The sequence below is a fragment of the Nitrosomonas sp. genome, assembly GCF_019635155.1.
Taxonomy (GTDB): Bacteria; Pseudomonadota; Gammaproteobacteria; order Burkholderiales; family Nitrosomonadaceae; genus Nitrosomonas.
Genome location: NZ_JAHBZY010000017.1, coordinates 1 through 57671, shown reverse-complemented (window position 1 = coordinate 57671; position 57671 = coordinate 1). Strand labels below are relative to the sequence as shown.

Below are 57671 nucleotides of genomic sequence, written 5' to 3'. Positions count from 1 at the left end.
TTTGGCCAAAAGAAACATCCTTTAGCGCTCCTTTGCGGTCGAACAGAATACAAGAAGGCGTGCCCTGCAAAGCAAAACGCTCGAAAGTCTCCGCGCGCATCGATTTCTGTTCCAAATAGTGTCTAACCTGCTGCAACACCGATTTCTTCTGATCGTCGGTTAGCTTCTCAAAATTCGGCAGAAATTCATGTGCATAACGTAACACTCGTTCATCGGTCACTGGCTCTGTCTCCGCCACCACACGATCCATTCCCACAGCAAAAGGTATTTTCCAAGAAAGCTTTCCCTGCGACAACAGACCGTACTGATCCAATGCTTTAAACGTTTCACCGATCACCTCACCGGTTGCCATCAATTTTTTCAGATTTTCCAACGTATTTTTATCGTAATCCTCAAATGCGGTAGCCAATCCAATCACCGCTAACCCTTGCTGATGATAGCGTTGATACAAGTCAACCGCGCGCGGTAACGAGTAAATAAAACAGCCGGGGCAATTGACCTGGAAGACCTCGATTAAAACGACCGAACCAATCAAATCAGTAAGTTCAAGCGGCCCTCCCTGAACCCAGGTATCGACCGTAATATCAGAAAGTGTGTGATTATTCATCGCAAAAAAAGTTAGAATATACAAACATAATGTCGCAAAAATAGCATATTTGCGAGAACACATTAACAGATTTTAACAATCCCCATCGCTCCTAATTTATAGTTCTTCAATAAATGCGTTACTGGTTAATGAAATCAGAGCCTTACGAATTCAGCATTGAGGATTTTGCGGCACAGCCTAACCAAACCATCGCCTGGGAGGGGGTACGTAATTATCAATCGCGTAACTTTATGCGCAATCAAATGACTATCGGAGATCAAGCGTTTTTTTACCACTCTTGCTGCAAAGACCCCGGTATCTTAGGAATTGCGGCGATCAGCAAGCCAGCTTATCCGGATGCTACGCAATTCAATCCTGCAAGCAAATATTTCGATCCTAAGGCTTCTCCACACAATCCGCGCTGGTTTAACGTCGAGCTTACACTCATAAAACGGACGCGTCTGGTTTCAATCAGAGAACTTAGACAGTACCCCGAATTGCAAAAAATGCGCGTGCTACAAACCGGCAACCGTCTATCAATCACACCCGTTGACCCGGCAGAATGGCAGTTTATCTTGACCGTTCTATAGTCCGGCTCTTTCATTTCTTAGAGACTCAATCATGGAATGGTGGCTAATTTACTTATTGACCGGAGGGTTTGTAGGGTTCTTCGCCGGTCTACTCGGCATCGGAGGTGGTTTAATTATCGTTCCGGTATTGATTTCGCTCTTCACCGCTCAAGATTTTCCCTCTGACCGTATTATTCACATGGCGCTCGGCACCACCATGGCGACCATCATTTTCACATCGATAGCCAGCTTGCGTACACATCATCGGCATGGCGCTGTTGACTGGCAAATCGTAAGAAACATCACCCCGGGTATTTTTCTAGGCACCTTCGGCGGTGCCACTTTGGCCGGGTCGCTAACGGGACAGCTCTTAAGTATCATTTTTGTAATATTCATTTTCTATGCCGCCACACAAATGTTGCTGCAATTTCGTCCCAACGCAATCTTTCAGTTACCCGGCAAACTCGGCATGTTCCTCGCCGGCAGTATTATCGGCGCCCTATCAAGCCTGGTCGCCATCGGCGGTGGATTATTATCGGTACCGTTTCTGTCACTCTGCAACGTCAAGCTGCAGCGCGCCATCGGCACGGCTGCAGCAATCGGTTTTCCGATTGCGCTGGCCGGTACCGCCGGTTACGTTGCTAATGGTCTATTACATGCAGAAAATCTACCGGAATACAGTTTGGGTTATGTCTATTTGCCAGCGCTGGCGATGCTGGTTTCCGCCAGCATGCTGACGGCACCGCTCGGCGCAAAACTCACACACTCGACCAAAACTGCGATTCTAAGAGGTGTCTTTGTGGTACTGCTTTATAGTTTAGGCATCAGAATGCTGCTAGGCTTAATTTAATTGCCGTTTTACAATCAAAAAAATCAAAGCGTATCGGTTACTAGATCAGCACAAACCCGATTTCCTTATTAACAGTATCTTTGACAGTACCAAGCGCGGAATTAATTGCTGCTTCTGCAGCCAATACCCCCAGTCCTTCAACAGTCATCAACACCATGCGCGAAGCATTTTTTTGCATTTCCAGGTGCAATGCAGCTTGTTCTTTATTGATTTTTCCCGTGGCTGTTAACGTCCCGATCATTACTAGCGTCTGCGCCAGTTTTTTCGCTTCGGCCTCACCGTAATCTTTCACATCCGGCCATTTATCTCCCAGGCTACCGTTTAACGCAGCCAATATGTCCTTTCCCAATTTAACCGCATCAAGGCTCATCATGTTCTCCTTACACTCAAAGTAGATCCGTTAAAATCACTCGCCACGACGTTTAGCAAGCTCCAGTTTCAGAATTGCCGTAAAACTGGTGTTGAAGTGCGAACGCACAATCGAGATTTGATCTTTTGACAAGCAAGCAATTTTGTGCAATTTCTCAAGGTTATCGAGATTGCTGGCGAGCAATACGGTTTGCTGGGTCGTTATATCGTTTTTGGGTATCGCCGCAGCACGAACAGTAATTGCGCTAATATCGACCTTGGCTTCGTCATAAAACTGTTTATGATGCTCAAAAGTGCATTCCGGCAATCCCTCCACCGACTCCAATACCACCAAATGCGCCTCCGTCTTCCGCTGCAAATCCGTAACCGCCCGGTCCGTCGCTTCGTCATAGCTGCTGATCAGTTTTACGGTGCAACCTGCCAGACTCAGCATCAACATTAGGGAAAAAGCAGCTAAAAACTCTCGATACTGCGACATCCTTCGTTCAATTTTCATGATTGCCTCTCCCTGCTGATGAATCAATCCGGACAGCGCACGCCGATCCGGCTCCGTTATTTTCCACCCATATCCGCGGCATTTGCCATTTCGATGGCACGCATGACCATATCACGCGCCTCAGCGGCAGTTCCCCAATGACCAACACGCACCCATTTTTCCGGCTCGAGATCCTTGTAATGCGTAAAGAAGTGTTCAATCTGCTGAAATACAATATCCGGCAAATCGTCACGCTCGCAAACATGCGCGTAATACGGAAAAGTCTTATTATCCGGCACGCAAATCAGTTTCTCATCTCCGCCATGCTCATCTTCGAGATGCAGCAAAGCAATCGGCCGGGCGCGTACCACGCAACCGGCGAGAAAAGGTGAACGAGCGATTACCAGCGCATCAAGTGGATCGCCGTCATCACATAGCGTATGCGGAATAAAACCATAATTGGCCGGATAGCGCATCGGCGTATGCAATATGCGATCCACAAACAACGCACCGGACTGTTTATCGAATTCGTATTTAACCGGTTCCCCACCGGTCGGCACTTCGATGATGACATTGACAGTATTCGGCACGTTGCTGCCAACAGGAATGGCATTGATATCCATGGAATGTAATTTCTCGCTGTAGATGAAGGGATATTCGGCGTAAATGCAGTGAAGCACCACTGCCCAGTTTCAGTGTACTTAAGCCCGACAGGACTGTCAAACAACCCCATGCAGCCGTTTGCTCACACCCCTACCAGCGAATCATGGATCGAAACCCGGAGAATCCTGACGAATACCGCAAACGGCTAAACCAAAGAATCCGGATCCATACCTCGAGCCACCAGCAAATTCCAGACAGCCCTTGAAACAAAGGTAGTCCAATAGCCATTGACGATCAAACCATTTTGTTTCTGGAATGCCGAGAGCGCCGTGTCGCTGGCGCGCCCCCAATCACCATCAACACCGTCGCCGCCAGGACCGAAGCGGCCCAGATCATAGCCGAGCTTCACGAGTGCACGCTGCCGTTGCGCCGAAGTCCAGAACGGCGACCAAATATCGGGAATATCAGGATTACCGTAAATTCCCCGCAGCACCCGTGCAAACGGAAATCCCGCCACATCGACTTTATATCCGGGACAAGCATCGTGATGACCGTGATGATTCTCCCAAGTGATTGTTGGCCAGCGCCCGATAATCTCACGCCCGACTTGAATCATCATTTCAATCTGTTGTTCTGTCCAAGACTGTATCAGCATCGCTTGCTTGCCATTGGGAGAATGCGCTTTGATCCAATCCGGATCGGCTTTGACACCGTCACGCGCATATCCGATATTCACCGTTTCAACTCCGACAGTGGCGCGCGCACCTTTGGTATTCTCGTTGGAAGGTTGCCCATCCCATCGCAAAAGTTGATTCTTGCCCGCATGCCATGACCGGTTTTCGAGCGACACATAGCGATCAATTCCTTCGGAAAAACTCCGCCCCACTCCGTAGTGCGCCGAAGCAATTCCCTTTTGTGCAGGGTGACTGCCACCGATGGTGTCCCGGCAACCTTGCAAATCCCACGATGCCGTCCAGTGCCAGGTCACTCCCATAGGCCGATGTTGTGTCGCACTGGTCCACCCTTTACTGACCGCATTGCCAGCGACTAAAGGAATCATATATTCCTCATTGATCTGCACCTGCATTGGAATATTTCTCAGAAGTATTTTTAAACTACATTGTTTTTTTGAAGAATTCGACTAGAAATTGATACAACCATGATCCGCCATAGGCAATAGCGACAATCGTTAAAATGGCCGCTGAACCATAGATAATTTTATCCAACATTTTGTTTTCCCCCAATCATTGATAAATTCATCAATATTCGTAGCACACCAACATATCACTTACTCGGCTGCGCTTACCGAAAACCGTTCAGAATGTTAGCACAAGGCGTCACTATTCCAAGTGAAAGCTGACATGGAGCGCATCGATAATCGCAAGCACTAGGAAATGCATCTTGCCGTGCCACTGACACACGATTTGAACAAGCTTAATCTCAAATAACCGGAACTCACTTTGTCAGCATACCATCCATACAGAAATAATATTTTTACTATTAATCAATAATCTACAAAGACTTTACACTCATCACCCGGTTTATCAAGTATTATTGGAAAATTGTTAATATAACCGGATTTTATTGAGTGCAAGCTTCTTCGTTTGCAGATCATCAAAAAACCTCTTGGATTGAAACGACTGCATTCGCGTTGGTCGTTTTAACAGCCTATTGATGCTTAAACTGATAGCTACCACGGCGCTTATCTTCGTATAACGACAATGTGCGTATGAAAATCTTATCCAACTCTACGTGGATTGCCATAACAGTTACTGTTTTTCTATTGCTAATAGTGACTGCGCTTGGCAGGCTGGAACAAGCGCGATTTCAGAAAGATTTACACGCCGAAGTCGTCGATCACTTGAGTCAGGTGCGATCGCGCTTGGAGTCTGAAGTTAACGCCAATCTCTACCTGACCAGAGGATTGGTCAGTTTGGTAAAAGCATACCCTCATTTTACCGAAGCTGAATTTCAGATTATCGGCGCAGAGTTATTGCGTGGTAGAACCAGCGTCCGCAATATCGGTTTAGCACCCAATAATGTGTTAAATCATATTTTTCCGATCAAAGGTAACGAAATGGCGATCGGTCTGGTATACCGTGATAATCCCGATCAATGGCCGCCAGTCGAGCGCGCAATGCTTTCGCGGAAAACCGTAATTTCAGGACCGTTAAAGCTGGTCGAAGGAAATTTTGCCTTCCTCAGCTTAACACCGATATGGATTAATACACCGGACAACCAGGATGGAAGTTACTGGGGCGTTGCCAGCCTTGTCATTAATGCGGATACACTTTTTGCCAATGCGGGAATTTCCGATGATGTGAAAAGCGCTATAGCATTAGCAATACGCGGCGCAGATGGCTCTGGCCCCGAAGGGGCCGTATTTTTTGGTGATTCTTCGTTGTTTGAGCGGCAACCGATCACGATGGAAGTTATTCTACCCAATGGCACCTGGCAACTCGGCGCCACCCCGAAAGGCGGCTGGGTTCAATCATCGAAGTTTTCATATGCGGTATGGATCGGCGGTATCGTTTTTTCCATAATGATCGGGTTTACGGTTTGGGGCTGGCTTAATGCACAAAACCGTCAAAAACAGATCTTGATGGAAGCCAAACAAGCTGCGGAAAAAGCCAATCGCGCCAAATCGGAATTCCTGTCCCGCATGAGCCATGAATTACGCACCCCATTAAATGCCATTCTGGGTTTCGGACAACTGCTGGATTTGGGCATGAATGCGGCAAACGACACTGAAAAACAATATGTAAAACATATTATGAACAGCGGTCAGCATTTATTGGCGCTCATCAATGAAGTTCTGGATCTGGCAAAAATCGACGCAGGCAAATTTGAATTGAAGCTGGAACAGGTTTCCGTTCCCGATATACTCGACGAATGCTTGGTATTGGCGCAACCTTTAGCGAAAGCGCACGGTGTTGCACTATCGGTTGATCACCCCGGCGATCCCAAACTATTTGTATGGGCCGATCCTAAATGTCTGAAACAAATTGTTTTAAATCTGGTTTCCAACGCCATCAAATATAACCGGAAAGACGGGCGTGTTACCGTCAGTTACCGGGAAACCGCTGATGAAAAAATCCGGTTGTCGATAACCGATACCGGCATCGGCATCCCGCAAGATAAGCAGGAACAGCTTTTTCAGCCTTTCAATCGCATCGGCGCGGAAAACAGCCAAATCGAAGGCACCGGAATCGGCTTAGCCATTACCAAGAACCTGGTCGAGTCAATGAATGGCAAAATAGAATTTGCAAGCACCGCCGGAGTCGGTTCCGAGTTTTGGCTCGAATTTCCCCAAGCTACCGGCAATATTGACCAGCCTGACTTACCCGCAGCACAACCGGCAACCGGCATTACCGAAACGAAAGCTATGAAAGCAAAGATTCTTTGTGTCGAAGATAATCTTTTCAATCAAGAACTGATGAAAGAAATAATATCGTGGTTTCCGGGTATAGAATTACTAACCGAAACGACCGCTGAGCTTGGTTTGGAGACGGCGGAGAAAGAGCTGCCGCAACTTATTTTGATGGACATTAATTTACCCGGAATGAGCGGCATCGATGCAATACGAATTATCCGCACACACCCCACGCTGGCAAAAACACCGGTTATCGCATTGAGTGCCGCGTCGATGGTCGAAGATATCGAGAAAAGCATGAATGCCGGATTTGATGCATACATCACCAAACCATTCGACATCCAGGAGTTCAAGCAAACAATCGAGAAAGCTCTCGGGCAATAAGCTTGCTGCGGCGGCTCACCAAGGTATTGACTGGCTAAGACAACTCGAGTTACAGCACATTCATTGACACTGACAAGCACATAAAAAATAAGTCTGCAAAAACCCGACTCGGCAGTTATTTCTATTTATCGGCCTTTTTCTGATGCCGTTTTCAACTAACGCTTTCAGCCTCGATTGGAGCATCACCGAACTGCATTATCAATTCGGCAAATTGAAACAACCCTTTTTGCAGCAACAGCAAGTCGATACTTCGATAGTTACTTTTCAGCATATCAACGGCTGGCGCTATGGCAACAACTTTCTATTCTTTGACACCCTGATGCCGCATCAAGGAAAAATGGATTATTACGGTGAATATTATGGCAGCCTCAGTTTGAGTAAACTCACCGGGGTCGATCTTGCACTCGGTCCCATCAAGGATATTGGGTTGCTCATGGGTGTTAACTGGGCGCCCACACCCGGCGTGTTGAAGTATTTACCAGGGCTACGTATTTCCTGGGACTTTCCGGGTTTTACATTTCTAAACGCCGATATCACCTCGTATATCGATTACAGCGATCGCGCAGTCAAAGAAAACAACAGCTTCATGATCGATATCAATGGCCAGTATCCTTTCAAACTGTTCAAAGCCAATTTCAGCATCGAAGGTCATGCGGAATATATCGGCGAACGCCGCAACCAATTCGGACAAGTCCATGCGTGGTTTTTCAGTCAAATCCAAGTTCGCTACGACATCGGCGAATTGCTGCTGAAAAAATCAAAGAAAGTCTTTGTTGGCACCGAGTGGCAATACTGGAGCCATAAACTGGGCTCCAACGTCGAAGAAAATGTCGCGCAAGCCTTGCTGGTGTGGCGGATGTAGTCCTTGCCGATTAAATCCCGAACGACGCGGACTCATTCGGGTTACTAGCTGAAATGATTCAATAAATTTCACTCATAGTGTGTCCACATGCGCAAAACTTTAACAACCTTCTCGGCTTCAAGTACCTGATAAACCAACCGGTGTTGAATGTTAATACGTCGAGAGTATGCACCAGATAAATCCCCCACCAGTTTCTCGTATGGCGGCGGATTTTGGTAAGGGTTTTGTTGGATCACATTCAATAAGCCTTGCGCTGCCAATTTAAAACCTGCTGCGGCTAATTTTCTAGCATCTTTTTTAGCTTGGTGAGTAAACACAAGCGCCCACATCTACCAATCCAAATCCTTGCTGCATTCACTCACATCCATCGCCATCCCTTCGACGATGGAATCACGCATACCGGGAATCGAAAGCAAATGCAGCGTCTCGTTGATCGCATTCCAATCCGCTTCGGACAACAACACCGCATTCGATCTTTTACCCTTTATAACTATCGGCTGATGCGTTTCAGCAGCTTCGTCGATCAAACTGTAAAGCTTGGCCCTGGCTTCCGTAGCATTTATTATCGTCATAATAAACCTCCAAACAATTAGCGTACGTTAGAGCGTACGCTGTGTCAAATAAAAACTACCACGATCGGACATGATCAGTAGAATTTTATTGATTGATTTTTTTGTTATAGAAGATTACTTATGATTTACATAACACCGCAAAAAGTGACCTATCCGAGCTGCTTGCAACCGCGTTGTTGAATTTCTTCTGTCGACACAGTTTCAAAAACTGCTCTAAAGCTTACCGTAAATTTTCCCTTGCTTCATGAACGGTACTGCCTTGACTGGCGACGTCAAGTTCCGGGCAGAATGAAACATAGCCATCACTCTCACGTCCAATAAGAGCGATCATTCGCCTATTCATGGAATTCCCTCCAACATTGGGTTTATGAAAGAAATTCGCAGGTTTTATTGCTCGCATCGCACCGGAAAATCGGATTTTGTGCGATGCGAATTCTAGTTTGAAATGGATTCCCTGGGTGTCGCAAGCTTATCTAGGCTACTTGCCCGGCATCATTGATAGCATTAGCAGAACTATCTTTGTTTTAATACGATCTACCGAAAAAAGCGCTACAGCATCGAATAAACCACCGCTGCAATCAATCCGCCGGCAATGCCGCCGACAACAGGGACATACGCATAACCCCAATCACTATCGCGTTTGTTGGCCATCGGGAGAATTGCATGCATAATGCGTGGCCCCAGATCACGCGCGGGATTAACCGCAAAACCGGTCGGGCCGCCGAGAGATAAGCCGATACCAAATAATAGCAGAGCAGCCGGTAAAGCATTCAATGTGCCCAGGCCTTCCTGCGGCGCAGCCATCATCATCACGCCGAACACCAGCATGAATGTGCCGACCGCTTCCGTAATGATGTTATTGAATGGGCCCCGGATTGCCGGCCCTGTACAAAATGCCGCAAGCTGCATGTCCGGATCGGTCGTTGCATCAAAATGCTGACGGTAGGTAATCCATACCACCAAAGCACCCAACATCGCGCCCAGCATTTGCCCCAACGCATAAACCGGCACCGCATCCCATGCAAACTTTCCTGCCGCAGCGAGACCGACACTCACCGCAGGGTTTAAATGCGCGCCGCTGGAAGCAGCCACGGCATAAACGGCCACGAAAAGCGCAATTCCCCAACCGGCGGCAATGGTTAACCACCCGGCATTATTGCCTTTGGACTTATTCAGCACGACATTGGCAACCACACCGTTACCCAATAAAACTAGAATAAAAGTACCGATCAATTCGCCCATAAAAGGAGTCATAGTTATCACCTTACGATAAAGTTGAACTTCGAAGAACCCGCTTCCGGGTGATCAAGAAAGATTAATTTATTGTTTTATTGTAGAGAAATTTCCTGGCAGTTCCAGAAGGCAAATTGATTATCACACAAAATTTCCGTGAGAAATATGTAGATCGTCTAAATTGTTTATCAATCGAATGGTGGGTTGGACTCAACTGTTGTTGTATGGGGGTTTAGTCCTGGATGATACAGGCTTATTCGGACGACTTTCCCCCAGCAAGTTTATTCTTGTTCGGTTAAAGCGGAGTCTGATACTGGAGGCTTGTCGTAGGCATCGACATAGCTATCAATCAGATTTCGAATCATGCGCTGATATTGCGTATGGTGTTTCGCTGCTTCCGCTTTGAAGAATTCAACACTTTTCTTACTGAGCGCAATCGTCACCTTCACCCCCTCTTCCCGGAAAGCAAGCTGCTCGGGCGAGGGCAGAAAATCTTCAATGATTCTGGCTTCAATCGGCTCATCCTGGTACTTGATTTTCTTGCTCATAAATTATCTTTCCTTTTCGCCAATAACCGGCGCCAAATATACGAATTACGCCACCGCGATAGGTAAAGCGGACGGTCAGAATGCCACCTTCAACCGCACCGAAACAAAAATAACGCTTTTCCGTTTCGCTATGTGCAATATCCTCGGCGATAACACGGTTAGGATCAGCGAAAGCATATTGCGCCAAGGAAAAAGCTACGCCGTGTTTCTTCTGATTCTCGGCATCCTTATCCGCGTTCCACTCAAACCGGGCTTTCTTCATGGAATCAGCTTAGCATATCGACAAATCAGGTTCCATATAAAAATATGGCTATCAATGGAATTCCGGTACAATCATTCGGCAGGTTATCAGTGGCGGAACGCTTCCAGCTTCCGCCTTACACGGATTCCACCCCTTTTCCCGGATGGCGCAAGCTTATCCGGGCTACTTGCTAAAGCCTATCAAATATAGACCCGCTAGATGGAGTAAATATTTTATGATACAGCCGTGTTGCATAGTCATCCGTAGTTCCAGCTATGTAATCACAAATTACACGCCAGTCTTTATCTCGATTTTCGTATTCATCGTGATATTTCTTTGGAAGCAATCGGGATGGGTTATAAGCGATCGCCTCAAATATCCGAATGATCATTTGTTGACCTTTATACTCAAGGGTCTGGACTTCCGCAGTTTTCACGACATGCTCAACTACAAATTTCTTCAAAATATCTAATTCATTTTTCACTGCATAATCCATAGTTGCTGCTGTATCAAGTAAGTCGTTTGTAAATATACCTCGCTTCGTAAGTGAGCAACCACGAATGAAGTGATTTACCAAGAAACTAATTGCTTTCTTCCTCGTTCTGTTGCAACCTGAGAAAAGGTTTTTGGTGATTTCTTCTATTTTCTCTTTAAGAGGATATTTTGAGAGAGAGTCAACTAACAGATCATGTACTTTAGATCGCCAGATCCGTTCATCGACTAACTGGAGAGCGATCGCATCTTCCAGATCATGGACACCGTACGCAATGTCGTCTGCTAATTCTAGAATAGAAGTATCCAATGCTTTGAACTTGGTCTTCGCGTGCTTATCATTGCTATTCTCAATCTGAGAAAAGACTGTTCTGTCAGATTGAATAGGATTAAATATGAAATCCAGACAATCCAATTCACAATCAAAAACACATTTTGGAGGTTTGTACGAATCAACATTTAAAGGTGCGATTTCTGTTTTATATGAAGAATAATTAACGACTTCAGAGTAAAGCGCTGGATATTTCAATAGGCCTAAGAGCGTTCTTCGAGTTAAATTTAGACCATTATTATCGGAGTATTCCCCAAGTTTCGCACATATGCGAAGAGTTTGTGCGTTACCTTCAAAACCACCGTGATCACGCATCAAGTAATTCAGCGCAACTTCGCCGCCATGTCCGAATGGAGGGTGACCAATGTCGTGTGCAAGAGCAATCGCTTCAATCAACGAAGTTGACGGCAGCAATTTATGAAAATCAGCAAGCTTCAGGTCATTTTGCAAAGCCTGCACAATGCCACTAGCTATCTGAGCAACTTCAATAGAGTGGGTAAGACGAGTTCGATAAAAATCACTTTCTCCAAGCCCTAAAACCTGTGTTTTCCCTTGCAAACGACGAAAGAATGCAGAATGAATGATGCGAGCTCGATCACGACTGAAATTATCACGCTTACTTTGATCACCGTTAAGTGACGTCTGGCGGGTTTCCCAAATATTCATTCAATCTCCCAAATGTTGTAAGTTCAAGCTTAGGTTTCAGAAAGCGAATTTCAAACTTTATATCAATTATTACACCAACAATCTTAACGCCTCCCGATACTTCTCCACTGTTTGCCGTAGCACATCGCCCGGCAATGCCGGTGCAGGTGCTTTTTTATTCCAATCCTGTTGTTCCAACCAATCGCGCACGAATTGTTTGTCGAAGCTCGGCGGGTTTTGGCCGGGGTGGTATTGGTCGGCGAGCCAGAAGCGCGAGGAATCGGGTGTCAGGACTTCGTCGATTAGGTATAGCTCGCCTTGCTCGTCCTGACCAAATTCGAATTTAGTGTCGGCGATTATGATGCCGCGCGCTAGCGCATACTCAGCGGCTTCGGAGTAGAGCTGGATGGCTTTGGCGCTGACTTTAGCGGTCAATTCCCTACCGAGCAGTTTCTCCACTTCGGCGATGGCTATGTTTTCATCGTGCGCACCGGCAGCGGCTTTGGTCGATGGGGTGAAGATCGCGCCACCTGGCAGTTTGTCGGCAAGTTTCAATCCGGCTGGCAGCGGGATGCCGCAGATTGCGCCGGTTTGCTGGTAATCTTTCCAGCCGGAGCCGACGACGTAGCCGCGCACGATGGCTTCAATCGGCAGCGGTTTCAGGCGGCGGATCACGAACGCGCGCCCTGCCACTTGTTCGCGCTCGTTCTCGGCGACGACCGATTCCGCTGCGATGCCGGTGAGGTGGTTCGGCAGGATATGCGCGAGCTTATCGAACCAGAATTGCGATAATGCGGTCAGGATTTTGCCCTTTCCGGGTACCGCGGTCGGCAAAATCACGTCGAACGCCGACAGGCGGTCGGTTTGTATGATCAACAGTTTGTCGTCACCGACGGCGTAAATGTCGCGGACTTTGCCGCGATGTAAAAACGGCAAACTCTTAATGGTAGTTTCGAATAATGCGGTTTCGGTCATGGCGTTCACTTTAATTGGAATTGAGTCGTTCTTTGATGTGCAGTGCGTCGTTTAATACTGTAGCGATATCGCTGCCCAGCACGGTGAAATGACCCATCTTGCGGCCCGGTCGCGCTTCGGTTTTGCCGTACAGATGCAATTTTGCCGACGGATATCGCAACACCTGATTCCAATCGGGATCGCCATTTTGCCAGACATCGCCGAGCAGGTTGATCATCACGGCGGGGTTGAGCTGCGTGGTCGAACCAAGTGGTAAACCGCACAGCGTACGCACTTGCTGTTCGAATTGCGACGTGACGCAGGCGTCGATCGAATAATGCCCGCTGTTGTGCGGACGCGGCGCAATTTCATTGATCAGCAGCGCATCATCTTGCAATACGAAAAATTCGACGCACAACACGCCTTGATAATTGAGCTTTTCAGCTGCCTGACAAGCGATGGCTTGCGCTTTATCGGCCAACAGCGGCGAAATCCGGGCGGGCACGATGCTGACATCGAGGATGCCGTTGACATGCTGGTTCTCGGATACCGGAAACGTCGCTATTTCACCGTTCCCGCCACGTGCGACCACCACTGAAATTTCGCATTTGAGCGGCATGAATTTTTCCAGCACGCACACGGCATGATCCAATTGTTCGTAAGCCGCCTGCAATTCCGTCACAGTAGCCACCTTGACCTGGCCTTTGCCATCATAGCCAAATTGGCTGACTTTCAGGATTCCCGGTAAAAACTGCGCGACATCCTGCGTGACAATGTCTTGCGGTTGAGAGATCACGGCGAACGATGCGACGGAAAATCCGCTATCGACCAGAAACTGTTTTTCGCGCACGCGGTTCTGCGCGATCGACACGCTGTTGGCGTCAGGGCTGACCACGCAAGACTTCGTAAGCATGCGTAACGACTCGGCGGGAATGTTTTCGAATTCGGTGGTAACGGCGGCGCATTGCTGTCCGATCTTTTCCAATGCCGCTTGGTCGTCATAACCGGCGCAGATAAAAACATCGGCAACACGCCCGGCGGGACTGCCGCGATCGGGGTCCAATACCGTGACCTGGTAGCCCATTTGCTGCGCGGCTTGCACGAACATGCGCCCGAGCTGCCCGCCGCCGAGCACACCGAGCATCGCACCGGGCATCACTGGCATTATTGCGGCAGCTCGGCGTTAAGAACGGATTCGGTTTGCTTGCGCCGGTATTCATTCAATTGCACGCTGAGTTCACTGTTATTGACCGCCAGCATTGCCACGGCAAATAATCCGGCATTCGCCGCACCGGCCTCGCCGATGGCAAACGTCGCAACCGGGATGCCTTTCGGCATTTGCACGATCGATAGGAGTGAATCCATTCCTTTCAAATACTTGGAATTGACCGGCACACCCAGCACCGGCACCGGCGTTTTGGCGGCGATCATGCCCGGCAGGTGCGCCGCACCGCCAGCACCGGCGATGATGCATTGAATCCCACGCGATTTGGCTTCCGCAGCAAACTGGAACAACAAATCCGGCGTGCGGTGCGCGGAAACTACTTGAGCTTCATGCGGCACACTAAATTCTTTCAATACAGCGACCGCGTGCTGCATGACTTCCCAATCGCTGGTGCTTCCCATGACGACACTTACTAATGGCTTACTCATTTCACTCCAAACGGCAAAATTAAACAGTCACGATCAACAGAATGTTGTACTATCACGTCATAAAGACACGGCTGGCTATTTTATTAGTCTATGCAATCATTGTGTGATGTATTTCGATGGCTTCGCCAACCGATACAACTGGTATTATACTAACCCTGCTTCATCATTGATTTTATTATCAATGCGGCCAGAGTAAAAACATTCGGAATCACAATTGTAACGGAATGAATTTTCAGCGCGGAAAACAAAACGACGAACCGGAAATCAACCTGGTGCCGATGATCGACGTATTATTGGTCATCCTGATATTTCTGGTGGTCACCACGACTTATTCCAAGTTCGCCGAACTTGAACTGACGTTACCGCAAACCAGCGCGGAACAAGTCGATCAAAATATCGAGAAACCCAATCGCATCGATATAACCGTGTCAGCGCTCGGCGAATACACCATCAATCTGGCGCCGGTAAAATCCTCCAGTATCGAGAGCTTGCGCGATGCCATACAAGCGGCTGCGAACAATCATGAAGATCCGTTCATCACCATCAATGCCGATGCCAAAGCGACGCACCAATCGGTGATTACGGTCATGGAGGCCGCGCGGTTGTCGGGCTACAGCAAAATTACGTTTACTACCGAAACGAACAATACTCAACAATCCCAATAAAGGGGTGACTGAATGTTTGAATTGATTAAAAGTTTTTACAATAAACTCACAAAGGAGAACACTATGTCCGTTGTCAATGTCGATAATTTTTCCAAAGCGGCGCAAGCCGGTTCGCAATATGTATTGGCACCCCTGCCATACGCCAACAATGCGCTGGAACCGGTCATTACCGCCAACACCTTAAGTTTTCACTACGGCAAGCATCACAAAACCTATGTCGATAACTTGAACAACCTGCTGGCGAACACCCAGCTCGCCGGACAATCGCTGGAAGACATCATTCGCGCCTCCGCCGGACAAGCGGACAAAGCCGCGATTTTTAACAACGCCGCACAAGTCTGGAATCATATGTTCTACTGGCATAGCTTAAAACCGAATGGCGGCGGCGAACCGCCAGCCGCTTTGAAACAAAAAATCGAGGAAGCATTCGGCAGCGTCGATGCTTGCAAAAAAGAATTTGCACAAGCGGCCTTAACACAATTCGGCAGCGGCTGGGCATGGCTGGTCGTTGACGGCGGTAAGATCGCCATCGTCAAAACCGGCAACGCGGAAACGCCGATCACCAAAAATGTCCGGCCACTGCTGACCATTGACGTATGGGAACACGCCTACTACTTGGATTACCAAAACCGCCGCGCCGATTACACCAATGCAATTTTGGATAAACTGATCAATTGGGATTTTGCCGCCGCCAATCTCGGATAATTTCTGCAGTTATGACCGCTATCACGATCGCCTTGTCAAAAGGGCGAATTTTTGAAGACACGGCGCCGCTGCTCAGGGCCGCCGGTATCGAAGTACTGGACGATCCTGAAGCATCGCGAAAATTGATACTCGCCACTAACCGCGATCATGTGCGGCTGATTATCGTGCGCGCTTCGGACGTACCGACTTACGTGCAGTACGGCGCAGCCGACATGGGTATCGCCGGCAAGGATGTGTTGCTCGAACATGGCGGCGCCGGATTGTATCAACCGCTGGATTTGAACATCGCGCGTTGCCGCATGATGGTCGCCACCCCTGAAGGATTCGATTATGAATCGGCTGTGCGCCAAGGCGCACGGCTGCGCATCGCTACCAAGTACGTGCAAACCGCGCGCGAGCACTTCGCTGCCAAAGGTGTGCACGTCGATTTGATCAAATTATACGGTTCGATGGAATTGGCGCCGCTGGTCGGTCTGGCTGATGCCATCGTCGATCTGGTGTCGAGTGGCAACACGCTAAAAGCCAATCATCTCAAGGCTGTGGAAGAAATCATGCCGATTTCGTCCCGGCTGATTATCAATCAAGCAGCGTTAAAATTGAAACGAAATGTCATCCAACCGGTACTGGATGCGTTTTCTGCAGCTATCGAAAAGTAACACCGAAGGATTTTCATCCAATCATTATCGAAATCATGGTTCAAATTAAACGCTTCAATTCAACCGATCCCGATTTTAATTCGAAGCTCGACAAACTGCTGGCGTTCGAAAATGCCCAAGACGATGCGATCGATACCACGGTTGCCGATATCCTGATGGATATCCGCAGCCGTAAAGACGCGGCATTGATCGAATACACCAATCGCTTCGACCGGCTTGCTGTTACAACAGCCAGTCAACTAGAATTGACGCCGGAACAGTTGCAGCATTCGCTGAATGCATTGCCGGAAACACAACGCACAGCGTTGCAACAGGCGGCAGAACGCGTACGCAGCTATCATGAAAAGCAACCGCTCAGTTCCTGGCAATATACCGATACCGATGGCACGCTACTGGGCCAGAAAGTCACGCCGCTGGATCGCGTCGGACTGTACGTGCCCGGCGGCAAAGCATCTTACCCATCCTCGGTGTTGATGAATGCCATCCCGGCGAAAGTAGCCGGAGTGCGGGAATTGATCATGGTGGTGCCGACGCCGGATGGCGAACGAAACGATTTGGTGCTGGCCGCCGCAGCCATCAGCAAGGTCGACCGGGTGTTTACCATCGGCGGCGCGCAAGCGGTCGGCGCTTTGGCATATGGCACCGAAACCGTACCACCTGTCGATAAAATCGTCGGCCCCGGCAATGCTTACGTGGCTGCCGCCAAGCGCCGCGTATTCGGCGTCGTCGGCATCGACATGGTTGCAGGACCTTCCGAAATTTTGGTTATTTGCGACGGCGCCACCGATCCGGATTGGATCGCGATGGATTTGTTTTCACAAGCCGAGCACGACGAATTGGCTCAGGCTATTCTGCTATCCCCCGATACCGAATTCCTGGATCAAGTACAGCAAAGTATCGAGCGTCAACTAAGCAACATGCCGCGCCAAACCGTGATTCGCGCTTCGCTGGAAAATCGCGGCGCACTCATCCAGGTTAAAGACTTGAATGAGGCATGTGAAGTCGCTAACCGCATCGCGCCGGAGCATTTGGAGCTATCGGTTGAAAATCCGGAGCATTGGGTGGATAAAATCCGTCATGCCGGCGCCATTTTTCTCGGCCGCCATGCATGCGAAGCATTGGGCGATTATTGTGCCGGCCCCAATCATGTGTTACCGACTTCCCGCACCGCCCGTTTTTCTTCACCGTTGGGGGTCTATGACTTCCAGAAACGCAGCAGCCTGATCCAAGTTTCGCAACAAGGCGCGGCCAAGCTCGGAGAAATCGCATCGGTCCTGGCTAGTGGCGAAGGCCTGCAAGCACATGCGTTATCTGCGGAATATCGCTATAAGAAACATCGGTAATTAACCGGCGTGAACTGACTTCACATAGCGGATATACACCATATGCCGGTCATCACTTCACGCAGTCATTCGCTTATCAAACAATTGATTAAGCTGGAAAGCTCTTCGCAGTTTCGCGACAAAGCAAAATTAACGTTGCTCGACGGTATTCATCTTGTTCAGATTTATTGCTCGGTAGTAGGTACCCCGGAAAGTTTGATCGTGAGTCAATCGTATATCGAAAATAGCGACAACGAACACTTTCTATCCATTCTATGCGGCCATACCCTGCCGAAAATATCGATTGTCAGTGACGCTTTATTTCGCGCCATTTCTCCAGTTAAAACGCCAACCGGGATTCTGGCGCTGATTACGATCCCTTCGCCGCAGAAAGAACCCGGCCGCGGCAAGGAGGTTTTTAGCGTCATGCTGGAAGCCATTCAAGACCCCGGCAATCTCGGTTCGATTCTACGTTCCGCCGCTGCAGCGAATGTTCGTGATATCTATCTGTCGAAACACTGCGCGGATGTATGGTCACCCAAAACACTGCGGGCAGCGATGGGGGCTCATTTCTTTCTGCGTATCCATGAAAATTGCGATTTATTGCAAACTTCCCGCGATTTTCCGGGAACAGTGATCGCCACATCCATTCAAGCTGCCAAGAATCTTTTCGACATTTCTCTGACTGGACCGATCGCTTTTTTGTTCGGCAATGAAGGCGCGGGATTATCCAAAGAACTCATTCAAACCGCGCAAGAAAACATCATCATTTCAATGCCAGGTAAAACCGAATCGCTCAATGCCGCGGCTGCCGCAGCCATTTGTTTTTTTGAAAAAGTCCGGCAAGACAGAACCGCAGCGCTCACCAACATTGGAACAAAATAAAGTAGCAGTGTATGATACGGCTTCTTTAAGACGGAACACTTCTGAAAATCATGAAATTATCGTTTTTATCCCTTATCGCCCTGGTCACCTGCCTGTTTTTTCAATCCACCCTCAGCATGGCGCAGCCCGGTTATGCACAAGGTGCCGCATCATCAGAAAAAATGACCGACAACGAAGGCATTGTCGTCGACTTTATGGATGCCGCCGGTTATACCTATATGGAGTTGCAAAACAGCGGACATAAATTCTGGATTGCCGCGCCGACGACTCAAGTCAATAAAGGCGACCACATCCGCTTCAGTCAGAGCATGGTGATGACCAACTTTACCAGCAAAACGTTGAATCGCACTTTCGGCACGATCATTTTCGTTTCTTCCACGGAAGTGAAGAAATAGCCGCTCAAGCAACATCGGTAAAACCGATCAGCAGTTTATTCTTTAGGCTTTTGAGCTCGTCACGGTAGATCGCGGCTTGCTCAAACTCCAGATTCTTCGCGGCGTTCAGCATTTTCTTCTCGACACGTTGAATTTCCTTGGCTAGCTGCGCTTCGTTCATCGCATCGTAGCGCGCCTGCGTTTGCGCGGCTTTGTAATGCTGCTGCGCGGATTCATGATTATAAACACCGTCGATCAAATCTTTGATGCGCTTATGGACCGATCGCGGCGTGATCTGATGTTGCTCGTTAAACTGCATTTGTTTTTGCCGCCGCCGGCTGGTTTCGTCTATCGCGACACGCATCGATCTGGTGATGGTATCGGCGTATAAAATCGCCGTGCCGTTGATATGCCGGGCGGCGCGGCCAATGGTTTGAATCAACGAGCGTTCCGAACGTAAAAATCCTTCCTTGTCGGCATCCAGTATCGCGACTAGCGACACCTCCGGTATATCCAATCCTTCACGCAGCAAATTAATGCCGACCAGCACATCGAATTGCCCGAGCCGCAAATCGCGGATGATCTCGACGCGCTCGACGGTGTCGATATCCGAGTGCAAATAGCGCACTTTGATTTGGTGATCGGAAAAATAATCCGTCAAATCCTCCGCCATGCGCTTGGTCAATGTCGTCACCAGTACCCGCTCATTTTTTGCCGTGCGCAAGGTTACTTCGGACATTAAATCATCCACTTGGGTTGCCACCGGACGCACTTCGATGACCGGATCGACCAATCCGGTCGGGCGCACGACTTGCTCGACGACTTGGCCGCTATGCTTGCTTTCATAATCGGCAGGCGTAGCCGAAACGAAGACGGTTTGCGGCATGCGTTTCTCAAATTCCTCAAATTGTAACGGACGGTTATCCAACGCCGACGGCAGGCGGAAACCGAAGTTCACCAGATTTTCCTTGCGCGAGCGGTCACCGCGATACATCCCCCCGATTTGCGGAACAGTCACATGACTTTCATCGATAATCATCAAAGCATTATCCGGCAGATAATCGAGCAGCGTCGGTGGCGGCTCACCCGGTTTCTTGCCGGAAAGGTGCCGTGAATAATTTTCGATACCCTTGCAAAACCCTAATTCATTGAGCATTTCCAGATCGAAACGGGTGCGCTGTTCCAACCGCTGCGCTTCGACCAGCCGGTTCTCCTGATAGAAAAACTCCAATCGCTCCCGCAGTTCGGTTTTGATCGTCTCCATTGCACGCAATGTGGTGCTGCGCGGCGTCACGTAATGACTGGAGGGGTACACGGTAAAGCGCGCTATTTTCTGCAGAATACGTCCGGTAAGCGGATCGAATAGCGATAAGCTATCCACTTCGTCATCAAACAGCGTGATACGCACCGCCGCTTCCGAATTTTCCGCTGGAAAAACATCGACGACATCACCACGGACACGGAAAACCCCGCGTTTGAATTCCATCTCGTTACGCTCGTATTGCATCTCGGTCAGGCGTTTGATGATGTCACGCTGCGACATTTTTTCGCCGTTACGCAAATGCAGGATCATGCCGTGATAATCGACCGGATCGCCAATACCATAGATGCACGATACAGTCGCGACGATGATGGCATCGTCACGTTCCAGCATTGATTTGGTCGCGGATAAGCGCATCTGTTCGATATGCTCATTGATACTGGAATCTTTTTCAATATAAAGATCGCGTGACGGCACATACGCTTCCGGCTGATAATAATCGTAATAGGAAACGAAATATTCGATAGCATTTTCCGGGAAAAACTCGCGCATCTCCGCGTACAATTGTGCAGCCAATGTTTTGTTCGGCGCGATGATGATTGCAGGACGGCCCAAACGCGCGACCATGTTGGCAATGGTATAGGTCTTGCCGGAACCGGTCACACCCAATAACGTCTGATACGCAAGGCCATCGTTAATTCCTTCGACCAGTTGTGCAATTGCAGCCGGTTGATCACCGGCTGGTGCGAATGCTTGATGTAATTTATACGGACTATTGGGGAAGGTTGCGATCACGAGTATAATTCCGATATAGAATTGTTTCTTTATATCATTCTAACATGCCGGTCCGTCTATTTTTTTGTGTGAGGATTTTCTGTGGAGCTCTCTAGCCGCGTTCAAGCCATCAAACCATCCCCTACCCTTGCGGTAACCGCCCGAGCTGCCAAGTTGAAAGCCGAGGGCAGAGACATTATCGGATTGGGTGCCGGTGAACCCGATTTTGATACGCCGCAGCACATCAAAGATGCCGCAATCGCTGCGATTAATAAGGGATTTACCAAATATACCGCAGTCGGCGGCACCCCCGGACTGAAGAATGCCATCGTTGCGAAATTCAAGCGGGAAAACAATTTTGTTTTCGACACCAAACAAATTCTGGTTTCTTGTGGCGGTAAACAGAGCTTTTTTAATCTGGCATTATCGGTCATCAATCCTGGTGATGAAGTGATTATCCCGGCACCGTACTGGGTTTCTTATCCGGATATCGTACTGATCGCAGAAGGCAGGCCGGTCTTTATCGATACCGGTATTGAGCAACATTTCAAGATTTCACCACAGCAGCTGGAAGCTGCGATTACGCCGAAAACCAAAATGTTCGTCATCAATAGTCCGAGCAATCCTTCCGGCGCGGTCTATACGCTTGATGAATTGAAAGCTTTGGGTGAAGTGCTATCGAAGCATCCGCAGATTCTCATCGCCACGGATGATATGTACGAGCACATCTTGTTATCCGGTCAGCAATTCGTCAATATCGTCAATGCGTGTCCGGATTTATTCCCGCAAACGGTTGTACTCAACGGGGTTTCCAAAGCTTATTCGATGACCGGATGGCGAATCGGTTATTGCGGAGGTCCTGCTCATATTATTACGGCCATGGAGAATATCCAGTCGCAAAGCACTTCCAATCCCAGCTCTATCTCACAAGTAGCCGCTGAAGTTGCATTGAACGGCGATCAATCCTGCATGAATCCAATGATTGCGGCCTTCAAGGAACGCAACCTGTTTGTCACTGAGCAACTCAACAAAATCAATGGCATGCGCTGCCTAGCTTCGGAAGGCGCGTTTTATGCGTTCGCCGATGTTCGCGAATCAATCGGGCACTTATATCAAAACCATTTGATTAATGCACAAAACGACATCGCATTTAGCGAATATCTGCTGGAAAAAGCCGGTGTAGCGGTTGTCCCGGGTTCGGCATTCGGCTGTGAGGGCTACATGCGCTTATCGTTTGCCACATCCATGGACAATTTGCAGCAAGCATTAAGCCGTATCCAAAACTTGCTCAAATGACCAGCCCATTTGAGCAATTCATTATGCTAGTGATAATGCATTGCCGCAGCTTTTTTAGTTTTTCCTGCCCGTGAAGGAATATTGCATAAACCACAAACGTGGTTGGAATGAATTTCCAGCGAATGAACTACAAATTTACCATGACAATTTACGCAGGGTGCGATGCATAACACGCCACTTTCCACGAAGCGCACCAGAGTCCAAGCGCGCGTCAAGCTTAATACCTTCTCCAGCTGATTGACTTTGACATGCTCGAGATATAACCGATAGCTCTTCACCAACGCATCAATTCCTTCGGTATCCGAATTGGTAGTCACGTAGTTATAGATATTCATAAACAACGTAGAGTGCATGTTAGGTTGCCAGCTCATAAACCAATCTTCCGAGTAAGGCAGCATCCCTTTAGGAGGCGAAACACCTCTAATTTCTTTATACAACTTTACCAATCGTTCGCGGCTGAGGTTGGTATTCATTTCCAGAACCTGAAGCCGGGCACCCAATTGAATCAATTCTGTAGCAAGCTGAATCTGCTTGGCTTCTGTTATAATGCTTCGGTTACGCATTTTCTACTCCTCATTCAAGCAATTATAATTACATTACGCGACAGCTTCGGCTGGTTTTCCGGCCATTAAAATCGCTGCATGTGATTTGGTAACAGATTGATCCCGGCTATCGTTGGAAAGCATTTCAGCAATCAGGCGATCGTCGAAACGGAAGCGGCAAAGCAACATATTCGTAGCAGCCATCTTGATCAACTGCGCAGAGCTCAGTCTATCGATGATGTCAGCTAGATCCTGGTTAATACCCAAGCGGTAGATTGCGGATACTTTATCTTCCCGCAACATTTGCTTAGCAAGCAATAAATAACTTAAATTGATATCCCTAATTTCATCCAGTATTTGATCAGCTTCCATTTCAACTCCCCTCATGATTAAAAATGTTTAAATCAAAAAAGATATTCAGCACAGGTGAAATTGTCGGCGATGGCAGGGGTTGAAGTAAATGGAAGTTGCGCTTAAATGAAGTTAGGTAATTCTCCTATCACGATGTAGGAATTTTACCTACACCATCCGCGCATTGTTTTTTGCTGGAAATTTGATAATTTTGATGGGACCGGATGCTACGCAAGCGTTCCCGTTTTGCGTTGTGTCAGCAACTGCATCACATCCTGCGCGAAGATCGGCTTGCTGAACAAATGACCTTGCGCCCGATAACATCCTGAATGCAATAAACAATCGAATTGTTCTTTGGTTTCAACACCAACGGCCTGAATCGGCAAATCCATGGATTTTGCAAGCCTGATCAATGATGAAATAATAATTGAGCTGTCAGTATCCGTCATCATATCATGTGTCATGGAACGATCAATCTTCAGAATATCGACTAAAAAATGCTTTATATACCGTAGCGACGAATAGCCGCCTTCAAAATTATCCATTACCACTTTCACACCGAGATTCTTAAGTGAACGTACAATCTGGGGGCTTGTTTCCGCGTGCCGCATCAACGTCGATTCGGCGATATCCAACTCCAGAAATTCCGGCGCTATTCCCGTCTCAATCAATATCTTTGAAATCGCACTGACCCATTGCGCTTGATCAAACTCAACCGCGGAAACATTGACCGCAACCGATAACGAAGCATACCCCGCTTCATGCCAATCTTTAAGCTGAGCACAAGCCTGCCGCAGCACCCACCGGCCAAGCTCCATAATCAATCCGCTTTCTTGAGCCAACGGAATAAAATCCTCGGGCAGCAACATCCCCAGTTCGGGATGATTCCAACGCACCAGTGCTTCAACACCGGTCAAATCACCGGACTGCAGATCCACTACCGGTTGATACAACAGCACCAACGCTTCATTCTGAATCGCATATCGCAACGATTCCCTGAGTGATGCTTGCCTAGTCGCCGTTTCGGCGATTTCCCGGGAAAAATAAAAGCAATTGCCTTTCCAAATATTGCGATTGGATGATTGCGCAGCCGATGCATTCGCAATCAACCAAGCAATCGTTTCGCCATCATCCGGATAAATACTGACTCCAACGTCAACCGGTATGCGAAACTGCAAATGATCCACACTTATCGGTGCAAGTATCGATTTTGCAAGCGTACGTGCAAACAACCGCGCATTCTCATGATCAACGCAATCCGCTTTGAATAGCGCAAACTGATTATCTTCAACGTTAGCTAACACGCAATGCTCGTTAACATGGGAAGACAACCGGCTCGATAATTGCCGGCAAAGCCGCTCCGCCAAATCCGGGCCATAGATACCAATGGTATGTTCCCAGTAGCGCAATTTGAGCCAGTACATCGCCGCGACGGTCTGCGATCGGGATCGATGCACCAACAATTCATTACAGTGCCGAAAAAAATCACAATTGGAGCCGGTATAACCGGTTAAATAAGAAATTACATCGTCTACTAAAGTTTCACGATCGGGAAGGATGATAATTGGAAGGTTACTGCTGCTTTCATTCAGCGATTCCAACATCGCGCGATGACGATCATCTGTCTTGTTATACCGGAACAACACAATATCCTGCACTGCCGTATTTAACGCAGAACTCAAATCCGTCGTAACATCAAGCCACAAAAAATTATGAATACCGCTAAACCACGCACTCAACGAGCGCTGCATCTCTTCCGGGAAGTTTATTGCTAATATTTTCAGATCTTTTCTGCGCATAAACGGACAATGGGCATTCTACGTCCGGTTTGTTACGACTTTGTGAAAGCAAAGCTTTAACTCGAATTACGAGCAATTTACCCCGGTATTTTCATTGGCAACTATGAATGCAACACAGCATTACTGGCCTGATCATGGCATACAGAAAATAAACAACCGGATATTTGATAACATATCGTTCTGTTAACAATCCTCGCTGTTCATGAATACTTCTTTAGCAATCACGGTCACAACGTTTTTGATAACGACAGCCGTATTAACCGCCTGCGCGGTATCGCCGGCTCGTGAAACGCTGTTAGCTCAAAAAGTTATTTATAGCCGCATGAGCGGCAAACATTATTTGGCCATTGCCGAATGCCTAAAAAGCAAGGGTAGCTTTCCATTGCCGGAATGGCATCGCCAATCGGTGCGCGATATCAACACCTATTTTATTTACCACGAATCCGTACGCGTGGATGGATACCCGCGCTTTCACGACGAAGCAAAAAAAATTTACTACATCACCGAAATTCACGATACCGATTCTCCGTGGAATTCCGATAAACCAATGACACATGGCAATGGCAATTGGATTCTGACGATCAAGGACATTAGCACGGATCACTATATCCGATCCGATATTACGATTCGTAGCAACGCAAACCTGTTAGATGACTTTCCGCCGGACGCAGACACCCCGAATCCTAATGCTTCTCTATCTCAACGTTTATATCAAGCGGAAACGATCGACCGGTGTTTCGACTGATGCACCTTCCAAGAAGCATCCATGGTTGCATTTATTCAGTCCTCGAATAATTTCTCTTGATTTTCCCAATTCATTTCATTTTTCGTTGCTTTTTCCGGAAAGCATCCATACAATCCAATCTGAATGTTACTTTTCAATTTGCCGGTATTCGACTGGCATGCAGGAAAGCGATGGTTCAAATGGAAACTAGGGTTCCGGCCAAGTAGTCAGGTGTCAGGTCCGAGAGTTTCCGGTCTCTTAATACGAGACTCCACGGAGGGATAAAAGCCCGGGAGATCAAGTCATGTATCGTTGATACATGCGTCTTTCGGTAAAATTCTGATAAAGGAGGCTCGTCATGTCGGAAGTATCAAAACCAATTGATGAAGTAGCGCCGGTAGCGCAACCGCTGCGCGCCAACATGTCCATCTGGAACAGCTTTACGCTGGGATTTGCGGTGGTATCGCCGATCGTCGGCTTATACGCGATCATCGGTGTGCAAACGGCAGTCACCGGCGGCGGCTGGTTCGTAGCGTTAGTCATTTGCCTATTGATGCAATTGCTGGTCGCCACGGTTTACGCCGAACTATCGTCACAATTCCCGATTGCCGGTGGCGCTTACAAATGGGCGCGGCAGTTTTACGGAACCACCGCCGGTCATTACGCCGGTGTCATTTATATCAGTTCGACCATTGCCATGTTAACCACGACGGCATACGCCGGCGGCATCTGGTTCGCCGGATTTTTTGGATCATCCGGTGACAGCGGCGAGGAAAAAGTATTCTGGGCGGTTGTTTTTCTGGCGTTATGCACAGTACTGAATCTGGTTCACGTCAATGTTTTCAAACTAACCATTAAACTCGGCGTATATGCCGAAGTGGTCGGTTCTCTCGGTATCGCCATTTTGCTGTTTTTGTTTTTCCGCCAGCATGCTCTCACTGAGCTATTTCAGTACCTGGGTACCGGGACCGCACCGAGTCAAACTGCCGCATTTTTGGCGGCGCTCGCTATCGCCGGTTGGGCTTTTATCGGTTTTGATGCCTGCTCGACGACCGCGGAGGAAACGCACGAACCGAAACGAGCGGTACCCCGCGCGATCTTTTTCTCGTTGTGCACCGTCGGTACCGTCGTGGTTTTCAATTCCGCTTCGTTGATATTAGCGTTCGATCATGAAACGCTGATTCATAGCAGCGTTACCGCCGATCCGATTACACCGCTGGTTGCAAGCCATTTTGGCGACTGGATCGAAAAACCGTTTCTGGCAATTGTGATGGTTGCGTTTCTCGCATGCGGCGCATCGGTCGTCAAATATACTTCGCGTATCATGTTCTCGATGGCGCGGGAAGGCAACATGCCGGCCGCTTTAAGCCAAGTCACCGCCACCCAAACACCCCGGAATGCGGTGCTGTTTACCGTTTTGTTAGCCGGTTGCGGCCTGATCTTCGGACTCAACGACGACGCAGTCGCGACCATTATCGCATTCGGTACCGGCGGCCTTTACGCGATGTTTGCTTTTACCACCGGCATTGCCCTATTCGCACGCCTATCCGGCCGCTGGAACCCGGCGCTGGGACAACTGAAGCTTGGCAAATGGGGATTAGCCATCAACACCTTGGCATTTATCTGGGCTTTGTTTGAATTAATCAACATCGCCTGGCCACGCCCATACGCCATTTCCGCCGATGCGCCGTGGTGGCAGCTCTGGGCAACACCATTGGTGCTCGGCGGTATTTTAACCATCACGACCATCTATCTTTTTGTCAATAAACTAATGAGGAGACGGCCATGAATCAGCATAGCATCATCTGGAAACAAACCATTCCGGGCGGTTGCCATTGGTCCGGCGTTATCCGCCGCGGCACGACATTGCGTTTGATCGATACCGACGGCGGCGCAAATGCGGCGGCTCTGTTCTTCAATCAGGAAGAAAAACTGGAGCGCTATAACATGGCCGATACCTTGAAGTCACAGCACACTTTCCGCCTGACCAAAGGGCATGCGTGCCATTCCGATATGGGCCGGATTTTTTGCTGCATCACCGCCGATACCGCTGGCTGGAACGATACCGTTTGCGGACTCAGCGACGATGCCTTGATCCGATCCAGATACGGTGAAGCGCGCTACCAGGAATACCGCAACCAAATGTACCGCAGCGGCCTGAGCGGCATACTGATCGAATTGGGTAAATGGGGATTGGGCATGCGCGATGTGGTATCCAATATCAACTTCTTTAGCAAAGTCACTACCGATGCTTTTGGCGAATTAACTTACCAAGCCGATCATAGCAAGGCGGGCGACTTTGTCGATTTGAGTTTTGTCATGAATACGTTGATGGTAGTGTCGGCTGCGCCGCACCCGCTCGATTCCAAGAAAACCTATCAACCCGGCGCGATTCAATTGGAGCTTTTTAACACGCCGCCGGATGCCATTAAGGAATGTTTGCATATCGATGAAAATGTCCGCGCACTGCAAAATGCGCAAAATTTTTATGGGGAGGGTACGCTATGAATACAGCAAAATTACCTGTCGACCAACACGATCCGGCACAGGCTGTCGTCAATGAAATCTGCCCTGCGGGCGAACCGTGGGCGCACCTCATTAAACAGGGACAATTTTTTCGTATCGTTGATCTGGAAGGTAATCAGGCGGTCGATACGCTGTTCTACAATGCGCACGATGCGTTGGAGCGTTACAGCGCCACCGACACCATCAATCGCCAAAATCAACTGTATCTGACAACCGGCAGTAAACTTTACTCCAATTTCGGGCAAATTATGTTGACCATCATCGCCGATACCTGCGGCCGCCACGATACCCTGGGCGGTGCTTGTGCTGCGGAAAGCAACACCGTGCGCTACGCACTGGATAAATTTCCAATGCACAGTTGCCGTGACAATTTTTTGCACGCGCTTGCGCATCATCCATTATGCCAGCAACTCAACATGAGTAAACGCGACCTGCCAAGTAACATCAACTTTTTCATGAATGTACCGGTCACCGAAGCCGGTCGATTGGAGTTTGTCGATGGTGTTTCCGCATCCGGCAAGTACGTCGAAATGCGCGCCGAAATGGATGTAGTGGTCTTGATCTCGAACTGCCCGCAACTGAACAATCCATGCAACGACTATAATCCGACGCCGATCCGTTTGTTGATCTGGGATTAATCCGTTACCGGAGGAACAGTATGTTCAAGAAAGTATTGATCGCCAATCGCGGTGCGATCGCGTGCCGTATTATCCGCACGCTGCGCCGCATGAATGTAGCCAGCGTGGCGGTATACACCGAAGCCGATGCCTTGTCACGGCATGTCGCCGCAGCCGATGAAGCATATTGCATCGGCGACGGGATCGCTGCCGAGAGCTATCTGAATACCGGTAAAATCCTTGAAATCGCGTTAAAGACCGGTGCTGAAGCTATTCACCCCGGTTACGGATTTTTGAGTGAAAAAGCGGATTTCGCCGAACAATGCGAAACGCAGGGAATACGCTTCATCGGTCCGACACCGCAACAAATGCGCGCTTTCGGCCTGAAGCACACCGCCCGGACACTGGCAACGGACAACCATGTACCCTTGCTACCGGGTACCGGCTTACTGGCAAATCTGGATGAAGCGTTACACCAGGCCAAGCATATCGGCTATCCGGTAATGCTGAAAAGCACCGCAGGCGGCGGCGGTATCGGCATGCGCTTGTGCTGGAATGCGGATGACTTGCGCGATGCTTACGAAGCGGTAAAGACACTGGCGCAAAACAATTTCAAGGATGCCGGCTTGTTTCTGGAAAAATATGTCGACCGCGCGCGGCATATCGAAGTACAGATTTTTGGAGACGGTCAGGGTCAGGTGGTGGCATTGGGCGAGCGCGATTGTTCCATGCAGCGGCGCAACCAGAAAGTCATCGAAGAAACGCCCGCGCCGAATCTGACGCCGCAATTGCGCCAAGCGTTACTGGATACGGCGGTGCGTCTTGGCAAAGCGGTACACTATCAATCCGCCGGTACCGTGGAATTCATTGTCGATGCCGTCAGCGGCGAGTTTTATTTTCTCGAAGTGAATACCCGCCTGCAGGTGGAACACGGCGTGACCGAGGAAGTTACCGGTATCGACCTGGTGGAATGGATGGTGCGGCAAGCTGCCGGAGATCTGCCGCCGCTCGATTCCATGACCATCAAACCCAGCGGTGCCGCTATCCAAGTCCGGGTATACGCCGAAAATCCGGCAAAGGACTTTCAACCCAGCAGCGGCACTTTGACAGCCGTGGAATTCGCTGCGACAGCGCGCGTCGAAACTTGGGTTGAGCGCGGCACCGAAATATCGGCATTTTACGATCCGATGCTGGCGAAAATCATTGTCCATGCACCTGATCGGGAAATCGCCAGAACCGAACTGTTAGCCGCATTGCAGCAAACCGCATTGCACGGCATCGAAACCAATCTCGATTATCTCAAGCAAATCCTGCAAAGCGCGACATTCCGCGATGGCCAATCGACCACGCAATTCCTCAACGGTTTTCATTACCGGACGCATACAATCGATATTCTGAGTCCGGGCGTACAAACCACGATTCAGGATTTCCCAGGGCGGCTCGGTTATTGGAATGTCGGCGTGCCGCCTTCCGGGCCGATGGATAGTTTGGCTTTCAGGCTGGCCAATCGGTTGGTGAATAACCCTGCCGACTGCGCCGGACTGGAAATCACAATCGCCGGCCCGGTGTTGCGGTTTAATTGCGACAGTATCATCGCCGTTTGTGGCACGCCGATGGAAGTATTGCTCGACAGCGAGCCGCTGCCACAATGGCAAGCGCACACAGTCAAGGCAGGTTCGGTGCTGCAATTCGGCAAAATCCGCCAAGCCGGCAACCGTGCATATCTGGCGGTATATGGCGGCTTTCAAGTACCGGATTATCTTGGCAGCAAAGCCACGTTTACGCTCGGACAATTCGGCGGTCACGCCGGACGCGCGCTGCGCGCCGGAGATGTATTGCATATTCCGGCATTGCCATCGTCGCAACCCAAAATAACGCAATACCTGCCGCAACATTCGATCCCGCATTACAGTAATCAGTGGGAGATTGCGGTGTTGTACGGCCCGCATGGTGCGCCGGACTTTTTCACTGAATCCGATATCGCGCATTTTTTTGCCGCAGAGTGGAAAGTACATCACAATTCCAGCCGAACCGGCGTACGCCTGATCGGGCCGAAACCACAATGGGCACGAACCGACGGTGGCGAGGCCGGGCTGCACCCTTCCAACATTCATGACAATGCGTATGCCATCGGTGCGGTCGATTTCACCGGCGATATGCCGATTATTCTCGGCCCCGACGGCCCCAGTCTCGGCGGCTTCGTTTGCCCGGTGACAGTGGCGCATGCGGAGCTATGGAAAATCGGGCAACTCCGTCCAGGCGACAGCCTCCGCTTCTACGCGGTGTCAATCGAACACGCACAACTGCTCGAGCAGCAACAGGAACGTTTAGTCGAGCAACTCCAAGGCGATCACCAACTACCGTTCCCACCCACTAACCGACAACTGAAAGATCCGGTATTGCACCGCACCGCTGCCAGCGATCCGGAATTGCAAGTTACATATCGTCAATCCGGCGACAAGTACCTGCTAATCGAGTATGGTCCGCCGGTATTGGATTTGAACTTGCGTTTCCGCGTGCATGCATTAATGACCTGGCTGCAACAGCGTATTGCTGAGGGTGCATTGCAAGGCATCGTCGACCTGACGCCCGGCATTCGCTCGTTACAAATTCATTTCGATTCGACCCGGCTATCGCGTGATACGCTGCTGCAGCAATTGATTGAAGCTGAAGATCAATTGCCCGCGATTACCGAAATGGAAGTGCCGTCGCGTATTATTCACCTGCCGCTGTCGTGGGATGATCCCGCCACGCGGTTGGCGATCGACAAATACATGCAATCGGTACGGCGCGATGCGCCTTGGTGTCCGAGCAACATTGAATTCATCCGCCGTATCAATGGCCTGGATACTATTGAAGAAGTCCGCGATATCGTTTTCTCCGCCAGCTATCTGGTCATGGGTTTGGGCGATGTATATTTGGGCGCACCCGTTGCTACGCCGCTCGATCCGCGCCACCGGCTGGTCACTACCAAATACAACCCGGCGCGCACCTGGACGCCGGAAAATGCCGTCGGCATCGGCGGCGCCTATTTATGCGTGTATGGTATGGAAGGCCCGGGCGGCTATCAATTCGTCGGCCGCACCGTGCAAATGTGGAACCGCTACCGTCAAACCTCCGATTTCAAGGATGGTTATCCGTGGCTGTTACGATTTTTTGATCAAATCCGCTTTTATCCGGTCAGTGAAAGCGAATTGCTGAAGCTGCGTAACGATTTCATCAGCGGCCGTTTCAGATTACGCACTGAACCAGCCGTACTTAACTTGCGGCAATACCATGCCTTCCTGCAGCAACAAGCGGCTAGTATTGAAGTATTTAAAGCCAAACAAAAAGCCGCGTTCGAAGCCGAGCGTCAACGCTGGGCTGCCAATCAGCAATCGCTGTCAATCAGCGAAGATGTGATGGAAGAAGCCGATAGTCAAAGCGAATTGGATTTGCCGGACAACGCTCAGCTCATCAGTTCGCAAGTAACCGGTACAATCTGGAAACTGTTAGTCAAGGAAAACGAAGACATTGAGACGGGTCAACCCTTGGCGATCATCGAATCGATGAAAATGGAATTTACGGTTGAATCCCCCGTTAGCGGACAGATCCGTCAAATCTTCTGCCAGCAAGGCAGCTACATCGCCGCCGGTCAAACGCTCATGATCGTGCAGGAAGTTTAATACCAATCCCGGAACCGGTCGGTATGAATTTTCTGTAGTACTCTCTCGAGTAAAAAAACATCCTTCCTTACCACTATCCAAATCAAATTCTGTGTGTATCAACTTGTAGAATAGTATCTTGTGACGATACTATCTATCCAGTAAAAACAAAGAAATATTATGATTCTGATAATTTGGTAAGTATTTTATTTGCACGCTCCACACTTTCCAGACTAGCATTTATGTCAATTATTTTTTCTAAATACGAGCTTAGTAGTTGAGAATTGGCATTCCGTAAACTCTCTATGTTGACTGCTGCCTCATATATGGCGACTTGAGCAAATGGATCATATAGGTTAGGCTGATCATCAATTTTTGCAAGTAATTTCCCAAGTAATACAGAAGCTTTATCAAAAGACCCAAACATGTTGACTTCCACATTGGTATTAATATAAATCATTTGAATCGTAAAATTATCCGGCGCTGCATTCAGTGCTGATTGAAGGTCTTCCAAGCAACCCCAAACACCATACAATTTATCGATTCCCATTAACCATGGGCCTTTCCGACCTGCAATCTTGCAATTATTGGCAGCATACCAAGCTTTAACTTCCATATCGCTGGAATTCTCTTTCATGAGCTCCGACAATAAAGAGTTTGCCTCATCAATTAAATTATGAGAAAAATTCAGCCGGGCAATTTCCAACCGACTATCGAAATCCTTCTGTTCTTCGAGTACTTGCAAATAATCGGCATCTATATCGGACCAAGGTTTCTGAGGAAATTCTTGACTGCAACCAGGTAATAAACTGACGCACATCATTGCCACTCCAAATCGAAAATTCATGTTTAATCTCCTCACTTAAAAAAGCAGCGTTAATCCTGAGTAAAGTACAAACTGGAATGGAATTGCTGCCGTTTCAGATCCAGCCATTTTTCCGTAATACTGCCCACCTAACATTAAATTCAACCCATTCTTGATTGGATAAGACAATAACCCTCCTGTTATTACACTTGAATCCTGAATACCAAAACGAACGAATGCTCTGCCTTCCAACTTGTCGATCAGCTGACCGTCGGCAACACGAAAAAATAAATAATGTCGTTTCATTGAACCGAGTAAGCTATTTGATTCACCAAGAAAACCAGCGGATGGAGCAGCAAATAAACCATCAAGCTGAAGTCTAGACTGATTGCTTCCTTGTACGAGATGATCATATTCTTTCTCACTATAAGCTTCACCGTTATATAAATATTCAAAAATCATATTGATTTGATTATTCGTAGTATATTGGCCTCCAATAAGAAATTGAGCGCGCCAATCGATATGCTTATTTGCTTGAAGTATGAAAAAGCTATCTTGGCCATTAGCAACGATGGATCTCGGTAAAACTGAGCGTCGTTTATCACGCAAACTAAATTCTCCATGTAATTCAAGCTGATTACCGATACTAGCGGAATAAGATCCACCAATGAAATTAGTATCCTCCAAAAGAGCATAAGTCAAACTTACATCACTATTGTCAAACTGTTTGTTTAGCTTTAACGCAAAAGCATTTTGATGTTCAACATTTATCCCATATAATTTTTCACGGGGTCTATGATTGACGAAATAAAGTGAAGTACTCCAACCATTTCTACCTGACCAATCTAGAGAAGCGAAAAAATTTCCATTGCGCTTATAAGAAATGACTCTATCAACAAAATTGATTTCTCTATCTTGAAAGGGATTGCTTGGATTCCAGATATAACCCGATCCCCAATGTTGAAGATCAATGCCACCGCTTACCGTAAATTGGTCGTTAATGTTCCAATTGAAAGTACTTTTCTGAAAGAAAAATGTTTCTTCTGTTTTAGTACTGGTAATCAGGCTTTGCAGCCAAAAATCACCTTGTAATGCAACAGAGCCTTGGCTGAATTTTGGTGTAAAACGTAATGCAGGTAAACTGCTGTGCTGCTGATTGTTAATAATGACACCATTTGGATTAAAAAAAGTATTGGCTCTTTCAGGTGTATATTGCCATGGCAACTCGACTTGACCACGTACATTGATTTTTCCTAATTCAAATGCCGGCAATGCGATAGGCATTAAATTTAAAAACAACATCAATAAAATTTGCGAAACGACTTTCATTAACTAATAAAATAACATCTCGGCTACAAACGATTCAAAGTGTTTGGGTTAAAGCGAGAGACTGGTATCTCGGTCACGTTGAAATTGGAATATTCCATCAATGTTTGCTTACCTTCAGTTAATGGATTGATAATTTGAATACTGGTTAGCTGTTCTTTCTCACCAAGATTTGGAAGCTTCTCATAGCGTCTGAAATATGCTGTCTTAAGTAACTTTCCAGAAACTCCGAAGAAATCTGCTTTATAAGGTTTAAAATCATCTGCTCGCACCCATAATTTCAACTTCTCGTAAGTAGCAAGACTATTAGCTTTGGCTGTTAATTCCAGAACATGACAAGTAACCGAATCCACAACTTCGGTATCTACATAATGAGGATCGTAATCACCAGAAAAATCGGTACTAGCAACGTCTCCATTGGAAGCTTCCCCCAACAGTCGTTGCTGAGGGGTAATGCGAATTGGTTTATGGCTAGAAGGTGCATAAAACCAGAGGTTCTTTTGCGCCATCAGCAGAACTTTGCCTCGTTCGCTGATTGGTTCGCTATAAATAACAAGCGATGTATGAGAGTTCAAAATTTCCACTTTGAGTGTAAATATCTGATCATCTTTACCGGTTTCCATGCTGTTCAACTTCAAATCGAATGTGAATGATTTACCCTTAAAGTTCCTATACTCATCAGCTTTCGCCAGTAATTCTATGGCATTTTGCTTAACATTGATCACGTTATCTGCCCATATCGGAGAGACCAACATACAATGAATTACTATCACCACAATTAGTAATCTAAATTTTGAAAACATCGTTATCTCCTATATTCATTATTACTTCATACATGCCTTAAAGCATCGACGATGGCTTTTCGAGACGCTTGCAGTGCTGGAAAAAGAGTAGCAAAGAAAGCGATAATGAGAACTATCGATACACTGTTTAACCAAATTTCCTCAACATACTCGAGACGTAATGGATATCCCTTCGATGAACCTGGTGGGGCCGGCATCATGATCTCAAGACTATTGATCAACCAGGTAAAAGCAATACCTATAGCAATACCAAGAATAGCTCCAAGCGAGGCCAACATTATTCCTTCAGTTAAGAATTGTGTGACGATACCGCTACGACGCATACCCATAGCACGCAACGTTCCAATCTCGAACGTACGTTCCATTACAGTAACTATCATGGTATTGCTAATACCAAATAAAACAACCACATAAATTACCAGATTGATAAATAAGAAAAACCCATTATAAAGATCGACAACTTTCTGATAAAAATTGGCCAACCTAAACCACTCGATCCATTCAATATCAAATTGACGTTGTTGTGATTCCCTAGCCACAGCTCTAACAACTTCCGGTAATGCAAGTGTATCGTCCAGCAGTACCACAACCGTATCGATTGATTGTGTATTCAATAGAGTCTGTGCGTTTTCCAGTACCATCATCATGGCTGCATCATCATACTCTTTGGCAAAACTCTGAAAAATACCGACGACCTCGACATCAACCGCGTTCATTACACCATTGACGGTAGTACCAAGTAGAGTAAGTCTATCCCCAACTTTGGCATTAATACCTTGCGCAAGACCTTCACCTAAAATCACACCTTCCTGTTTATCTGGATCTAAATCAACACCTTCAATAATTGTTAGTGCTGAATTAATCAAAGCTTCACTGTCAGGGTCAACACCTCGAATGATGGCAGCACGACTGGTTTTTTCATTTCCGAGTAAACCAGTAAATTCCAGACGCCGTGATGTAATCAATACGTGTGGAATCGTTTCCAATAAAGCTTGCACTTGCTGTGCTGACTCAGGGGATAAACGATACTGATTGGGTTCCTGGCGAAAATTAAGTTCGTATCCTTTTTGATGGATTTGCAGATGACCATACTGACTACGAATAATCGATTCTCGCAAACCGATATAATTAGCTTCAACAAATCCCCCAAACATAACAATATTTGCAACACCAACGACTATTGTCAGTATTGCAAATATTGATCGGCGCTTATGACGTAGGATATTGCGCCAAGCCACTTTAAGCGTATACATAGGTATTCTCGCTTTGAATTTGAGTCACTATATCGTTAGTGACTTCGCCATCGCGAAGCATGACACAGCGTTGCGCCTGAACCAAAAGCTCCTGATTATGTGTACAGATAATCACTGTAGAGCCATGTTTTAATGACAGATCCAGCATAAGCGCCATGATTACTGCACCCGTAGTTGAATCTAAATTTGCGGTAGGTTCATCTGCTATCAGTAATTTCGGTTTATGAACCAAAGCTCGGGCTATAGCGACTCGTTGACGTTGGCCACCTGATAATTCATTTGGAAAGTGTTCTGCATGAGCATCAAGTCCTACAGATTCAAGAATTTCTTTTACTCGTTTTCGACGCTGATCCGCTGATATAGCTCGACTTAGTAACAATGGATACTGCACATTTTCGAACACATTTAATACCGGTAATAAATTAAAATTTTGAAAAACAAAACCAATATTAAAAGCTCTGAAATCCGACATTTCTCTATCGTTAGTCAGCGTAACATCCCTACCATCGATAGTTACACTGCCTGTGTCATACCTATCCAGACAACCAATAATATGCAATAAGGTAGATTTTCCGCTGCCTGAAGGCCCGCCTAAGAATAATTGCTCGCCCTCATCAATATTCATGGAAACATTCTTCAGAGCTTGTATGGAGTTTTTTCCTAATTGGTAGTACTTAGTTAAATTTTTGACTTGAATAAAGCTCATAATATTTATCACTAAAGTAATTCATGGTTACAAATTTGCAACACCCCTATATACTCAGTTTCAGTCATTTCTCAAAAGCCTTTAACATATTAACTTTATTAAGAATTTTATATTCTTGACGTACTTGGCTTAAACCAAAGTATCTCAGACATCTTGATCTACATAACCAAACCGTCATTGACGTGGAGTATCTGACCATTTAGCCAGTGTTCTCCACTAGCTAAATGGAAAATGTTATTTAGTAGATGAGTCACATTTACTAGCTTGCCAAGACCACTCGCTTTTAATATCCTTGTTTCAGCAGCAGTAAATCTGTTGGGCACATCCACTCCTTCAATAGCACCCAAACAGATAATATTAACGGCTATTCGATAGCGTCCCAGCTCTTTCGCCAGACTTTTACACATGCCTATTAGCGCTCCACCGACTGTTGAGCTAATCCAAGAATTATGTCTTCCTGCAACGGCTGAAGTATCACAAATAACGATAATCTGACCAGGTGAATCACTTTCAATCATTTTGAGTGCCAAACAGCGAACCGATATTAACAATCGACTCACCGCATAGGATGTTTGTCTTATAATCTCGTCAGGATGGGGATATTCCTTCTCGTCAATACGGACTTGATCACAAAAAACTAATGTATCAATATACCCCAGCGTTCTATAAGCATCTTCAATCATGCCCATCATCTCTAGCGAAATCTGAGATTTACTTTCCGATAAAGTGGAGTGTTCTTCACCAATAATGGTTTTAGCGCCTTTATCAGCCAGCAGATCGGATAAAGGCTGCAGGTACTCGGTTGTACCAATAAATAAAATATGTGGATTAATTACCATGTTATCAGCCCTCCTGTCACATTCAGTACTGTCCCAGTAATGAAGCTCGATTCCCATGACGCTAGCAAAACAGTCAAACCCGACAAGTCATTGGGTACACAATTTCTTTTTACGGGCGTGACACCTGAAATCATCATTTGTGCGTGAGATTTCATATGATTGGCTAAGCCACCTTGTACGACTTGTGGTGCAATACAGTTAGCAGTCCAGTCTTTATTTGCAAACTCTCTCGCAACACTCTTTGTATAAGCAATTACCGCACCTTTGGCAGCTCCATAAAGAGAACGCATGGGCTGCCCGACTAAACCGGTTATCGAGGTAATGTTGATGATCCGACCCGCCTCAATTACTCGTTTCTGACCAGTCATAAACTCAGACAAATAGATAATAGGAGCCAGATTCCCTTGGATAACGGCGGTCGCATCTTCTTCAGTCAGCATTAGCAGTGAGTTATCGCGAGATAGGCCAACGCAATTGATTAACACATCGATTCCCCCCAGCCAAGTTTCAGCTTCAACGAAAACCTTCTTCGCTTCGTAATAACTGTCTAATTTCCCCTGAATAGCAACCGCATGCGGTCTTCCATCACCATATATATCGGTACCAGCAAGTAATTGATCGATTCTGTTAGTGTTGGTTTGATATTGCAGTGCAACGATTGCTCCTTCTTTAATCAACCGGGCACCTAAAACACTGCCAATATTTCCACTAGCACCGGAAATTAAAACTCGGCGTCCTAACAGAGGCAGGTGTTTTTCATCGGGATTCATAATTGCATCCAGGGTAGTTATAAATTAGCCAAGACATAATTCAGAAATTATCAGCGAGTATTTTTTCTGCTTCTGCTAGCTTAGTGTTAGCTGCAGCAATGTGTTCCTTTGAGCAATTTATTGATTTACATAGCACCAAGTAATGCTTGAAGTCTTCGACGGCGAATTTAGTACGCATTAAAAATACTGGAAGCTCGAGACTGTTATAAGCACGTGTTAAGCGCACTACAGTATTATCCGGTGCCTTTTGAATAGCTTTATCTAAAAGACGGGTACCGGATTTTACAAAAAATGTTTTTTTGCCCGGATCAGACTCAAATATTGCTTTCATGGTTGTTATGCTACCAAGCCAAGCCATAGCTTCCGAATCATTATCATGCAACGTCAAAGCTGATTTTAGATAACTCTCCGACATACTGACTTGCTGTTGATTAGCATGGATTCGACTGAGTTGATGCAAAATAATGCCGGCAGATTTTAATGCCTCAAAATCATTTGGATTTTCTTTAATTTTTGTTTCATACTGGCGTAACGCTGCTTTTGCTTCATCTCCTCGCAAATCTTCGATAGGTGTTGCAAAAACAAATGTTGAAGAAAATAACCAAATACAAAATATTGCTAGCTTTGTTTTCATCGTAGTACCTCTTTTAGTTATTAGATGATTAAGTGAAAAGTGGTTAAACATACTGATCCTCCAAAATAAGTTGTGCATCAATACTAGCTTCCATGCCAGACCAAACTGCAGAATACAATCCAGAAATACCGAATGAATCACTATGTGCAAAAGCAATGCGACCAAATGGCTCCTTGGCAGCAACACTCAATTGATCTATCCCCGGAGGACAAGAAAGCATAGGATGCCCCCAACGATGCAAATAAATAGAGGTAATGGCACCTCGTGTTTGCGGCATGATTTCGTGTAAATCAGCAATGATTGTTTTAGCAAGTTTCTCTGTGAATTCACTGTAGAGTGAGATTCGACCGGATTTGCCAGGATAAGGAATATAAATCGTTAAATGACTTAAACCTGATGAGCTATGATTATTTTTTAATAAATCGGGAGCAATGATAAATCGACTAAAATGTGATGCACTAACTGTTTCAAAAGCATCAGTTACTTGTCGATTTAATTCGATCTGTGCAACTAAATACGCGTTATAGTGGAAACGGTCATACAGTTTGGGTCGATCTTCAGTCAGACCATGAATCGCATATTTCGCGTAAACTTTAGGTGCTGCCATAACAACGCAATTAGCCTCAATCGTTTGCAATGCACCATATTCATCGATACCGGTGATCCATACTTTGTTATTGACCTTATTCTCAATGCGAATCACCGTAAAATTTGAGCGAATGGAATCAGGTCTTTGTCGCAAACAATACTCAGACAGTTTCTCAGAAATTACGCCATGACCACCTGGTAAAGTAAATACCGGTTGCCTTAATGTAGATAGAATATACAAAGCGATCCATGCTGACACATCGTTTCCATCTTCACCCAATCGCGAACTTAAAATCAGTTGCATAAACTTTTCTACACCAGGTGTATAGCTCTGCTGTGCCAGATATTGTTTGAATGTCAGTCGATCCAACTCCTTAATATTCTGCTTATTGTCACTGCGAGGGAAAAAAATACCATTAACAGGATCAGCGAATGCCAGCAAATCATCACCGAGTCGCTGGAATGACTCTTGTTCTTTAGCTATCAATGGTAATTCGCGCCAGCCTTCATGCAATGGATCCGCAACGCTATGGCCATTGATGTGGTAGACCAGATGCTTTCCATTTAACTGCTCAAAAGGAATATTGAGTTCATTAAAAAAATCGGTAAATGGCGCAATGGGTCCCTGATTGACAATAGCGCCCAGCGGATAGTAAATACCATTAGCTTCCCTGCGTCTTGAGTTGCCGCCAACTTCCTTCTCTTTCTCCACTAGCAAAGCATCGTACCCTGCTAATGATTTTAAGGCCGTCAGCCCAGAAATTCCTCCTCCAACAATTACAACATCCTTACTAAGCGATGGAGATGGTATCGAGAAAACATATCCATCCCGAAGCTTGTGTGGAACCTGAAAGTGATCGATCTCATCAAATTCAATTGGCAGTTTGATTTCAGTAACTTTACTTTTCGGATCTACACGAAAATTGATACCGGCACAAGAACCCATCCCTAGCAGTCCGATTGTCATCATCGATTGCATGGCTCGTCTACGATTCATGATGGTAAACACTCAACTTTATACTGCCCGCTGGCAATCGGATTTCTGTATTGATCAAAAATAGTGCAATTGACCAAGTAACAATTATCAAATTCTGTTTGAGTTTGTTTTAGTTGGCACTCGACACATATTCTGAATTCGGGAAAAATCGGTTTTATAAATTTATGCCGAATAATTTTCTTGATATGACATTGTCGCCCCAGCCTTTCCGATAACGTATCTGTAATAAAACTCAGTAACATAACGCCAGGCAGTATCGGATTTCCGGGGAAATGGCCTTTTAAAACCGATTGATTTGGACTAATAAGAAAATCTTTAGATAATATTTTCATAGTTAATTCATATAGATGACATCTATCACCCCATAATCACAATTTTGCCACTGACAAGTACGCATTCCTGTTGTACGGCTTTAAAATCTCCAACACTCATGCTTCCAAATTGAGAAGCAACCTTGACAGTTACCGTAACCGCTTGATCTAAATCGGCCGACTCTTGAAATTCGACCTGACTAAAACTCACTAGCAAACGCTCCTCATCTTCTTTCGCTTTATTCAATTGCTCATCCCTACTGGATACCACCACACCTAGTAGTTGCGCAGCTCCTTCCAAAATTAATTCGTCTTTAAGCTCAGTTACACTTAGTGAATCCCATAATGCTATTCGAGGAAAATTAAGGATACTCTTACCGCTTATCCCAGGCTCACTGATTTCAACCATATCCAATAAAAGAATCGGATGGCGATGAGGTAATATTGTTTGGATAGTATCAAGATCGAATATCATCTGGTCATCCCTGTGCTGAACAGCAATTAACAACCATGGCAATTTGACTTCCACCAATGCCAGAACCTAGGTGTAAAAAACGCAGAACTTTTCCAGACATATCAAAATTTAAATAGGGTCGAATACTATCTTCGTAATCTTTGTCAGGATCCATCACCGGAACAACACGCTGTAATAATGAGGAAATCCCTAAAGCCAGCCTGAGTACGCCAGAACCCGCAAACTCGCCGGTATATGCTTTGATTGCAGTGATTTTTGCGGACGACTCTGTCAGTAATGATGGCCACAGATTCATTTCAGCAGCATCTAAAACCCTGCTACCATTTGCAGAACTGGAAATCCAATCTATTGCTGCCATTGTTTGTTCTGCTTTCTCCAGAGCTTGTTTGATTGAGGTTTGCGCATAGTGTCCAGCATTATCGAACTTGTAACTATCCGCTGCAGCTGCACTCAGACCAACACCTTCAATTTCTGCCAGCGGTTTAACCGATCGCTTACGCGCTGACGTTTCTGTTTCTATTAATAATGCAGCACACCCTTCGCTCAAATTGAAACCAGATCGACTACGAGAAAATGGACAAGCAGGGGTATCATCAGATTGTGAAAGAAGGCGCATATCACTGAAACCTTTAATAAGTGCAGCACTTAGTTCATCAACCCCAATCACCAGAACCTGTTCAACCATACCTTGCCTAAGCATCATGATGCCATATTGAATGGCTTGCTCACCGCTGACATCAACACCGGTTACGGTCGAATTAGGTCCAGTTATCCCAAGCTTAATTGCTGCAAGCCCAGCTGCAGCATTGTAAACAGTGTTTGGAAAGTGAAACGGGCTTAACATAGTAATACCATCGCGCAGGAATTTTTTCTGATGCTCAACAACACTTCTGAGACCAGAAAATCCGGTACCAACGAGTAATCCACAGTTATTTCTCTCTTCCATGCTTAGTCTAGCTTGTTCCAGTGCTTGACTACCGGCTGCGATGGTGTAGCAACTGATTGGATCCATTTTTCTGGCTTCACGTGGATTAATGTATTTATCCACGTTAAAATCTCTTACAGTCCCATGAAACTTATCAGATTCGTGATCTTTGGTTTTATCTATGCTGATTACTCGATTACACATCATCTCGACAGCGCTATCGCAACTCGAACCCAATGAACTGACAATTCCAATACCAGTAATTACAATTGCATCACTCATCAAATCCTCTCCTAAAAGTAATCGGGGTGTTGTCTTTCGGTTTGAACCAGTCACCATGCCCTGGTATTACAAAATCAGCCTGCGCTACTTTTTGTCGTGACAGTAATAATTTTTTGCGATTATGAACAATGAGATGATGCTGAGTATCTGATGCCAAGAAATCACTCATTGAGATGACAGCATCTCCAGCAACGATTCCAACACCATTCTCAGTTTCAATTTCCAAGCCTAATTGACCTGGGCAATGTCCTGATAAGTCAATTGTCTTTACATGATCAGTCAATTGCTCTTCTGGCTGACACAGATGAATCTTATTACGATCAGCAATCGTATCCAGCATATAACGTGGATCGTTAGCAAGACACAGAAATTGCCGTAAAAAAACAGGGGAAATCAATTCATGTGTTTCTTGAAGAAATGCACTAAACCGCTGCTCATTCTGACGATGTTTCATCAATTCATTGACAAATTGAAATTCAATTTGGGGTATATGGAATTGCAGTTGAGTATTCTCAAATATCGTTGGGCGATAGTGGTCATAGTGTAGATGCGTATAATACACATCCGTAATATCTGAAATATTGAGTTGCGCCTGTTGCTGCAAAGTGGCATTAAGTTCCGCAGTCGTGTCAAAATATCCTGAATCCACTAAAATACAGTGATCGCCATCAATTATCAGCGTAGCCCCAGCCCGAAGGGTCAAGCGTGATGCTTTATTAAGGCGAAATACTGATGCATTACTAGACACTGAGACCTCCATCAACGACTATTATTTGACCGGTCATATAACTGTTATCCTTCGAAGCGATAAAAACAGTAATTTTTGCAACTTCCTCGGTTGTGCCCATACGTCCCAACGGTATGGTTTGCAAATGATTGCCTAGCTGTTTCTGATTCAACCCCGAGAGCATCTCGGTTTCGATGAATCCTGGTGCAACAGCATTAACAGTAATGCCATACCGCCCTAGTTCTCTGGCCATAGAGCGCGTCATTGCGATAACTCCACCTTTGGATGCCGCATAGTTTGCTTGACCAGGTGTACCAACCAAGCCACTGATCGACACCATGTTAATAATTTTCCCTTGGCGTCTAGGCATCATTTTTTTTGCAACATTGCGGCTGCATAAAAAGGTACCTTTCAAGTTGATATCAATGACATCATCCCAAGCTTGGTCCGACATCATGACCAAATAATTGTCTTTGAGAATTCCCGCGTTATTAACAAGAACATCGATTGGACCAAGCTCACTCTCGATTAAATCGACCATTACTTCCACTTCACTAGTACTTGCGACATTGGCCCGATATGCTTTGGCTTCACCACCCATTACTCTGATTTCTCTACACAGTTCCTCTGCTTTCTCCGCGCTCTTGCAATAATTGATCGCAACCTTATTGCCTAAAAGGGCGAATTCTATTGCAATATTTCTTCCGATACCTCGGGAAGCACCGGTAATCAGTACAACTCGCGATGTTGAATTCATGACTCAGCCCTGGTCCTGATAGCGTTTGAATATTAATGAAGTATTATTTCCACCAAATGCCAACGAATTCGACATTGCGTATTCCATGTGAAGATTGCGAGCAAAGTTAGGCACACAGTCCAAATCACAATCCGGGTCTGGAGTTTCAAAATTCAATGTTGGTGGAGCAAATTGTCCATTCAAACTAAGTAGTGTTGCCACAGCTTCCAGAGCGCCTGCAGCAGAGAGCGTATGACCGGTCATGGGTTTAATGGTACTAACGCAGAGCTTGTTAGCATGATTTCCGAAGACTTTTTTTATCGCTGCAACTTCAGATTTATCATTTAGTACCGTGCCCGTACCATGGGCATTAATGTAGTCAATTTTTTCACAATCGACTTTTCCAAGCTTTAGTGCTTGTTGCATGGCTCTTGCCATTCCATGACCTTCAGGATGCGGAGCAGTAATATGATGCGCATCTGAGCTTAAACCATAAGATACAAACTCAGCGATAATCGGAGCCCCTCTCTTAAGTGCTGAGTCTAATGACTCAAGAATTAGTATTGCGCCAGCCTCACCCAATACAATCCCATCTCGATTTCGATCAAAGGGGCGGTTTCTTCCAGCACATAAAGCGCCCAATGCATTAAATCCGCTTAAGGTGACATATGAAGTGCCTTCAACTCCACCAGCCAACATAACTTCAGCATAACCTTCTCGAATAAAATCTGCTGCGTATCCAATAGCAGTTGCTCCAGATGAGCAAGCAGTCATGATACTGCTGCGTGGGCCGTGTAAGTTATAGTGTGCCGCAACTGTGTTTCCAGCTTTATCAGGATTTGATGCAAGTAACTTTGAAGGGATGGTATTTTGATTTAGCAGCTGGTTACGAACATAGTTCTCCGTATCTGATACAGCACCGCCACTTCCTAGCACAATCCCTATTCCATTGGAATTGTTTTCTGTTACTTTCAGCTTAGCTGAATCGAAAGCTTCCTCCGCTACCGACAGCGCATAAAAATCGACTTGTGAACAATGCCTTTGCTCTCGTTTGCTTAAACTTTTTGATACTTCAAACCCTATAATTTTTCCAATATCTTTCGATACAAAACCTTCTGTGTCATACCATTGATTAGCCTTGACACCACTTCTTCCAAGTCGCAGTGAAGCTTCAAATTGTTCGGCATTATTCCCACAAGGACTGACAACACCCAACCCGGTAACCACTATACGTTTCATGGCAGACTCTCCTGACTTATCGAGTACCAAAAACATTAAACAAACTAATCATCATGCAGTTAATGACTTAACCAGTAACGATTGGATATAAATTGCAAGTGTATTCAGTGAGTAGAAATGACTTTGAATTTCTTCATCTTGTCCTAATTTAACGCCGAATTTCTGTTCAACCCCAAGAACAATATCTATAACATCAATTGAATCAAGTCCCCATCCATCATCGGCAAACAACCCATCATCGTCGCCTGCAGTTACATTTGAAAGATCCATATTCAGCCTTTCTTTAAAAATGCTTCTGATTTCATTCTTTATTTCATCAACTTGCATGATATTTCTCCATCTTGGTTAATAAAACGGTAATTGATAGATTTAATAAGTTTCTCTTTCAAAGCGAGCTAATAGTCGTTTAATCGGTTTTATTTGATGCAGTCGACGTATAATTGCATGCCACGGCAATCGCGATAGGATAGGTGTTAAACTTGGAGCTAATGTATTGATTGTTCTAGGAACAATCGCATGCTCCGGACAAGTCTGGGAACATAAACCACAACCGATGCATTCATTTGAAATTGCTACTTGTTCAAGCCGATTTTTTTTATCCCACGATGGAACAATCGCTGGGCAATCGACTTTTAAACATTCCCCGCATTCGATACACATATCTTGTTGTATCATGTAGCGGTAATTTGTAGGTTTCTTAATCGTAATGCCCTGGACACAATCACCCTTAAGAACCATCACCGAGAGCTTGCTAGAAGTTAGGAATTTGTCTAAAGTGACTTGAAGTTGTTTGATATCAAGTGCATCGACAACAGCAAATTCGGGCACCTTCAAGGCGCCGAGAAAATTTTCCCAGTCGTGGTAGGTAAAAGACATACTGGTTGTCTGGTACCCCGTCATGGCTGCGCCACTGTTGTCAAGAATCAGTATTGTTGCAGGAATGTTAGCTGTTATTGCTGTCATCAATGGTGGAATACCAGAATGAAAAAAAGTTGAATCCCCTATGACAGCAACAGAAGATCCTGCTGCTTCCGCTCCCATGGCTGTAATGTACCCATGTAGCAATCCTATACTTGCCCCCATGCATAGATTGGTGTGTAATGCATTGAAAGGCTCCAAAGAACCTAATGTATAGCAACCAATGTCACCGACAACATAAAGATTACGCTTACTTAATTCGTAAAAAATTCCTCTATGTGAGCATCCGGCGCAAAATCCGGGGGGTCTAGGTGGAATGTCTAGTGGATGCACATGATCCGGTGCTGAGTCGACCAGATAATTCAATTGCTGGACTAATGAAGCTTGATATTTCCCTGAGCTACCTGAAGATTTTATAAAATTTTTTAAGCTATTTACCAATTGGGGAATTTCCGGACTTAATAATTGATCCGGATTAAATTCTCCGACGCCATCAAAATTCGGTCTTTCTACAACTTGTAGATTCATTGCACGCAATTGATGTTCGATAAAGCGACTCGATTCTTCAACGACTAAAATAAACTCACATTGCTGGGCAAAATTTCTAATTTCCATCTCATTTAATGGAAAACTCATGCCTATCTTTAGAATAGGAACTTCATGTTGAAATACTTTGGTTACAAATGCGCCAGGAAATCCGGCGACAACAATACCAAATGGATATTTTACAAACGGGTTGGTTGAAAAAGCTGAAGGAAGCAAAGAATGACAAAACCATTGACTCCAGTGTGACTGCATTAGATTATCAATTCTTTGATTTAAATCTTTATGAAGCGCAGGAACAAATCTTGGCAGTAAAAGGTATTTTTGTATTGGTCTAGCAAAATTAAAATCATTAACGACTGACTTCCTCGTGCCAGTCACTACCTTACTGGTGCCATAACATAGCTGTGTTGTAACTCTGACAACAACGGGAATATCGAACTTATGACTAATATCAAAAGCTAAGCGCGTAAAAACCAAAGCTTCTTCTATACTGGATGGTTCTAGCACTGGAACGTTGGCAGCTAAGGCCAGTAAGCGCGTGTCCTGTTCATTCTGTGATGATTTTGCTCCTGGATCATCACCGACAATTACAACTAATGAACCACGAACACCGGTATAAGCAGCATTAAAAAAAGGATCAGCAGCTACATTTAAACCAACGTGCTTCATGATAACTAATGATCTAGCTCCGGCATGAGCTATTCCAACGGCGATTTCCATACCAACCTTTTCATTGGCCACCCATTGAGTTTTTATTTCTGGGAATCGCTTTAAACTATCGATAATGCCAGTTACAGGTGAACCAGGATATGAACAAGAAAAGCTCGCTCCACCTTCCCAAGCACCTTGTGCAATTGCTTCACAACCACTCAAGAAAGTCATATCAATTCTCCTACAGGCAATTGATTACGTTTACGAATATGATCAATATAGTTAACTCTGACTGCAGGATTTATCCACCTTACCAATTGATTAAGAATACGATTTGGTCCGATCTCAATAAATTCTGGTTGATAACGATTGCACAAATTCTGAATCAGTCGTTGCCAATTGACAGTTCTCATTGGCTGTTCCAGTAATGTTTGAAAAATAGTCTCTCGGGATTTTATTGGTTCTCCTGTCAAGTGAGACCATAGTTCATAACGAGATGAATCAAAATGATTTCGATGATTAATCCCTATTTCAAGCATTCTGCTGCAAACACCATTCATCGCAACAGAGTGAAACGGGATAATGGTTCCTAGATCACTGTAACGCAGCACTACCCATCTTAAGGCATCACACATTTTTGTAATATTTTCTGGCCGCCCGTAGATAACCACCTGCAAGCTACTGTTACGAACTATCATTTCGACATCAAATTGTTTTGCTAGTCGATTAGCATCAATTGCAACCGAAGTAGTTAAAACGACGATGCGATTGGGATTGTCATGAAACTCCTGCCATCCTTCATTAAAAATACTTCGAATCCAGAACCATGAATCTGCTTCAGAAAGCACGCCGGCAGCAACCAAGGAAGCATAGAAACCTAGACTGTGACCACAGCATATAGCTCTGCTATCAGCTTGAGGTTTAGCTAGCTTCCACCATAATAAATTGAGACAATGAATTTGAAGTTGTCGTGAAAGTTCTTTATCTCGAGCAGATTCCGGCTCGTAATTCAGCAGAGGAAAATCGATACTACTTTCCCAGTCTCTGATAACAGATTCCGCCCATGGATAATGTTTACAGAAAGCTGTCAGCATGCCGGGATATTCAGCACCCAAACCTGGAAACATATAAATGATATTGGATGCTGATTTCATACCACACTCTTTATTCCAAACACAGATTGATGATAGAAATTTGATTTCATTGGTTGCGGATCGGTCAATGAAATCGATTCATTCGAACTTTGAATTCTTTGGAATTGATTGCAACCCCATTGCAGAGCAGTTCGATTTTTGGTATTCAAAGAATGTACTTTGTTTTTATCTGAATTGTTTAAAACTAACTCAAGGTCAAAATTGAATGCAGCGCAAAACATTCCTAACATCGCGCTGGAGGTATGGACAGGTAACAAACGTTCAGATCTTAGTAAGCTAGTCACCGGCAAAGTTAAACAGCGAACTCCACCAAGCTCAATTAATTGAACAATTTCCTTTGTACTAGGGTACACATATTTACGATGACAACCACAAATGGTTTCAATTCGAGTGTCAGCAATAAAACATACTCCATCAGGCTCTAATAAATGTGCTGAACGGAGAGCTTCTAGTGGTTCCAAAGCAATTAATAAATTTACCTTAGCTTCAGATAAAGATGGGGCAATAAAAAAATCAGATGCTGTTATTACCGCGGAAGTTGAAGCACGTTTTTGTGCAACACCCCGCTGTTCAGTTGTGTGAATGTGAGAATAGCGAAGAGCTAGTAAGTCGCGTACTTTATGAGTAAAACTGACAACTCCCAATCCACCTAAACCAACAATCATGATATTTAAATTAGACGAACTCAAATTCGTTACAGCATTTATCCGATTGATCAATTCCAGAGAATCCATAGTAGTTAAGTTCATAATTGATACAATTGAATCTGAAATTTATAAATTTAAAGCGACCTTAAATCACTTTCATTACTTTCTATTTATAAGTTGAAATTGCGTATTTCCAAACGCTCAACATTTGCGGAACTGAATAGATGTATTTGAGCATACCTTCACCACTCATCTCTGTGATTTCTATCACACTTCTTGTATTTAATTAGTCACTGACATAACTGAATGAATCTGCACAGCCCGGCTCAGTAATTCTGAAAACAGATACCTTTTACTGTGTTATTCAGCCGTCACTGGCCGCTACGGCTTTCTATAATGTGCAACGTGTCATAGTTTTCCGGAACCCGGTGAATCGTACCGGGGTATGTAATAACCGGTCCTGCACAACGACGATTCGATGATGATTGGCGATCCCGGACCGATCACGTTGGTTGACTATCTTTTTATCGACAATAGGTTTTCAAGATGAGTGAAATCGGATTGACCGAGGCGAATAATTCGCCGAATGCACGTATCCTCTCTAACCATTTAGACCTGCAAAAATCCCTCGAGCGGATTCATGAACTCCCTGCGATGCCGGCAATCGCTAGAAAAATGCTGGCATTACCGCTCAATACCGATGAGGGCGAGGCGCAGTTATTGAAATTGATCGCGCAGGATCCGCAAATTTCAGCGCGTATTATCGGCTTGTCCAATGCATCGCTATTTGGCGCGCCAGGAATGATTTCATCTGTCAGAGATGCCGCTATGCGCTTGGGATTGATACAGATCAAGGCGATCGCCATCGGCATGGCGACCATCGCGGCGTTTTCCAAATCGACCGAAGGAAAATTCAAAGCGACAGAACTTTGGGCGCATAGTATGGCGATCGCTTCCGCAATGCGTACCATCGCCCGATATATGCCGGCACGGCAGCGCCCGATGGAAGATCAAATTTTTCTGGCCGGACTACTGCACGACATTGGCTATAATGTTCTTAGTTTTATCGCCAAAGACCTCAGCAACGTTTTATACGAAAAGCTAAGCGCGCCCAGTGACGCAGCCCCCCTCGAAATCGAGTGCGGATTGCTCGGTATGCATCATGGCGAAATCGGTGCGCAACTCGGATCACATTGGGGATTACCCGCGGAAATTGTCGGTGTTATCCGCTATCATCATACGCCGGATCACCCTGACGCAGCCGAGATTGAACCTTTGGTCAGACTTGTCTGCATTGCGGAAAAATTGTTGCCGGATTTTGTGAAAGCTGATCACGGCACACAAGAAATTACCGAGCGAGAGTGGATTTCTCTTGGGATTGATACCAATAAAGCCCCTGCAATTACGGAAGAAATCGGCATCATTGCCGCGCAAGCCAAACAATTTGCGAATGCCGCATGATTATTTCAACTAATGCATACACTTGCATCAGCGTTGGTTAATCAATAACTCAATAACTCTTCAGAGGAAACAATAAAATGAAAAAAAACACCTGGCAGACATATAGAATGCAAATCATGGTTTCTGTTTTTTTCGTCACGACCATCACTCTGGCAAGCACGTTAACTCACGCGGCATCGCTACAAATGCCGGTATCGGCCAGCTCAGGCGCCACAAAATCCTTAAGCGTCCATTTGGATGTTGATTCCGACACTTACACGCTTCCGGGTCCTTCGCCGACAGCATCAAAAGGCCCGGGCGAGAACCCGGTGGTTAAAGCACGCGGCGTAAAACTCACGCACAGCAAACCCGCCGCTTCTTCATCCGCCACTCAGTTGCTGATCGGACCAACTTTACGTGTCCGTCCCGGAGACAAACTGAATATTCTTTTCAAGAACAATCTCAGCTATGAAGAATCCGCCGGTGATGGCGGCCACAGCACCACCAATCCACACGGATTCGATGTCATCAATCTGCATACGCATGGCTTGCATGTCTCACCGCGAAGCCCGAGTGACAATGTGTTGCTGAATATTTTCCCGGAAAATACGCCCAAAGAACCGCTGAAGGACTGCGATGCTGAATTCGGCAGAGCCAATTGCGTCACGAAAAAATTTGCTTATGCGTATAAAATCCCCGCCAATCACCCTTCCGGCACTTACTGGTACCATGCGCATAAGCACGGCGCAGTCGCAATGCATCTGGCCAATGGTATAGCCGGAGCATTGATTATCGAAGATCCGGTGCACGGCCTGGAAAGCTTGCCCGCCGTGCGAAAAGCGCGTGAACAAATTATTTTGCTGCAGGAAATCGCATATGGCGGTAATTACCCGGACGGCACGGGTTCCGGCACTGAAAAAGATCCTTATCGTATCGACTGCATGAGCGTATACGGCAATCAGAACGGTTGCGCATTCGGTGGCCCCAAACCGCCCGCCCCTGGTGTTTCCAACAACGAATTATCGGTCAACGGTCAATTCCAGCCAACCATCACGATGTTGACCAACGAGGCCCAGCTTTGGCGAGTGATTAACGGCAGCATCGGCAATGTCGTTCCAATGTGTTTGGTGCCGATTGGCAGCGGTCACGATCAACCATTGACCGCAGCACCGGCGGCTTATGTTTTAGCCGCGGACGGCATTCCCGTGCGCAATCCCAATGCACACGGACAAGATTTGCCGGTACTTCTGACCAATCCTGTCGCAGAACCAGTCAGTGGTTACGATATCCTGAATAACGAATTACTTTTACTGGCCGCGGGTCAAAGACTGGATTTAATGATCAAGGCCCCTGCCACACCAGGCATATATGCCTTGTACGACAGCGTCGATCAATCCGACAGTGCCGTTCCCGTCAACGAGTTATGCCAAGCTTCCCGCTACGAGAATTCAACACCGATCCTCACGGTGAATGTCGAAGCCAGCGCAAGCGAGATTGCCTATAATACCGAAGTACCGACACAACAAGCGCTCAATAAACTCAATGCGCCAACGACCATCACTGCGGCGAAAAGTCCTGAACTCCCTACCCAGGGTGCTGTCTTCGGCTTCACGAACAGCGAATTCGCGCCCATTGACGGCGGCGCATCGATCATCAACGCTAGAGTGTTCAATCCAATCCGCAGTCAACGTGACCTCGCATTGAAACAAGTCGACTTATGGTCCGCACAAAGTGCTGCAGGCACGCATATGTTTCATATCCATATCAATTCATTTCAACTGGTCTCGCGCGGGCAAATCAAATACCCGTTTCCGATCTGGCGCGATACGCTGCTAGTGGAAACAAAATCGGATAAGGAAGGTAATGCGGAAATCGGTGAAATCGTGCAATTCCTGCAAAAACCGCTAGACTTTACCGGCTTCCTGGTAATGCACTGCCACAATGTTTTTCATGAAGATAATGGCATGATGGAATTGGTGAGGATTCTGCCACACTCCGGCAGTCATCACTCGTCACAGAAGAAACAGGAACATTAATATTTTGAGGTAAATGCCGGAAAGCGGCTCAAGTCCATAGAGCAATGAATTTAATCCGCTTTCTACTTTTATGTGAATTCAATTTATGCCGTGATCATTAGTCGAATTCTTAACTACAATTTTGAATTCTGTAAGGCAATGATTAACTTTTTATTTGGTTTATTTGCACTGTAGGCTCCATACTTTTGCCAGGAATCAGATTTAAGCCATGCTGTATGCTCCTTAAGTATTTCGACCAACTCGTCATGTCCAATAAGATACCAAAAACCACTAACTGGAAACACCATATATAGCGATTTATGTATTTCTGTGCAATTGCAAGTCGCGACTTAAGTTGTATTTTGAGGGTCTCATGACCATTTTTGTGATATGCGAGAAAATCTGCACCTTCCCAATCATCGGCAAGCTTAATGCAATTAAATCCATAATCCGCCAGAAGACCTGCTACTTTCTGGAAATTAAAAATCTCTTTCTGACGGGAATTTAAATCTGAGTATCTTATTTTCTCGAGTTTCATTCGTAAATGTGCATGCTATAAAGAAATCAGTCCCCATCGCTCGCATTCTGCTTTGACGCATACATATACCCACCGATCGCACCAAGAATGACTCCCAATGGTGCGGCAATAAAGATTCCGATCATCGGTCCTTGGCTGGTGTCTTTCGCAATAACCATCGGTCCTAAAAATCCCAGCGTAAAGAATAATCCGCCTAGAATTAGTGCGCCGCCGATAACGGCAACCCAGACGTTGGTTTTCTTTGCGGAAATGATTTTCCAAGTGAACCAAGCACCCACTCCGGCGCAAGCGGCGGAAAAAGCCGTGCTGAGCCATGCCGGAAAATTAGTGGTGATCGTCAACATGGTATTGATAAAAAACAACACCGTCAGAAACATCAGCAGGGATACAATCGGTTTTAGAATTTGAAGCATTGTCAGAAGCTTTTATCAAAGGAATAATTAACAGCATCGCATTGTAAACCATCTCCCTATCTCCTAGGAGTCCCGGCATGAATACGTTCAATACCGATCGGCGCACCTTGTTGCAATACGGCTTCCTGAGTCTGGGAGCTTTTGCCGGTAACGCGCTGTTGCCAGCGTTTGGCAATGCAGCGGCATTACATTCGCTGCTGACTTCGCAACGTGAGTTACTGCCGCCGGACCCAAACGGCGTGCGCTTGCCTGCGGGGTTTACTTCCCGCATCGTGGCCTGCTCGAATCAAAAAATATTTGACTATACCTGGCACGCAGCCCCCGATGGCGGCGCGACGTTCGCAGCAGAAGACGGCGGCTGGATCTATGTTTCCAATAGTGAACTGGATCATCAGACCGGTGGCGTCGGCGCGTTGCGCTTCAATGCTGCCGGTGACATTGCCGATGCGTACTCAATTCTGCAACATACCAGCCGCAATTGCGCCGGCGGGCATACGCCATGGCAAACTTGGCTGTCATGCGAGGAAACCGATAACGGTCGGGTCTGGGAATGCGATCCGTTTGGCCGCAATGCTGCGCAAGTCAGAAACGCACTGGGAGTCTTCCGGCATGAAGCGGTTGCGGTCGATACCCAAAATATGCAGCTTTACCTGACTGAGGATCAAACCGACGGTTGTCTTTACCGGTATACCGCACATTCGTTTGATCACGCGGGTCATCCCAATCTCGATGACGGCTTCCTGGAAGTCGCCGAAGTGATCAAAGGCCGGATTGGGTCAGTGCGTTGGCACATTCTTCCCGATCCTTTGGCAACCAAAGTACCAACACGGCGGCAAGTTCCCCACAGCACTCAATTTGATGGCGGCGAGGGCATTTGGTACCATCAAGGCGTTATTTACTTCACCACCAAAGGCGATAACCGGGTATGGGCGTATGATGTCCGGCAAAACCGGATCGCCGTGTTATATAACGCATCGCTCTATCTGTCGCCGGTGTTGACCGGCGTCGACAATATCACCGGCAATGCTGTGGGGGAATTATTGGTCGCCGAAGACGGCGGCGATATGCAAATCGTGGTTTTAACGCATAACAAGGTATTGCCATTGCTGCAATTGGTAGGTCATGATCGTTCCGAAATCGCCGGTCCGGCGTTTAGTCCCGACGGCTCACGGTTATATTTCAGTTCCCAGCGCGGCACCAGCGGGAAAGCTAACGGCGGCATGACATTCGAAATCACCGGACCGTTCTGATACGGTTTTTGTCCGGCTTCTCCGTTCCTGATAAATCCAGGCGATGACCCCATGTTGTGGCAGAAAACAAACACACCGTGTTCACTATTAAGAACGCTCCTAAGAATTCGGCGTTTTAAACAAGACGAGGCGAAAACAAGAGATATTAGCGTGCCCTATGACTTAATAGGTAAGAAAATAATTTTTGTGAATAACCATGTATTGTGGCGAAATATGAATTTTTAGAGATACTCTTAAGCATAAAACAGCGATAATAGGCATAAAATCACGGCGGTATAAACGGGAGTATCGATTTGGAATTTAAAGATTACTATCAAACACTCGGCGTTCCACGCGACGCTTCGGCGGATGACATCAAGAAAGCGTTCCGCCGTCTGGCGCGCAAATATCATCCTGATGTTTCCAAGGAAGCTGACGCCGAGCACCAAATGAAGGAAGTCAACGAGGCGTATACCGTACTGTCCGATCCGGAAAAACGCGCGGCTTACGATCAGTTGGGGCAACGCGGTTCTCAGGCTGGCAGCGATTTCCAGCCGCCACCCGGCTGGGATGCGAACTTCGAATTCAGCGGACGCAGTTCCAACGGTGCGCAAACAGCCGATTTCAGCGACTTTTTTGCGGAATTGTTCAGCGGCATGCGGGGCGGTGCGCGGCAAACGCATCAGCGCATGCGCGGCGAGGATCATCACGCAAAAATCATGCTCGACCTGGAAGACAGCTATCGCGGTACCACTCGCAGCATTTCCTTACGTATGCCGAAACTTGATGACCAAGGACGGCCGGTATTCACCGAACACACGTTGAATGTGCGCATTCCCAAAGGCGTGCATGCCGGTCAGGTAATCCGGCTGGCCGGTCAAGGCGGCCCCGGACATAACGGCGAGCCAGCAGGTGACTTGTTCCTGGAAGTTCAGTTCAAGCCGCATAACCGCTACCGCATCGAAGGCAAGGATATCTATATCACATTACCAGTTGCGCCTTGGGAAGCAGTATTGGGTGCAACCGTCAAAGTACCGGTGCCGGACGGTCTGGTCGAAGTGCGTATCCCGGAAAACTCGCAAAGCGGCCGCAAACTGCGCCTGAAAGGCCGCGGCATACCTGCCGCCACACCGGGCAATCTATATTTAATACTGGAAGTGGTATTGCCGCCTGCCACAACTGAAAAAGCACGTGAGTTTTATCAAAACATGGCGCGGGAACTCGCATTCGATCCGCGCCAGCATCTGGGGGTTTAAACCATGTCTCGCGAAATTGATGCACTGTTACTGGAAGAAGCCATGCTCAGCCTGGATGAACTGGCGCGTAGCTGTCGTGTAAGCCGCGAATGGGTCATCGAGCATGTGCAATGGGGATTGTTACCGGATAGCGACCGGCTTCAAGCCAGTCCGGATTCATGGGCTTTCGACAGCCGCAGCTTGATACGGATCAAACGAATCATCGCGATTGAACGCGATTTTGACAGCAATCCGGAACTGGCCGGCCTGGTGGCCGATTTAATCGAGGAAGTCGAATCGTTACGCACGCGCTTGAAAACTTCGGGATTGGACGAATATTAAAAACACCAGCCTCGCAAGGAAATCAATCATGCTTTCACATATCGTCTGTCCGCACTGTCATGCAACCAATCGCGTTCCCAGTGATCGCTTAGGCGCTTCACCCAAGTGCGGCGCCTGTCATCAACCGCTTTTCACGGCGCAGCCGGTGGAACTGACGGAAGTTTATTTCAACAAGCATATCGCCAACAACGATATCGCGGTGCTGGCCGATTTCTGGGCGCCTTGGTGCGGTCCGTGCCGCATGAT

The 57671-nt window shown here is 46.5% G+C and carries 62 protein-coding genes and 1 riboswitch (1 of these 63 running past the window's edge); of the genes, 22 read left to right on the top strand and 40 right to left on the bottom strand.

Going from position 1 to position 57671, the window contains the following annotated elements; all coding sequences use genetic code 11:
• Positions 1–607, bottom strand: partial view of a thioredoxin domain-containing protein gene (locus tag KF839_RS11790; RefSeq protein ID WP_292918044.1) — the 5' portion only. It extends 47 nt beyond the left edge of the window; only the first 607 of its 654 coding nucleotides appear in the window; its start codon is at positions 605–607; the stop codon falls past the left edge of the window.
• Between the two features lie 113 nt (positions 608–720).
• Between KF839_RS11790 and KF839_RS11785 the strand changes: the two genes are divergently transcribed.
• A complete protein-coding gene (locus KF839_RS11785; protein ID WP_292918043.1) occupies positions 721–1176 on the top strand; it encodes an EVE domain-containing protein in 456 nt (151 codons plus the stop codon).
• Positions 1177–1207: 31 nt separating this feature from the next.
• Positions 1208–2005 (top strand): sulfite exporter TauE/SafE family protein, encoded by a 798-nt coding sequence (locus KF839_RS11780; protein WP_292918042.1) that lies wholly within the window; start codon positions 1208–1210, stop codon positions 2003–2005.
• Between the two features lie 40 nt (positions 2006–2045).
• On the opposite strand, the gene KF839_RS11775 is transcribed toward KF839_RS11780, so the two are convergent.
• From KF839_RS11775 to KF839_RS11760, 4 genes are all read right to left on the bottom strand, one after another.
• Positions 2046–2375, bottom strand: coding sequence for a hypothetical protein (locus KF839_RS11775; RefSeq protein WP_292918041.1), 330 nt, complete (start codon positions 2373–2375; stop codon positions 2046–2048).
• A 36-nt stretch (positions 2376–2411) separates the two neighbouring features.
• On the bottom strand, positions 2412–2870 hold the full coding sequence (locus KF839_RS11770; RefSeq protein ID WP_292918040.1) for a hypothetical protein: 459 nt from the start codon (positions 2868–2870) through the stop codon (positions 2412–2414).
• Between the two features lie 56 nt (positions 2871–2926).
• The gene (gene ppa, locus KF839_RS11765; RefSeq protein WP_292918039.1) at positions 2927–3472 is read right to left on the bottom strand and encodes an inorganic diphosphatase; all 546 of its coding nucleotides are present in this window, start codon (positions 3470–3472) and stop codon (positions 2927–2929) included.
• Positions 3473–3657: 185 nt separating this feature from the next.
• Positions 3658–4512 (bottom strand): peptidoglycan recognition protein family protein, encoded by an 855-nt coding sequence (locus KF839_RS11760; RefSeq protein ID WP_292918038.1) that lies wholly within the window; start codon positions 4510–4512, stop codon positions 3658–3660.
• 669 nt (positions 4513–5181) lie between these two features.
• Between KF839_RS11760 and KF839_RS11755 the strand changes: the two genes are divergently transcribed.
• Both KF839_RS11755 and KF839_RS11750 read left to right on the top strand, forming a co-directional pair.
• The gene (locus KF839_RS11755; protein ID WP_292918037.1) at positions 5182–7209 is read left to right on the top strand and encodes an ATP-binding protein; all 2028 of its coding nucleotides are present in this window, start codon (positions 5182–5184) and stop codon (positions 7207–7209) included.
• Positions 7210–7351: 142 nt separating this feature from the next.
• Positions 7352–8071 carry a hypothetical protein gene (locus KF839_RS11750; RefSeq protein WP_292918036.1) on the top strand — a complete coding sequence of 240 codons (720 nt, stop codon included), beginning with the start codon at positions 7352–7354 and terminating at the stop codon, positions 8069–8071.
• A gap of 68 nt (positions 8072–8139) precedes the next feature.
• Here KF839_RS11750 and KF839_RS11745 read toward each other — a convergent pair whose 3' ends face one another.
• From KF839_RS11745 to purE, 10 genes are all read right to left on the bottom strand, one after another.
• Complete coding sequence (locus KF839_RS11745) at positions 8140–8400, bottom strand: Txe/YoeB family addiction module toxin (RefSeq protein ID WP_292918035.1); 261 nt, start codon at positions 8398–8400, stop codon at positions 8140–8142.
• Entirely contained in the window at positions 8401–8643 is a 243-nt protein-coding gene (locus tag KF839_RS11740; RefSeq protein WP_292918034.1) for a type II toxin-antitoxin system Phd/YefM family antitoxin, read from the bottom strand.
• A 220-nt stretch (positions 8644–8863) separates the two neighbouring features.
• Positions 8864–8986 carry a type II toxin-antitoxin system HicB family antitoxin gene (locus KF839_RS11735; protein WP_292918033.1) on the bottom strand — a complete coding sequence of 41 codons (123 nt, stop codon included), beginning with the start codon at positions 8984–8986 and terminating at the stop codon, positions 8864–8866.
• Positions 8987–9192: 206 nt separating this feature from the next.
• Positions 9193–9897: an MIP/aquaporin family protein gene (locus KF839_RS11730; protein WP_292918032.1), complete on the bottom strand. Its 705-nt coding sequence runs from the start codon at positions 9895–9897 to the stop codon at positions 9193–9195.
• A 260-nt stretch (positions 9898–10157) separates the two neighbouring features.
• Positions 10158–10424: a hypothetical protein gene (locus KF839_RS11725; protein WP_292918031.1), complete on the bottom strand. Its 267-nt coding sequence runs from the start codon at positions 10422–10424 to the stop codon at positions 10158–10160.
• Positions 10396–10686 carry a BrnT family toxin gene (locus KF839_RS11720; RefSeq protein ID WP_292918030.1) on the bottom strand — a complete coding sequence of 97 codons (291 nt, stop codon included), beginning with the start codon at positions 10684–10686 and terminating at the stop codon, positions 10396–10398. Before KF839_RS11720 ends, KF839_RS11725 begins: the two co-directional genes overlap by 29 nt.
• Positions 10687–10855: 169 nt before the next feature.
• Positions 10856–12154, bottom strand: coding sequence for an anti-phage deoxyguanosine triphosphatase (locus KF839_RS11715; protein ID WP_292918029.1), 1299 nt, complete (start codon positions 12152–12154; stop codon positions 10856–10858).
• Between the two features lie 69 nt (positions 12155–12223).
• Positions 12224–13108: a phosphoribosylaminoimidazolesuccinocarboxamide synthase gene (locus KF839_RS11710; RefSeq protein ID WP_292918028.1), complete on the bottom strand. Its 885-nt coding sequence runs from the start codon at positions 13106–13108 to the stop codon at positions 12224–12226.
• A 10-nt stretch (positions 13109–13118) separates the two neighbouring features.
• Entirely contained in the window at positions 13119–14252 is a 1134-nt protein-coding gene (locus KF839_RS11705) for a 5-(carboxyamino)imidazole ribonucleotide synthase (protein WP_292918027.1), read from the bottom strand.
• A complete protein-coding gene (gene purE, locus KF839_RS11700; RefSeq protein WP_292918026.1) occupies positions 14252–14740 on the bottom strand; it encodes a 5-(carboxyamino)imidazole ribonucleotide mutase in 489 nt (162 codons plus the stop codon). Before purE ends, KF839_RS11705 begins: the two co-directional genes overlap by 1 nt.
• Positions 14741–14964: 224 nt before the next feature.
• On the opposite strand from purE, the gene KF839_RS11695 reads away from it, so the two are divergent.
• From KF839_RS11695 to KF839_RS11670, 6 genes are all read left to right on the top strand, one after another.
• Positions 14965–15405, top strand: a complete 441-nt coding sequence (locus KF839_RS11695) for an ExbD/TolR family protein (RefSeq protein ID WP_292918025.1) — start codon at positions 14965–14967, stop codon at positions 15403–15405.
• Between the two features lie 63 nt (positions 15406–15468).
• Positions 15469–16110 (top strand): superoxide dismutase, encoded by a 642-nt coding sequence (locus KF839_RS11690; protein WP_292918024.1) that lies wholly within the window; start codon positions 15469–15471, stop codon positions 16108–16110.
• Between the two features lie 11 nt (positions 16111–16121).
• On the top strand, positions 16122–16766 hold the full coding sequence (gene hisG, locus KF839_RS11685; RefSeq protein WP_292918023.1) for an ATP phosphoribosyltransferase: 645 nt from the start codon (positions 16122–16124) through the stop codon (positions 16764–16766).
• A 35-nt stretch (positions 16767–16801) separates the two neighbouring features.
• Positions 16802–18109: a histidinol dehydrogenase gene (hisD, locus tag KF839_RS11680; protein ID WP_292918022.1), complete on the top strand. Its 1308-nt coding sequence runs from the start codon at positions 16802–16804 to the stop codon at positions 18107–18109.
• 42 nt (positions 18110–18151) lie between these two features.
• Entirely contained in the window at positions 18152–18973 is an 822-nt protein-coding gene (locus tag KF839_RS11675; protein WP_292918021.1) for a TrmH family RNA methyltransferase, read from the top strand.
• A 50-nt stretch (positions 18974–19023) separates the two neighbouring features.
• The gene (locus tag KF839_RS11670; protein WP_292918020.1) at positions 19024–19368 is read left to right on the top strand and encodes a hypothetical protein; all 345 of its coding nucleotides are present in this window, start codon (positions 19024–19026) and stop codon (positions 19366–19368) included.
• Between the two features lie 4 nt (positions 19369–19372).
• On the opposite strand, the gene uvrB is transcribed toward KF839_RS11670, so the two are convergent.
• Positions 19373–21403 carry an excinuclease ABC subunit UvrB gene (uvrB, locus tag KF839_RS11665; RefSeq protein ID WP_292918019.1) on the bottom strand — a complete coding sequence of 677 codons (2031 nt, stop codon included), beginning with the start codon at positions 21401–21403 and terminating at the stop codon, positions 19373–19375.
• 81 nt (positions 21404–21484) lie between these two features.
• On the opposite strand from uvrB, the gene KF839_RS11660 reads away from it, so the two are divergent.
• Positions 21485–22678 (top strand): pyridoxal phosphate-dependent aminotransferase, encoded by a 1194-nt coding sequence (locus KF839_RS11660; protein WP_292918018.1) that lies wholly within the window; start codon positions 21485–21487, stop codon positions 22676–22678.
• Between the two features lie 26 nt (positions 22679–22704).
• Here the strand turns inward: KF839_RS11660 and flhC are convergent, their stop codons facing one another.
• From flhC to KF839_RS11645, 3 genes are all read right to left on the bottom strand, one after another.
• The gene (gene flhC / locus KF839_RS11655; RefSeq protein ID WP_292918017.1) at positions 22705–23241 is read right to left on the bottom strand and encodes a flagellar transcriptional regulator FlhC; all 537 of its coding nucleotides are present in this window, start codon (positions 23239–23241) and stop codon (positions 22705–22707) included.
• A 33-nt stretch (positions 23242–23274) separates the two neighbouring features.
• The gene (gene flhD, locus KF839_RS11650; protein WP_292918016.1) at positions 23275–23592 is read right to left on the bottom strand and encodes a flagellar transcriptional regulator FlhD; all 318 of its coding nucleotides are present in this window, start codon (positions 23590–23592) and stop codon (positions 23275–23277) included.
• A gap of 206 nt (positions 23593–23798) precedes the next feature.
• Positions 23799–25370 carry a putative bifunctional diguanylate cyclase/phosphodiesterase gene (locus KF839_RS11645; protein ID WP_292918015.1) on the bottom strand — a complete coding sequence of 524 codons (1572 nt, stop codon included), beginning with the start codon at positions 25368–25370 and terminating at the stop codon, positions 23799–23801.
• Between the two features lie 202 nt (positions 25371–25572).
• On the opposite strand from KF839_RS11645, the gene KF839_RS11640 reads away from it, so the two are divergent.
• The 5 genes from KF839_RS11640 (at position 25573) to uca (ending at position 32902) form a co-directional block, all read left to right on the top strand.
• Complete coding sequence (locus KF839_RS11640; protein WP_292918014.1) at positions 25573–26115, top strand: hypothetical protein; 543 nt, start codon at positions 25573–25575, stop codon at positions 26113–26115.
• Between the two features lie 175 nt (positions 26116–26290).
• Positions 26291–26392, top strand: a riboswitch (guanidine-I (ykkC/yxkD leader).
• A gap of 60 nt (positions 26393–26452) precedes the next feature.
• Positions 26453–27883, top strand: coding sequence for an APC family permease (locus tag KF839_RS11635; protein WP_292918013.1), 1431 nt, complete (start codon positions 26453–26455; stop codon positions 27881–27883).
• A complete protein-coding gene (locus tag KF839_RS11630) occupies positions 27880–28602 on the top strand; it encodes an urea amidolyase associated protein UAAP1 (RefSeq protein WP_292918012.1) in 723 nt (240 codons plus the stop codon). The genes KF839_RS11635 and KF839_RS11630 overlap by 4 nt, the downstream gene beginning before the upstream one ends.
• Positions 28599–29258, top strand: a complete 660-nt coding sequence (locus tag KF839_RS11625; protein WP_292918011.1) for an urea amidolyase associated protein UAAP2 — start codon at positions 28599–28601, stop codon at positions 29256–29258. Before KF839_RS11630 ends, KF839_RS11625 begins: the two co-directional genes overlap by 4 nt.
• A 20-nt stretch (positions 29259–29278) precedes the next feature.
• Positions 29279–32902: an urea carboxylase gene (gene uca / locus KF839_RS11620; protein WP_292918010.1), complete on the top strand. Its 3624-nt coding sequence runs from the start codon at positions 29279–29281 to the stop codon at positions 32900–32902.
• A 157-nt stretch (positions 32903–33059) separates the two neighbouring features.
• Here uca and KF839_RS11615 read toward each other — a convergent pair whose 3' ends face one another.
• From KF839_RS11615 to KF839_RS11525, 19 genes are all read right to left on the bottom strand, one after another.
• Positions 33060–33728 (bottom strand): hypothetical protein, encoded by a 669-nt coding sequence (locus KF839_RS11615; protein ID WP_292918009.1) that lies wholly within the window; start codon positions 33726–33728, stop codon positions 33060–33062.
• Positions 33729–33743: 15 nt separating this feature from the next.
• Positions 33744–35015, bottom strand: coding sequence for a hypothetical protein (locus KF839_RS11610; protein ID WP_292918008.1), 1272 nt, complete (start codon positions 35013–35015; stop codon positions 33744–33746).
• Between the two features lie 23 nt (positions 35016–35038).
• A complete protein-coding gene (locus tag KF839_RS11605; protein ID WP_292918007.1) occupies positions 35039–35815 on the bottom strand; it encodes an outer membrane lipoprotein-sorting protein in 777 nt (258 codons plus the stop codon).
• A gap of 26 nt (positions 35816–35841) precedes the next feature.
• Positions 35842–37068 carry an ABC transporter permease gene (locus KF839_RS11600; RefSeq protein WP_292918006.1) on the bottom strand — a complete coding sequence of 409 codons (1227 nt, stop codon included), beginning with the start codon at positions 37066–37068 and terminating at the stop codon, positions 35842–35844.
• Positions 37055–37774, bottom strand: a complete 720-nt coding sequence (locus KF839_RS11595; RefSeq protein ID WP_292918005.1) for an ABC transporter ATP-binding protein — start codon at positions 37772–37774, stop codon at positions 37055–37057. Before KF839_RS11595 ends, KF839_RS11600 begins: the two co-directional genes overlap by 14 nt.
• 158 nt (positions 37775–37932) lie before the next feature.
• On the bottom strand, positions 37933–38613 hold the full coding sequence (locus KF839_RS11590) for an SDR family NAD(P)-dependent oxidoreductase (protein ID WP_292918004.1): 681 nt from the start codon (positions 38611–38613) through the stop codon (positions 37933–37935).
• Entirely contained in the window at positions 38607–39383 is a 777-nt protein-coding gene (locus tag KF839_RS11585) for an SDR family NAD(P)-dependent oxidoreductase (protein WP_292918003.1), read from the bottom strand. The genes KF839_RS11590 and KF839_RS11585 overlap by 7 nt, the downstream gene beginning before the upstream one ends.
• A gap of 40 nt (positions 39384–39423) precedes the next feature.
• A complete protein-coding gene (locus KF839_RS11580) occupies positions 39424–40017 on the bottom strand; it encodes a tetratricopeptide repeat protein (protein ID WP_292918002.1) in 594 nt (197 codons plus the stop codon).
• A 43-nt stretch (positions 40018–40060) separates the two neighbouring features.
• Entirely contained in the window at positions 40061–41584 is a 1524-nt protein-coding gene (locus KF839_RS11575) for an FAD-dependent oxidoreductase (RefSeq protein ID WP_292918001.1), read from the bottom strand.
• Between the two features lie 14 nt (positions 41585–41598).
• Positions 41599–41934, bottom strand: coding sequence for an ApeI family dehydratase (locus tag KF839_RS11570; RefSeq protein ID WP_292918000.1), 336 nt, complete (start codon positions 41932–41934; stop codon positions 41599–41601).
• Positions 41935–41959: 25 nt separating this feature from the next.
• Positions 41960–42388 carry a hotdog family protein gene (locus KF839_RS11565; protein ID WP_292917999.1) on the bottom strand — a complete coding sequence of 143 codons (429 nt, stop codon included), beginning with the start codon at positions 42386–42388 and terminating at the stop codon, positions 41960–41962.
• 4 nt (positions 42389–42392) lie between these two features.
• Positions 42393–43595, bottom strand: coding sequence for a beta-ketoacyl-[acyl-carrier-protein] synthase family protein (locus KF839_RS11560; protein WP_292917998.1), 1203 nt, complete (start codon positions 43593–43595; stop codon positions 42393–42395).
• Positions 43588–44343 carry an MBL fold metallo-hydrolase gene (locus KF839_RS11555; RefSeq protein ID WP_292917997.1) on the bottom strand — a complete coding sequence of 252 codons (756 nt, stop codon included), beginning with the start codon at positions 44341–44343 and terminating at the stop codon, positions 43588–43590. Before KF839_RS11555 ends, KF839_RS11560 begins: the two co-directional genes overlap by 8 nt.
• Positions 44336–45079 (bottom strand): 3-oxoacyl-[acyl-carrier-protein] reductase, encoded by a 744-nt coding sequence (gene fabG / locus KF839_RS11550; protein ID WP_292917996.1) that lies wholly within the window; start codon positions 45077–45079, stop codon positions 44336–44338. The genes KF839_RS11555 and fabG overlap by 8 nt, the downstream gene beginning before the upstream one ends.
• 3 nt (positions 45080–45082) lie before the next feature.
• Positions 45083–46297: a beta-ketoacyl-[acyl-carrier-protein] synthase family protein gene (locus KF839_RS11545; RefSeq protein ID WP_292917995.1), complete on the bottom strand. Its 1215-nt coding sequence runs from the start codon at positions 46295–46297 to the stop codon at positions 45083–45085.
• 51 nt (positions 46298–46348) lie between these two features.
• Positions 46349–46624: an acyl carrier protein gene (locus KF839_RS11540; protein WP_292917994.1), complete on the bottom strand. Its 276-nt coding sequence runs from the start codon at positions 46622–46624 to the stop codon at positions 46349–46351.
• 42 nt (positions 46625–46666) lie between these two features.
• Positions 46667–48643, bottom strand: coding sequence for a thiamine pyrophosphate-dependent enzyme (locus KF839_RS11535; RefSeq protein WP_292917993.1), 1977 nt, complete (start codon positions 48641–48643; stop codon positions 46667–46669).
• Positions 48640–49566: a hypothetical protein gene (locus KF839_RS11530; protein WP_292917992.1), complete on the bottom strand. Its 927-nt coding sequence runs from the start codon at positions 49564–49566 to the stop codon at positions 48640–48642. Before KF839_RS11530 ends, KF839_RS11535 begins: the two co-directional genes overlap by 4 nt.
• Complete coding sequence (locus KF839_RS11525) at positions 49563–50315, bottom strand: 2-oxoacid:acceptor oxidoreductase family protein (RefSeq protein WP_292917991.1); 753 nt, start codon at positions 50313–50315, stop codon at positions 49563–49565. The genes KF839_RS11530 and KF839_RS11525 overlap by 4 nt, the downstream gene beginning before the upstream one ends.
• A 444-nt stretch (positions 50316–50759) precedes the next feature.
• Here KF839_RS11525 and KF839_RS11520 point away from each other — a divergent pair, with 444 nt between their 5' ends.
• Entirely contained in the window at positions 50760–51674 is a 915-nt protein-coding gene (locus KF839_RS11520; protein ID WP_292917990.1) for an HDOD domain-containing protein, read from the top strand.
• Between the two features lie 77 nt (positions 51675–51751).
• Complete coding sequence (locus KF839_RS11515) at positions 51752–53689, top strand: multicopper oxidase family protein (protein ID WP_292917989.1); 1938 nt, start codon at positions 51752–51754, stop codon at positions 53687–53689.
• A 142-nt stretch (positions 53690–53831) separates the two neighbouring features.
• Here the strand turns inward: KF839_RS11515 and KF839_RS11510 are convergent, their stop codons facing one another.
• Both KF839_RS11510 and KF839_RS11505 read right to left on the bottom strand, forming a co-directional pair.
• Positions 53832–54206: a hypothetical protein gene (locus tag KF839_RS11510; protein ID WP_292917988.1), complete on the bottom strand. Its 375-nt coding sequence runs from the start codon at positions 54204–54206 to the stop codon at positions 53832–53834.
• 26 nt (positions 54207–54232) lie between these two features.
• Positions 54233–54619: a multidrug ABC transporter permease gene (locus KF839_RS11505; protein WP_292917987.1), complete on the bottom strand. Its 387-nt coding sequence runs from the start codon at positions 54617–54619 to the stop codon at positions 54233–54235.
• Positions 54620–54696: 77 nt separating this feature from the next.
• Between KF839_RS11505 and KF839_RS11500 the strand changes: the two genes are divergently transcribed.
• From KF839_RS11500 to KF839_RS11485, 4 genes are all read left to right on the top strand, one after another.
• Positions 54697–55869 carry an alkaline phosphatase PhoX gene (locus tag KF839_RS11500; RefSeq protein WP_292917986.1) on the top strand — a complete coding sequence of 391 codons (1173 nt, stop codon included), beginning with the start codon at positions 54697–54699 and terminating at the stop codon, positions 55867–55869.
• 293 nt (positions 55870–56162) lie between these two features.
• Positions 56163–57104, top strand: a complete 942-nt coding sequence (locus KF839_RS11495) for a DnaJ C-terminal domain-containing protein (RefSeq protein ID WP_292917985.1) — start codon at positions 56163–56165, stop codon at positions 57102–57104.
• A gap of 3 nt (positions 57105–57107) precedes the next feature.
• Complete coding sequence (locus KF839_RS11490) at positions 57108–57425, top strand: chaperone modulator CbpM (protein ID WP_292917984.1); 318 nt, start codon at positions 57108–57110, stop codon at positions 57423–57425.
• Positions 57426–57453: 28 nt separating this feature from the next.
• On the top strand, positions 57454–57671 hold a 218-nt coding region (locus tag KF839_RS11485; RefSeq protein ID WP_292917983.1), incomplete at its 3' end, for a thioredoxin domain-containing protein.

What these genes read in the sequence shown, in the direction of transcription:
- KF839_RS11640 (WP_292918014.1), top strand. Translation starts at nt 25,573, where the DNA reads ATGAATACTTCTTTAGCAATCACGGTCACAACGTTTTTGATAACGACA.
- KF839_RS11760 (WP_292918038.1), bottom strand. Translation starts at nt 4,512, where the DNA reads ATGATTCCTTTAGTCGCTGGCAATGCGGTCAGTAAAGGGTGGACCAGT.
- KF839_RS11780 (WP_292918042.1), top strand. Translation starts at nt 1,208, where the DNA reads ATGGAATGGTGGCTAATTTACTTATTGACCGGAGGGTTTGTAGGGTTC.
- KF839_RS11785 (WP_292918043.1), top strand. Translation starts at nt 721, where the DNA reads ATGCGTTACTGGTTAATGAAATCAGAGCCTTACGAATTCAGCATTGAG.
- ppa (WP_292918039.1), bottom strand. Translation starts at nt 3,472, where the DNA reads ATGGATATCAATGCCATTCCTGTTGGCAGCAACGTGCCGAATACTGTC.
- uca (WP_292918010.1), top strand. Translation starts at nt 29,279, where the DNA reads ATGTTCAAGAAAGTATTGATCGCCAATCGCGGTGCGATCGCGTGCCGT.
- KF839_RS11595 (WP_292918005.1), bottom strand. Translation starts at nt 37,774, where the DNA reads ATGAGCTTTATTCAAGTCAAAAATTTAACTAAGTACTACCAATTAGGA.
- KF839_RS11535 (WP_292917993.1), bottom strand. Translation starts at nt 48,643, where the DNA reads ATGACTTTCTTGAGTGGTTGTGAAGCAATTGCACAAGGTGCTTGGGAA.
- KF839_RS11770 (WP_292918040.1), bottom strand. Translation starts at nt 2,870, where the DNA reads ATGAAAATTGAACGAAGGATGTCGCAGTATCGAGAGTTTTTAGCTGCT.
- KF839_RS11675 (WP_292918021.1), top strand. Translation starts at nt 18,152, where the DNA reads ATGCCGGTCATCACTTCACGCAGTCATTCGCTTATCAAACAATTGATT.
- KF839_RS11745 (WP_292918035.1), bottom strand. Translation starts at nt 8,400, where the DNA reads ATGTGGGCGCTTGTGTTTACTCACCAAGCTAAAAAAGATGCTAGAAAA.
- KF839_RS11490 (WP_292917984.1), top strand. Translation starts at nt 57,108, where the DNA reads ATGTCTCGCGAAATTGATGCACTGTTACTGGAAGAAGCCATGCTCAGC.
- hisG (WP_292918023.1), top strand. Translation starts at nt 16,122, where the DNA reads ATGACCGCTATCACGATCGCCTTGTCAAAAGGGCGAATTTTTGAAGAC.
- KF839_RS11615 (WP_292918009.1), bottom strand. Translation starts at nt 33,728, where the DNA reads ATGAATTTTCGATTTGGAGTGGCAATGATGTGCGTCAGTTTATTACCT.
- KF839_RS11530 (WP_292917992.1), bottom strand. Translation starts at nt 49,566, where the DNA reads ATGAAATCAGCATCCAATATCATTTATATGTTTCCAGGTTTGGGTGCT.
- KF839_RS11505 (WP_292917987.1), bottom strand. Translation starts at nt 54,619, where the DNA reads ATGCTTCAAATTCTAAAACCGATTGTATCCCTGCTGATGTTTCTGACG.
- KF839_RS11720 (WP_292918030.1), bottom strand. Translation starts at nt 10,686, where the DNA reads ATGAAGAAAGCCCGGTTTGAGTGGAACGCGGATAAGGATGCCGAGAAT.
- KF839_RS11515 (WP_292917989.1), top strand. Translation starts at nt 51,752, where the DNA reads ATGAAAAAAAACACCTGGCAGACATATAGAATGCAAATCATGGTTTCT.
- KF839_RS11705 (WP_292918027.1), bottom strand. Translation starts at nt 14,252, where the DNA reads ATGCCAGTGATGCCCGGTGCGATGCTCGGTGTGCTCGGCGGCGGGCAG.
- KF839_RS11570 (WP_292918000.1), bottom strand. Translation starts at nt 41,934, where the DNA reads ATGAAAATATTATCTAAAGATTTTCTTATTAGTCCAAATCAATCGGTT.
- KF839_RS11730 (WP_292918032.1), bottom strand. Translation starts at nt 9,897, where the DNA reads ATGACTCCTTTTATGGGCGAATTGATCGGTACTTTTATTCTAGTTTTA.
- flhC (WP_292918017.1), bottom strand. Translation starts at nt 23,241, where the DNA reads ATGCGTAACCGAAGCATTATAACAGAAGCCAAGCAGATTCAGCTTGCT.
- KF839_RS11710 (WP_292918028.1), bottom strand. Translation starts at nt 13,108, where the DNA reads ATGACCGAAACCGCATTATTCGAAACTACCATTAAGAGTTTGCCGTTT.
- KF839_RS11580 (WP_292918002.1), bottom strand. Translation starts at nt 40,017, where the DNA reads ATGAAAACAAAGCTAGCAATATTTTGTATTTGGTTATTTTCTTCAACA.
- hisD (WP_292918022.1), top strand. Translation starts at nt 16,802, where the DNA reads ATGGTTCAAATTAAACGCTTCAATTCAACCGATCCCGATTTTAATTCG.
- KF839_RS11560 (WP_292917998.1), bottom strand. Translation starts at nt 43,595, where the DNA reads ATGAGTGATGCAATTGTAATTACTGGTATTGGAATTGTCAGTTCATTG.
- purE (WP_292918026.1), bottom strand. Translation starts at nt 14,740, where the DNA reads ATGAGTAAGCCATTAGTAAGTGTCGTCATGGGAAGCACCAGCGATTGG.
- KF839_RS11645 (WP_292918015.1), bottom strand. Translation starts at nt 25,370, where the DNA reads ATGCGCAGAAAAGATCTGAAAATATTAGCAATAAACTTCCCGGAAGAG.
- KF839_RS11540 (WP_292917994.1), bottom strand. Translation starts at nt 46,624, where the DNA reads ATGCAAGTTGATGAAATAAAGAATGAAATCAGAAGCATTTTTAAAGAA.
- KF839_RS11575 (WP_292918001.1), bottom strand. Translation starts at nt 41,584, where the DNA reads ATGCAATCGATGATGACAATCGGACTGCTAGGGATGGGTTCTTGTGCC.
- fabG (WP_292917996.1), bottom strand. Translation starts at nt 45,079, where the DNA reads ATGAATTCAACATCGCGAGTTGTACTGATTACCGGTGCTTCCCGAGGT.
- KF839_RS11690 (WP_292918024.1), top strand. Translation starts at nt 15,469, where the DNA reads ATGTCCGTTGTCAATGTCGATAATTTTTCCAAAGCGGCGCAAGCCGGT.
- KF839_RS11630 (WP_292918012.1), top strand. Translation starts at nt 27,880, where the DNA reads ATGAATCAGCATAGCATCATCTGGAAACAAACCATTCCGGGCGGTTGC.
- KF839_RS11600 (WP_292918006.1), bottom strand. Translation starts at nt 37,068, where the DNA reads ATGTATACGCTTAAAGTGGCTTGGCGCAATATCCTACGTCATAAGCGC.
- KF839_RS11755 (WP_292918037.1), top strand. Translation starts at nt 5,182, where the DNA reads ATGAAAATCTTATCCAACTCTACGTGGATTGCCATAACAGTTACTGTT.
- flhD (WP_292918016.1), bottom strand. Translation starts at nt 23,592, where the DNA reads ATGGAAGCTGATCAAATACTGGATGAAATTAGGGATATCAATTTAAGT.
- KF839_RS11775 (WP_292918041.1), bottom strand. Translation starts at nt 2,375, where the DNA reads ATGAGCCTTGATGCGGTTAAATTGGGAAAGGACATATTGGCTGCGTTA.
- KF839_RS11525 (WP_292917991.1), bottom strand. Translation starts at nt 50,315, where the DNA reads ATGAACTTAACTACTATGGATTCTCTGGAATTGATCAATCGGATAAAT.
- KF839_RS11520 (WP_292917990.1), top strand. Translation starts at nt 50,760, where the DNA reads ATGAGTGAAATCGGATTGACCGAGGCGAATAATTCGCCGAATGCACGT.
- KF839_RS11715 (WP_292918029.1), bottom strand. Translation starts at nt 12,154, where the DNA reads ATGAATATTTGGGAAACCCGCCAGACGTCACTTAACGGTGATCAAAGT.
- KF839_RS11585 (WP_292918003.1), bottom strand. Translation starts at nt 39,383, where the DNA reads ATGAATCCCGATGAAAAACACCTGCCTCTGTTAGGACGCCGAGTTTTA.
- KF839_RS11605 (WP_292918007.1), bottom strand. Translation starts at nt 35,815, where the DNA reads ATGTTTTCAAAATTTAGATTACTAATTGTGGTGATAGTAATTCATTGT.
- KF839_RS11635 (WP_292918013.1), top strand. Translation starts at nt 26,453, where the DNA reads ATGTCGGAAGTATCAAAACCAATTGATGAAGTAGCGCCGGTAGCGCAA.
- KF839_RS11565 (WP_292917999.1), bottom strand. Translation starts at nt 42,388, where the DNA reads ATGATATTCGATCTTGATACTATCCAAACAATATTACCTCATCGCCAT.
- KF839_RS11500 (WP_292917986.1), top strand. Translation starts at nt 54,697, where the DNA reads ATGAATACGTTCAATACCGATCGGCGCACCTTGTTGCAATACGGCTTC.
- KF839_RS11590 (WP_292918004.1), bottom strand. Translation starts at nt 38,613, where the DNA reads ATGGTAATTAATCCACATATTTTATTTATTGGTACAACCGAGTACCTG.
- KF839_RS11510 (WP_292917988.1), bottom strand. Translation starts at nt 54,206, where the DNA reads ATGAAACTCGAGAAAATAAGATACTCAGATTTAAATTCCCGTCAGAAA.
- KF839_RS11750 (WP_292918036.1), top strand. Translation starts at nt 7,352, where the DNA reads ATGCCGTTTTCAACTAACGCTTTCAGCCTCGATTGGAGCATCACCGAA.
- KF839_RS11695 (WP_292918025.1), top strand. Translation starts at nt 14,965, where the DNA reads ATGAATTTTCAGCGCGGAAAACAAAACGACGAACCGGAAATCAACCTG.
- KF839_RS11735 (WP_292918033.1), bottom strand. Translation starts at nt 8,986, where the DNA reads ATGAATAGGCGAATGATCGCTCTTATTGGACGTGAGAGTGATGGCTAT.
- KF839_RS11625 (WP_292918011.1), top strand. Translation starts at nt 28,599, where the DNA reads ATGAATACAGCAAAATTACCTGTCGACCAACACGATCCGGCACAGGCT.
- KF839_RS11670 (WP_292918020.1), top strand. Translation starts at nt 19,024, where the DNA reads ATGAAATTATCGTTTTTATCCCTTATCGCCCTGGTCACCTGCCTGTTT.
- KF839_RS11545 (WP_292917995.1), bottom strand. Translation starts at nt 46,297, where the DNA reads ATGAAACGTATAGTGGTTACCGGGTTGGGTGTTGTCAGTCCTTGTGGG.
- KF839_RS11610 (WP_292918008.1), bottom strand. Translation starts at nt 35,015, where the DNA reads ATGAAAGTCGTTTCGCAAATTTTATTGATGTTGTTTTTAAATTTAATG.
- KF839_RS11725 (WP_292918031.1), bottom strand. Translation starts at nt 10,424, where the DNA reads ATGAGCAAGAAAATCAAGTACCAGGATGAGCCGATTGAAGCCAGAATC.
- KF839_RS11740 (WP_292918034.1), bottom strand. Translation starts at nt 8,643, where the DNA reads ATGACGATAATAAATGCTACGGAAGCCAGGGCCAAGCTTTACAGTTTG.